At 41.2% G+C, this 57,671-nt stretch carries 48 protein-coding genes and 1 riboswitch (2 of these 49 running past the window's edge); of the genes, 18 read left to right on the forward strand and 30 right to left on the reverse strand.

Annotation, left to right across the window (positions count from 1 at the left end; genetic code table 11):
* The 5 genes from ACFQZ9_RS15005 to ACFQZ9_RS15025 all read right to left on the reverse strand — a co-directional run.
* Positions 1 to 986 carry the 5' portion of a TPR domain-containing glycosyltransferase gene (locus tag ACFQZ9_RS15005; RefSeq protein ID WP_498944404.1) on the reverse strand. It extends 127 nt beyond the left edge of the window, so only the first 986 of its 1,113 coding nucleotides appear in the window; its start codon is at positions 984 to 986; its stop codon lies off the left edge, out of view.
* Positions 987 to 1,145: 159 nt separating this feature from the next.
* Positions 1,146 to 5,051, reverse strand: coding sequence for a hypothetical protein (locus ACFQZ9_RS15010; RefSeq protein WP_498944405.1), 3,906 nt, complete (start codon positions 5,049 to 5,051; stop codon positions 1,146 to 1,148).
* Positions 5,052 to 5,194: 143 nt separating this feature from the next.
* Positions 5,195 to 6,079, reverse strand: a complete 885-nt coding sequence (locus tag ACFQZ9_RS15015) for a glycine betaine ABC transporter substrate-binding protein (protein ID WP_498944406.1) — start codon at positions 6,077 to 6,079, stop codon at positions 5,195 to 5,197.
* Between the two features lies 1 nt (position 6,080).
* Positions 6,081 to 6,932 (reverse strand): ABC transporter permease, encoded by an 852-nt coding sequence (locus ACFQZ9_RS15020; protein WP_327834876.1) that lies wholly within the window; start codon positions 6,930 to 6,932, stop codon positions 6,081 to 6,083.
* Between the two features lie 3 nt (positions 6,933 to 6,935).
* The gene (locus ACFQZ9_RS15025) at positions 6,936 to 8,183 is read right to left on the reverse strand and encodes a quaternary amine ABC transporter ATP-binding protein (RefSeq protein WP_498944407.1); all 1,248 of its coding nucleotides are present in this window, start codon (positions 8,181 to 8,183) and stop codon (positions 6,936 to 6,938) included.
* A gap of 248 nt (positions 8,184 to 8,431) precedes the next feature.
* Between ACFQZ9_RS15025 and ACFQZ9_RS15030 the strand changes: the two genes are divergently transcribed.
* Positions 8,432 to 8,965 (forward strand): GbsR/MarR family transcriptional regulator, encoded by a 534-nt coding sequence (locus ACFQZ9_RS15030; protein ID WP_498944408.1) that lies wholly within the window; start codon positions 8,432 to 8,434, stop codon positions 8,963 to 8,965.
* Between the two features lie 26 nt (positions 8,966 to 8,991).
* On the opposite strand, the gene ACFQZ9_RS15035 is transcribed toward ACFQZ9_RS15030, so the two are convergent.
* From ACFQZ9_RS15035 to ACFQZ9_RS15085, 11 genes are all read right to left on the reverse strand, one after another.
* Positions 8,992 to 9,750, reverse strand: a complete 759-nt coding sequence (locus tag ACFQZ9_RS15035) for an SH3 domain-containing protein (RefSeq protein ID WP_498944409.1) — start codon at positions 9,748 to 9,750, stop codon at positions 8,992 to 8,994.
* 197 nt (positions 9,751 to 9,947) lie between these two features.
* Positions 9,948 to 11,975 (reverse strand): molybdopterin-containing oxidoreductase family protein, encoded by a 2,028-nt coding sequence (locus ACFQZ9_RS15040; RefSeq protein ID WP_498944410.1) that lies wholly within the window; start codon positions 11,973 to 11,975, stop codon positions 9,948 to 9,950.
* A 251-nt stretch (positions 11,976 to 12,226) separates the two neighbouring features.
* Positions 12,227 to 12,823, reverse strand: a complete 597-nt coding sequence (locus tag ACFQZ9_RS15045) for a LysM peptidoglycan-binding and 3D domain-containing protein (RefSeq protein WP_498944411.1) — start codon at positions 12,821 to 12,823, stop codon at positions 12,227 to 12,229.
* Positions 12,824 to 13,050: 227 nt separating this feature from the next.
* Positions 13,051 to 16,104: a S8 family serine peptidase gene (locus tag ACFQZ9_RS15050; protein WP_498944412.1), complete on the reverse strand. Its 3,054-nt coding sequence runs from the start codon at positions 16,102 to 16,104 to the stop codon at positions 13,051 to 13,053.
* Between the two features lie 189 nt (positions 16,105 to 16,293).
* Positions 16,294 to 16,776: a sigma-70 family RNA polymerase sigma factor gene (locus ACFQZ9_RS15055; protein ID WP_498944413.1), complete on the reverse strand. Its 483-nt coding sequence runs from the start codon at positions 16,774 to 16,776 to the stop codon at positions 16,294 to 16,296.
* A gap of 305 nt (positions 16,777 to 17,081) precedes the next feature.
* The gene (locus ACFQZ9_RS15060) at positions 17,082 to 18,161 is read right to left on the reverse strand and encodes a YkvI family membrane protein (protein ID WP_498944414.1); all 1,080 of its coding nucleotides are present in this window, start codon (positions 18,159 to 18,161) and stop codon (positions 17,082 to 17,084) included.
* Between the two features lie 77 nt (positions 18,162 to 18,238).
* Positions 18,239 to 19,342 carry an o-succinylbenzoate synthase gene (menC, locus tag ACFQZ9_RS15065; RefSeq protein ID WP_498944415.1) on the reverse strand — a complete coding sequence of 368 codons (1,104 nt, stop codon included), beginning with the start codon at positions 19,340 to 19,342 and terminating at the stop codon, positions 18,239 to 18,241.
* Positions 19,339 to 20,172: a GNAT family N-acetyltransferase gene (locus tag ACFQZ9_RS15070; protein WP_498944416.1), complete on the reverse strand. Its 834-nt coding sequence runs from the start codon at positions 20,170 to 20,172 to the stop codon at positions 19,339 to 19,341. Before ACFQZ9_RS15070 ends, menC begins: the two co-directional genes overlap by 4 nt.
* Positions 20,156 to 21,310, reverse strand: a complete 1,155-nt coding sequence (locus ACFQZ9_RS15075) for a M20 peptidase aminoacylase family protein (protein ID WP_498944417.1) — start codon at positions 21,308 to 21,310, stop codon at positions 20,156 to 20,158. Before ACFQZ9_RS15075 ends, ACFQZ9_RS15070 begins: the two co-directional genes overlap by 17 nt.
* 88 nt (positions 21,311 to 21,398) lie before the next feature.
* Positions 21,399 to 22,247: a MurR/RpiR family transcriptional regulator gene (locus ACFQZ9_RS15080; protein WP_498944418.1), complete on the reverse strand. Its 849-nt coding sequence runs from the start codon at positions 22,245 to 22,247 to the stop codon at positions 21,399 to 21,401.
* A gap of 282 nt (positions 22,248 to 22,529) precedes the next feature.
* On the reverse strand, positions 22,530 to 22,763 hold the full coding sequence (locus ACFQZ9_RS15085; RefSeq protein WP_498944419.1) for a hypothetical protein: 234 nt from the start codon (positions 22,761 to 22,763) through the stop codon (positions 22,530 to 22,532).
* A gap of 385 nt (positions 22,764 to 23,148) precedes the next feature.
* On the opposite strand from ACFQZ9_RS15085, the gene ACFQZ9_RS15090 reads away from it, so the two are divergent.
* The gene (locus ACFQZ9_RS15090) at positions 23,149 to 24,024 is read left to right on the forward strand and encodes an ADP-ribosylglycohydrolase family protein (RefSeq protein ID WP_498944420.1); all 876 of its coding nucleotides are present in this window, start codon (positions 23,149 to 23,151) and stop codon (positions 24,022 to 24,024) included.
* A gap of 43 nt (positions 24,025 to 24,067) precedes the next feature.
* Here ACFQZ9_RS15090 and ACFQZ9_RS15095 read toward each other — a convergent pair whose 3' ends face one another.
* A complete protein-coding gene (locus ACFQZ9_RS15095; protein ID WP_498944421.1) occupies positions 24,068 to 24,343 on the reverse strand; it encodes an excalibur calcium-binding domain-containing protein in 276 nt (91 codons plus the stop codon).
* Positions 24,344 to 24,599: 256 nt separating this feature from the next.
* Between ACFQZ9_RS15095 and ACFQZ9_RS15100 the strand changes: the two genes are divergently transcribed.
* Positions 24,600 to 25,175, forward strand: a complete 576-nt coding sequence (locus tag ACFQZ9_RS15100) for a transposase (protein ID WP_498944422.1) — start codon at positions 24,600 to 24,602, stop codon at positions 25,173 to 25,175.
* Between the two features lie 15 nt (positions 25,176 to 25,190).
* Positions 25,191 to 26,711 (forward strand): YifB family Mg chelatase-like AAA ATPase, encoded by a 1,521-nt coding sequence (locus ACFQZ9_RS15105; RefSeq protein WP_498944423.1) that lies wholly within the window; start codon positions 25,191 to 25,193, stop codon positions 26,709 to 26,711.
* A 55-nt stretch (positions 26,712 to 26,766) separates the two neighbouring features.
* Here ACFQZ9_RS15105 and ACFQZ9_RS15110 read toward each other — a convergent pair whose 3' ends face one another.
* Positions 26,767 to 28,152, reverse strand: coding sequence for a S1C family serine protease (locus tag ACFQZ9_RS15110; RefSeq protein WP_498944424.1), 1,386 nt, complete (start codon positions 28,150 to 28,152; stop codon positions 26,767 to 26,769).
* Between the two features lie 204 nt (positions 28,153 to 28,356).
* Positions 28,357 to 29,223, reverse strand: coding sequence for an N-acetylmuramoyl-L-alanine amidase family protein (locus ACFQZ9_RS15115; protein ID WP_498944425.1), 867 nt, complete (start codon positions 29,221 to 29,223; stop codon positions 28,357 to 28,359).
* 301 nt (positions 29,224 to 29,524) lie between these two features.
* Here ACFQZ9_RS15115 and ACFQZ9_RS15120 point away from each other — a divergent pair, with 301 nt between their 5' ends.
* Positions 29,525 to 30,709 carry an SH3 domain-containing protein gene (locus ACFQZ9_RS15120; RefSeq protein WP_498944426.1) on the forward strand — a complete coding sequence of 395 codons (1,185 nt, stop codon included), beginning with the start codon at positions 29,525 to 29,527 and terminating at the stop codon, positions 30,707 to 30,709.
* A 151-nt stretch (positions 30,710 to 30,860) separates the two neighbouring features.
* On the opposite strand, the gene ACFQZ9_RS15125 is transcribed toward ACFQZ9_RS15120, so the two are convergent.
* From ACFQZ9_RS15125 to ACFQZ9_RS15135, 3 genes are read right to left on the reverse strand one after another with little or no spacing between them, the layout of a single operon-like run.
* Positions 30,861 to 31,652, reverse strand: coding sequence for a putative hydro-lyase (locus ACFQZ9_RS15125; protein ID WP_498944427.1), 792 nt, complete (start codon positions 31,650 to 31,652; stop codon positions 30,861 to 30,863).
* Positions 31,653 to 31,676: 24 nt separating this feature from the next.
* Entirely contained in the window at positions 31,677 to 32,921 is a 1,245-nt protein-coding gene (locus ACFQZ9_RS15130) for an NRAMP family divalent metal transporter (protein ID WP_198310534.1), read from the reverse strand.
* A 16-nt stretch (positions 32,922 to 32,937) separates the two neighbouring features.
* Positions 32,938 to 33,699: a LamB/YcsF family protein gene (locus ACFQZ9_RS15135; RefSeq protein WP_498944428.1), complete on the reverse strand. Its 762-nt coding sequence runs from the start codon at positions 33,697 to 33,699 to the stop codon at positions 32,938 to 32,940.
* 303 nt (positions 33,700 to 34,002) lie between these two features.
* Between ACFQZ9_RS15135 and pxpB the strand changes: the two genes are divergently transcribed.
* Genes pxpB through accC form a run of 4 tightly spaced genes read left to right on the forward strand, consistent with a single transcriptional unit; the run spans position 34,003 to position 37,550 of the window.
* Entirely contained in the window at positions 34,003 to 34,737 is a 735-nt protein-coding gene (gene pxpB, locus ACFQZ9_RS15140) for a 5-oxoprolinase subunit PxpB (RefSeq protein ID WP_498944429.1), read from the forward strand.
* Positions 34,734 to 35,726 carry a 5-oxoprolinase subunit C family protein gene (locus ACFQZ9_RS15145; protein ID WP_498944430.1) on the forward strand — a complete coding sequence of 331 codons (993 nt, stop codon included), beginning with the start codon at positions 34,734 to 34,736 and terminating at the stop codon, positions 35,724 to 35,726. The genes pxpB and ACFQZ9_RS15145 overlap by 4 nt, the downstream gene beginning before the upstream one ends.
* 14 nt (positions 35,727 to 35,740) lie before the next feature.
* Complete coding sequence (gene accB, locus ACFQZ9_RS15150; RefSeq protein WP_498944431.1) at positions 35,741 to 36,190, forward strand: acetyl-CoA carboxylase biotin carboxyl carrier protein; 450 nt, start codon at positions 35,741 to 35,743, stop codon at positions 36,188 to 36,190.
* Between the two features lies 1 nt (position 36,191).
* Positions 36,192 to 37,550 carry an acetyl-CoA carboxylase biotin carboxylase subunit gene (gene accC, locus ACFQZ9_RS15155; RefSeq protein WP_498944432.1) on the forward strand — a complete coding sequence of 453 codons (1,359 nt, stop codon included), beginning with the start codon at positions 36,192 to 36,194 and terminating at the stop codon, positions 37,548 to 37,550.
* A gap of 49 nt (positions 37,551 to 37,599) precedes the next feature.
* On the opposite strand, the gene ACFQZ9_RS15160 is transcribed toward accC, so the two are convergent.
* Complete coding sequence (locus ACFQZ9_RS15160; protein WP_498944433.1) at positions 37,600 to 38,358, reverse strand: IclR family transcriptional regulator; 759 nt, start codon at positions 38,356 to 38,358, stop codon at positions 37,600 to 37,602.
* A gap of 290 nt (positions 38,359 to 38,648) precedes the next feature.
* Here ACFQZ9_RS15160 and ACFQZ9_RS15165 point away from each other — a divergent pair, with 290 nt between their 5' ends.
* Entirely contained in the window at positions 38,649 to 39,305 is a 657-nt protein-coding gene (locus ACFQZ9_RS15165) for a 5-bromo-4-chloroindolyl phosphate hydrolysis family protein (protein WP_498944434.1), read from the forward strand.
* A complete protein-coding gene (locus ACFQZ9_RS15170) occupies positions 39,302 to 40,480 on the forward strand; it encodes a toxic anion resistance protein (RefSeq protein WP_498944435.1) in 1,179 nt (392 codons plus the stop codon). Before ACFQZ9_RS15165 ends, ACFQZ9_RS15170 begins: the two co-directional genes overlap by 4 nt.
* A gap of 59 nt (positions 40,481 to 40,539) precedes the next feature.
* Here ACFQZ9_RS15170 and ACFQZ9_RS15175 read toward each other — a convergent pair whose 3' ends face one another.
* Entirely contained in the window at positions 40,540 to 41,361 is an 822-nt protein-coding gene (locus ACFQZ9_RS15175) for a M15 family metallopeptidase (RefSeq protein ID WP_498944436.1), read from the reverse strand.
* A 308-nt stretch (positions 41,362 to 41,669) separates the two neighbouring features.
* On the opposite strand from ACFQZ9_RS15175, the gene wecB reads away from it, so the two are divergent.
* From wecB to ACFQZ9_RS15190, 3 genes are all read left to right on the forward strand, one after another.
* On the forward strand, positions 41,670 to 42,815 hold the full coding sequence (gene wecB / locus ACFQZ9_RS15180; protein ID WP_198310524.1) for a non-hydrolyzing UDP-N-acetylglucosamine 2-epimerase: 1,146 nt from the start codon (positions 41,670 to 41,672) through the stop codon (positions 42,813 to 42,815).
* A 261-nt stretch (positions 42,816 to 43,076) separates the two neighbouring features.
* Positions 43,077 to 43,466, forward strand: coding sequence for an SMU1112c/YaeR family gloxylase I-like metalloprotein (gene gloA2, locus ACFQZ9_RS15185; RefSeq protein WP_498944437.1), 390 nt, complete (start codon positions 43,077 to 43,079; stop codon positions 43,464 to 43,466).
* A gap of 57 nt (positions 43,467 to 43,523) precedes the next feature.
* A riboswitch (cyclic di-GMP riboswitch) is annotated at positions 43,524 to 43,615 on the forward strand.
* Between the two features lie 95 nt (positions 43,616 to 43,710).
* Entirely contained in the window at positions 43,711 to 43,884 is a 174-nt protein-coding gene (locus ACFQZ9_RS15190; RefSeq protein WP_198310522.1) for a hypothetical protein, read from the forward strand.
* Positions 43,885 to 43,973: 89 nt separating this feature from the next.
* On the opposite strand, the gene ACFQZ9_RS15195 is transcribed toward ACFQZ9_RS15190, so the two are convergent.
* Entirely contained in the window at positions 43,974 to 44,144 is a 171-nt protein-coding gene (locus ACFQZ9_RS15195) for a hypothetical protein (protein ID WP_026575864.1), read from the reverse strand.
* A gap of 192 nt (positions 44,145 to 44,336) precedes the next feature.
* Entirely contained in the window at positions 44,337 to 45,413 is a 1,077-nt protein-coding gene (locus tag ACFQZ9_RS15200; protein WP_498944438.1) for a multicopper oxidase domain-containing protein, read from the reverse strand.
* A 312-nt stretch (positions 45,414 to 45,725) separates the two neighbouring features.
* Between ACFQZ9_RS15200 and ACFQZ9_RS15205 the strand changes: the two genes are divergently transcribed.
* Positions 45,726 to 45,872: a hypothetical protein gene (locus ACFQZ9_RS15205; protein WP_412781636.1), complete on the forward strand. Its 147-nt coding sequence runs from the start codon at positions 45,726 to 45,728 to the stop codon at positions 45,870 to 45,872.
* A gap of 59 nt (positions 45,873 to 45,931) precedes the next feature.
* Here the strand turns inward: ACFQZ9_RS15205 and ACFQZ9_RS15210 are convergent, their stop codons facing one another.
* Positions 45,932 to 47,773, reverse strand: a complete 1,842-nt coding sequence (locus ACFQZ9_RS15210) for a bifunctional diguanylate cyclase/phosphohydrolase (RefSeq protein ID WP_498944439.1) — start codon at positions 47,771 to 47,773, stop codon at positions 45,932 to 45,934.
* 171 nt (positions 47,774 to 47,944) lie between these two features.
* Positions 47,945 to 48,538 carry a DUF5317 domain-containing protein gene (locus ACFQZ9_RS15215; protein ID WP_498944440.1) on the reverse strand — a complete coding sequence of 198 codons (594 nt, stop codon included), beginning with the start codon at positions 48,536 to 48,538 and terminating at the stop codon, positions 47,945 to 47,947.
* A gap of 548 nt (positions 48,539 to 49,086) precedes the next feature.
* Here ACFQZ9_RS15215 and ACFQZ9_RS15220 point away from each other — a divergent pair.
* Positions 49,087 to 49,941 carry a CPBP family glutamic-type intramembrane protease gene (locus ACFQZ9_RS15220; protein WP_498944441.1) on the forward strand — a complete coding sequence of 285 codons (855 nt, stop codon included), beginning with the start codon at positions 49,087 to 49,089 and terminating at the stop codon, positions 49,939 to 49,941.
* Positions 49,942 to 50,244: 303 nt separating this feature from the next.
* Here the strand turns inward: ACFQZ9_RS15220 and ACFQZ9_RS15225 are convergent, their stop codons facing one another.
* Entirely contained in the window at positions 50,245 to 52,050 is a 1,806-nt protein-coding gene (locus ACFQZ9_RS15225; protein ID WP_498944442.1) for a right-handed parallel beta-helix repeat-containing protein, read from the reverse strand.
* Between the two features lie 187 nt (positions 52,051 to 52,237).
* Here ACFQZ9_RS15225 and ACFQZ9_RS15230 point away from each other — a divergent pair, with 187 nt between their 5' ends.
* Positions 52,238 to 54,643, forward strand: a complete 2,406-nt coding sequence (locus ACFQZ9_RS15230) for a S8 family serine peptidase (RefSeq protein ID WP_498944443.1) — start codon at positions 52,238 to 52,240, stop codon at positions 54,641 to 54,643.
* Between the two features lie 47 nt (positions 54,644 to 54,690).
* Here the strand turns inward: ACFQZ9_RS15230 and tagU are convergent, their stop codons facing one another.
* Complete coding sequence (gene tagU, locus ACFQZ9_RS15235) at positions 54,691 to 55,620, reverse strand: polyisoprenyl-teichoic acid--peptidoglycan teichoic acid transferase TagU (RefSeq protein ID WP_498944444.1); 930 nt, start codon at positions 55,618 to 55,620, stop codon at positions 54,691 to 54,693.
* 313 nt (positions 55,621 to 55,933) lie between these two features.
* On the opposite strand from tagU, the gene ACFQZ9_RS15240 reads away from it, so the two are divergent.
* Positions 55,934 to 57,671: the 5' end (the start) of a bifunctional 2',3'-cyclic-nucleotide 2'-phosphodiesterase/3'-nucleotidase gene (locus ACFQZ9_RS15240; RefSeq protein WP_498944587.1), read on the forward strand. 2,336 nt of this gene lie beyond the right edge of the window; only the first 1,738 of its 4,074 coding nucleotides appear in the window; its start codon is at positions 55,934 to 55,936; its stop codon lies beyond the right edge, outside the window.

Raw genomic sequence — 57,671 nt, forward strand, 5'->3', positions numbered from 1 at the left:
TTTATGTTACCTTGCGTTAAATACAAAGTTGACAGCTCTGTTGCCGGTATAAATCCCCAAAGGTCATTAGCAATATAGCCGAGGTCTTCCGTTGGTTTCGTAAGGTTTAAGGCAATCTGAAACCAAGATATGGCATTGGTGATCTTTCCTTGTTCCTTATAAAAATAGGCAATTTTACTGACTATTTCAGCTCGAGGCGGAATATATTCAAAGCTTCGTAAAAGGGATTTAATTGCCTTGTCTTTATCATTTAATTCGGTGTAGCAGTGGTATAGGTCCTGAAATGCTGTTAAGTAAAAGGAAGAGGATTGATTATTATCTTTTAGCAGGAACTCATCAAATGCAACAGTTGCTTCCTTAAATCGTCTATTTGCTGTAAGCTCCCTGCCATAATAGTACAGTTGTCTGGAGTTCAAAACACCTTTTTTTTCTAAGACACTCTCAATAATTTTTAAATTTCGATCGGTTATTCGGTTAGTTCTTTGCCGGTGCGAAATGGAAATATCCGATTGAAGGATGTTATGGCTATAGTTAAATTCCACATATTCATGGACAGGTTCTACCCAAGAGTAATTCCGGCTTTTTTTAATCAGCCGTTCCCTTCTAAATTGAACTTTAGCCTTACCATCCTCTTCCACTCCCAGGTTATAATTCATTATAACAACATCCACGTCTGGACTCATGGATTGTTTTAGCTTGAGGAATTTATCCCTGTCTACAGGCAGTAATATATCATCGGCATCTAACCACATTAAATAGTCTTTTGTTCCTTTTGAAAAAGCAAAATTTCTGGCCACCGCAAAATCACCGACCCATTCAAAGTCATAAATTAAGTCAGTAAATTGCCGGGCAATTTCCTTCGTGTTGTCTTCTGAACCTGTATCCACAATTACAATCTCATCCACAAGGTCTTTTACACTTTCTAAACAGGCTCCCAACATTTTTTCTTCGTTTTTTACGATCATGCACAGACTGATGCTTGTCAAGAGTACCACCTCATTTTTTATTCCTCTATATATATACTCAAAAGAAGTATTTACGTGTTTAAAACAAGAGCTCATCCAGGGGGATGAGCTCTTAAATATTAAAGAAATGCCTTTAATTAAATTGCTAAGGTTTACTATTTTTTGAAAAACAAAATCTAATCACGGAACTTCTAAAGTTAGTGGTGCGCAGGTTGTAAATGTTGGTACACAATCTCCCAGAATAGGTAATAGATCACCACTTCTGAAGGTCATTGATGCATCAGCTGTAGCAGAGGTAACATAACCATATATACCAGGCATCATTCCCAAAAATTGTACTTCAAGATTATCGTTGTTATTAAAATTGGTAGTAGATAGTTCAGTAACTGTACATCCAGGTATAGTAACGGTTCTAGTTCCTACACATTCCCTAACACCTGTAGTTGGGTTAAATCTATATACATTTACAGTTATTGTTTTAGGTGTGGTGGTATTATTCAAAACTTTTATAAATAACCGAGCACCTGAAGTAGCTTTAAATGGACCCGTAGTTAAATTCTGGGTAAGACCAAAGAAAGAACTAATGAATCGAATTTCAGATTTAATTTCCTCTAAGCCGAATGACGGATTGAAAATGGCACTTTCAATGGCGGCGACTTCGGATTTGATTTCTTCTAAGCCAAAAGAAGGATTTGTTAATAAGCTTTCGATGTTAATGATCTCTGATTTGATTTCTTCTAACCCAAAAGATGGGTTGAAGATAGCACTTTCAATCGCGGCCACTTCAGACTTAATTTCCTCTAATCCAAATGACGGATTGTTTAAGATGCTTACAATTACGCCGAGTGAGAGATTAGAAATAATGCTCTCGATGTTGGCGACCTCAGACTTGATTTCCTCAAGACCAAACGATGGGTTAAAGATGGCACTTTCAATGGCAGCGACTTCAGATTTGATTTCTTCCAAGCCAAAAGATGGGTTGAAGATGGCACTTTCGATCGCGGCCACTTCAGATTTAATTTCTTCCAAGCCAAAAGATGGGTTGAAGATGGCACTTTCGATCGCGGCCACTTCAGATTTAATTTCTTCCAAGCCAAACGATGGGTTGAAGATGGCACTTTCGATTGCGGCCACTTCAGACTTAATTTCCTCAAGACCAAAGGATGGGTTAAAGATAGCACTTTCGATGGCAGCGACTTCAGACTTGATTTCCTCAAGACCAAAGGATGGGTTAAAGATAGCACTTTCGATCGCGGCCACTTCAGATTTAATTTCCTCTAATCCGAATGACGGATTGTTTAAGATACTCACAATCACGCCGAGTGAGAGATTGGAAATAATGCTTTCAATGTTGGCCACTTCAGACTTGATTTCCTCTAACCCAAAGGAAGGATTGAAGATAGCACTTTCTATGGCAGCGACTTCGGACTTGATTTCTTCTAAGCCGAATGATGGATTGTTTAAGATGCTGACAATCACGCCGAGTGAGAGATTGGAAATAATGCTTTCAATGTTGGCGACTTCAGACTTAATTTCCTCTAAACCAAAGGAAGGATTAAAAATAGCACTTTCAATGGCAGCCACTTCAGATTTGATTTCTTCCAAGCCAAAAGATGGGTTGAAGATAGCACTTTCAATGGCAGCGACTTCAGATTTGATTTCTTCTAAACCAAAGGAAGGATTAAAGATAGCACTTTCAATGGCAGCGACTTCAGATTTAATTTCTTCTAAGCCGAAGGAAGGATTGTTTAAGATGCTGACAATCACGCCGAGTGAGAGATTAGAGACAATGCTCTCGATGTTGGCCACTTCAGATTTGATTTCTTCTAAACCAAAGGAAGGATTGAAGATGGCACTTTCGATCGCAGCGACTTCGGATTTGATTTCTTCCAAGCCGAACGATGGGTTGAAGATGGCACTTTCGATGGCAGCCACTTCAGATTTGATTTCTTCCAAGCCAAAAGATGGGTTGAAGATGGCACTTTCGATGGCAGCCACTTCAGATTTGATTTCTTCCAAGCCAAAAGATGGGTTGAAGATGGCACTTTCAATGGCAGCGACTTCAGATTTGATTTCCTCTAGACCGAAGGAAGGATTAAAGATAGCACTTTCAATGGCAGCGACTTCAGACTTAATTTCCTCTAAACCAAAGGAAGGATTAAAGATAGCACTTTCGATGGCAGCGACTTCAGATTTGATTTCTTCTAAACCAAAAGATGGGTTGAAGATGGCACTTTCGATCGCAGCGACTTCAGATTTGATTTCTTCTAAGCCGAAGGAAGGATTGTTTAAGATGCTGACAATCACGCCGAGTGAGAGATTGGAAACAATGCTCTCTATATTGGCGACTTCGGATTTGATTTCCTCTAGACCGAAGGAAGGATTGAAGATGGCACTTTCAATGGCGGCGACTTCAGATTTAATTTCTTCCAAGCCAAAAGAAGGGTTGAAGATGGCACTTTCGATCGCAGCCACTTCAGATTTGATTTCTTCCAAGCCAAAAGATGGGTTGAAGATAGCACTTTCGATGGCAGCGACTTCAGATTTAATTTCCTCTAGACCGAAGGAAGGATTGAAGATAGCACTTTCGATGGCAGCGACTTCAGATTTGATTTCTTCCAAGCCGAACGATGGGTTGAAGATGGCACTTTCGATTGCGGCCACTTCAGACTTAATTTCCTCTAATCCAAAGGACGGATTGTTTAAGATACTGACAATCACGCCGAGTGAGAGATTGGAAACAATGCTCTCGATATTGGCGACTTCGGATTTGATTTCCTCTAGACCGAAGGAAGGATTGAAGATGGCACTTTCAATCGCGGCTACTTCAGATTTAATTTCCTCTAGACCGAAGGAAGGATTGAAGATAGCACTTTCGATGGCAGCGACTTCAGATTTGATTTCTTCCAAGCCGAACGATGGGTTGAAGATGGCACTTTCAATGGCAGCCACTTCAGACTTGATTTCCTCTAACCCAAAGGAAGGATTAAAGATAGCACTTTCAATGGCAGCGACTTCGGATTTAATTTCTTCTAAGCCGAAGGAAGGATTGTTTAAGATGCTGACAATCACGCCGAGTGAGAGATTGGAAACAATACTCTCGATGTTGGCCACTTCAGATTTGATTTCCTCTAGACCGAAGGAAGGATTGAAAATGGCACTTTCAATCGCGGCGACTTCGGATTTAATTTCTTCTAGACCGAAGGAAGGATTGAAAATGGCACTTTCAATCGCGGCGACTTCGGATTTAATTTCTTCTAGACCGAAGGAAGGATTGAAAATGGCACTTTCAATGGCAGCCACTTCGGACTTGATTTCTTCTAACCCGAAGGATGGGTTAAAGATGGCACTTTCGATGGCAGCGACTTCGGATTTGATTTCCTCAAGACCAAAGGAAGGATTGAAGATGGCACTTTCAATCGCGGCCACTTCAGATTTAATCTCTTGCAACCCAAAGGAAGGGTTGTTTAAAATGCTGACAATCAAGCCTGTTGAAAAATTCTGAAGAATACTTTCAATGTTGGCAACCTCAGACTTAATTTCCTGTAAGCCGAAGGAAGGATTGAAGATGGCACTTTCAATCGCAGCGACCTCGGATTTGATCTCTTGCAACCCAAAGGAAGGGTTGTTTAAAATGCTGACAATCAAACCTGTTGAAAAATTCTGAAGAATACTTTCAATGTTGGCAACCTCAGACTTAATTTCCTGTAAGCCGAAGGAAGGATTGAAGATGGCACTTTCAATCGCAGCGACCTCGGATTTGATCTCTTGCAAGCCAAAGGAAGGATTGTTTAAAATGCTGACAATCAAGCCGGTTGAAAAATTCTGAAGAGTACTTTCAATCAGTCTTATTTCTGACTTAATCTCTTCCAAACCAAAGGAAGGATTCTGAAGTAAGCTTTCAATCAATCTTATTTCAGATTTGATTTCTTTTAACCCAAACGATGGATTCTTAAGCATTTTTTCAATGCATCTGATTTCACACTTAATTTCCTTAAGACCATGTTTTGGATTGTGAATTTCCTCCCATATTTCCTCTAAAAGACGTAATATTTTCCGGAACTTATCCTTATCTTTAGGGCCCATTTTCCACGCTCCATTACTATAAAATTCAAGTTTATAATATGCAATTAAACGAAGATGGTATGGGATTTGTGACATTTTACCCTATTATTAAATATCGACAAAAATCGGGTGGTGACAGGCACCACTCGATTTTTGTCGAATATTTATTTCAAGTCTTCAATTGAATTAACATCCATGTAGGCTGGGACAACTAGGCCAAGTTTTGTGCCGGCTAGGTTTTCGCCGAGGTCTTGGAATTTGCCTTTGTATTTTTTGTAGTAGTCGGCGTGGGTGGATGGGAGCCAGGCTGCGACGGAGGCGTCAAGGCTGCCGTCGGCAATGCCGGTCCACATTGGTCCTGCTTCTACTTGTCTTAAGGTAACTTTATAGCCCATGTCGGTTAAGACTTTGCCAAGGACATTGGTGCTGGCGATTTCGCTATCCCATGCAACATAGCCAAGTGTAACTTTTTCTCCTGAACCTTTCTTTGCACCCTTCGTCCACTCCGCTACCTTATCCGCATTGTCCTTCACCCATTTAGCGGCAGCATCCTCTGGATTATCGCCTTCTTCAATATTATTCATGACAACACCCATATCATCAGGAGTCCAGTGGAATTGGTCAATCACCTTATAGGCTTCCGGTAAATCTTCTTTTAAACCGATACGGGCAATTGTATGGATCGTTTCATCTTTCCCAAATGAACCTTTTGGATCTTCTAAGTATTTCAAATCAAATTTGGCAAACATCCAATGCGGCGTCCAGCCGGTAACAATAATCGGCTCTTTTTTGTCATAGGCTTTTTTCAAAGCGGCAGTCATTGCGGCACTTGAACCTTCTACAAGTGTCCAATCCTTTAAACCGTAATCTTTAATGGCTTTAGCAGAGGCCTTCATTAACCCGGCACCAGGGTCAATCCCGATGATTTTATAATCAACACGATCCCCAACTGTTTTTCCCTTGGCATCCGAACTTGTTTTATCTGATCCACATGCCGCAAGTCCCACGGTTAATAAAGCTGCGAGTAACATCAATATCCATTTTTTCATTTTAGGCAGTTCCCCCTTGTTTTTTGTTTTTTCCTATATTTTGCGTAATCCGGTCAAGAATGATGGCGATGACGACAATTGAAAGACCAGCTTCAAACCCTTTACCAATTTGAATCTGTGTTACGGCCCGGTACACATCGGCACCAAGACCTGGAGCTCCAACCATGGAAGCAATGACAACCATGGATAGTGCGAGCATAATACTTTGGTTAATCCCGGCCATGATAGTAGGCATGGCCAGCGGCAATTGTACTTTTAGCAAACGTTGTCCGGTTGTCGATCCAAACGCCTCGGTGGCTTCAATAATATCAGCCGGAACCTGCTGGATGCCGAGAATCGTTAAGCGAATCGTCGGCGGCATCGCAAATATAACCGATGCGACAACCCCTGGAACAACGCCAATATTAAAGAAGAAAATGGCCGGAATAAGGTAGACGAAAGCAGGCATTGTTTGCATAAAGTCTAAAACAGGTGTCACTGTTTGTTTGACTGCTTGTTTTTGTGAAGCCCAAATGCCCATCGGTATTCCTAAAACAATCGAAATGATGACGGCTGTTAGCACAAGCGCCAAGGTTTGGAGCATTGGATCCCAATAGCCGAGATTGGCGATTAAAAATAAACCAACTAATGTAAAAAGTGCAATTCCCTTATTAGCGATTTTCCAAGCAAGCAGTGTTAATAGAATCATAAATATATAGGAAGGGATATAGCCGAATCCTCCGACTAAGCCATCGACAAATGATTCAAGTACTTCGGAAACTCCGTCAAAAGCCACTTCAAAAGCTGTCGTCAGCCAATTGACAAAAGCATCTACCCAATCTGCAATCGGGATTTTTGGCAGCCATTTTTCCATCGTTTATTCACCCCTACTTTCTTGAACAGCTGCGACTTCGGATTTTGCGGTTTCTAATTGATTAATTGTGTCATTGTTGCCCGCCAGCGCAGCAATGACGGCTCCTCTGACAAGAATCCCGCTTAAGCGCTTGTTTTCGTCGACAACCGCTACCGGAATTGACGCAGTCGAGACTTTTTCAAATAAATCGGTTAATAAAGTATCGGGCGCAACAGTGGAAATATCCGTTTGTAAAATTTCCCGGACTAGGAGGCCATGTTCAAGCGCATTTTTTGCATCAGAGGCAGTGATCGCTCCGAGTAGAGTTTTCTTTTTATCCACGACATAAATACTCGAAATTCCTAGTTCCCTCATCATCTGTAGGGCAACTCTCGGACCTTTTTCAATCGAAACAGACTCGGCCCGTTTCATCACATGACCGGCTGTCAATACTTTGGATAGGTCCACATCCTCTACGAATCTCTCAACATAGTCGTTTGATGGGTTGATGAGGATCTCCTCCGGTGTTCCAATCTGAACGATTGAACCATCCTTCATCAAGGCAATACGGTCACCGATTCGGAGCGCCTCGTCAAGATCGTGAGTTATAAACACAATTGTTTTTTTCATCGTTGACTGTAGCTCGAGGAGCTCATCTTGCATATCTTTGCGAATTAAGGGATCGAGTGCACTAAAGGCTTCGTCCATTAGCAGGATATCGGCATCATTGGCAAGGGCCCGGGCCAATCCAACCCGTTGCTGCATTCCCCCGCTTAGCTGTTTTGGGTACTGGTTTTCGTATCCCTCAAGTCCAACAAGCTTTAAAGCCTCCAGCGCTTTTTGTTTGCGGATTTCTTTTGCAACCCTCTGGACCTCCAGCCCATATTCGGTATTTTCTATAACCGTGCGGTGGGGGAGGAGTGCAAATTTCTGGAAGACCATACTGATTTTTTTACGGCGCATGTCCCGTAGCTGTTCTTTATTCATTTTTACAATATCTTTCCCATCAATCAGGACTTCCCCGGATGTAGGCTCAATCAAGCGATTGATCAATCGCACCAATGTCGATTTACCGCTTCCGGATAAACCCATGATGACAAAAATTTCACCGGCTTCCACTTCGAAGTTTGCCTGGCTAACACCTACGGTTGCACCAGTTTTCTTTAAAATGCTCTGTTTGGTCTCTCCCACTCTCAATAGATGAAGAGCCGTTTTTGATTTTCCAAAAATTTTTGTAACATTACGAACTTGAATTTTATAGTTGTTACTCATAGATTCACCTCAATTTTTTCGAACTGACTATCTTATTGTAGATTATTTTGGATTTACTGGGCAATGTTGGTATTACGTCAAATCTGTTCGTAAAGTACGTACAGAAAAAACTTTACAAAGTGTATTAGTATTATTCTTACAATTCCTCCGAAATGCTCCCTAATGCTCCCTAACTAGCTCCTTTACTTTTCAATTTTTCATGATAATCTAATAAAGGACACGATTGTAAAGTGAGTGTGAATTGGATCATGGATGGAGAACAAAAGCTTGAGCATGCCCGTGAACGGGTAATAGAGGCGATTTCTCAAAATATGAATTTATATGGGGTTACAGAATCCGTTGGACGTTTATACGGGGCGTTGTACTTTCAGGAAGGCCCCTTGACATTAGATGATATGAAGGAAGAGCTCGGGATGAGCAAAACGAGTATGAGCACATCCGTCCGAAGTCTTTTAGAGTTGAAGATGGTCGGGAAGGTTTGGCGCAAAGGGGTCAGGAAGGATCTTTATCAGGCTGAACCAGATTGGTATCAAACCTTTATTGATTTTTTTACGGTTAAGTGGAGAGCCGGGATCTCAATCAATGTTTCCTCTATGGAAAAATCACTTCGGGAGCTTCGATCGCTTTTAGTGGATGAAGGTGTCGAGGAGCTGACGAAGGAGAAGGCCCGGTTGGATATTGATAAACTTACTGATGCGCTTGAATATTATGACTGGTTGAACCGATTAGTGGATAGTTTTGAGTCTGAGGAGATCTTTGAGTTTATACCGAAGAAGAGATAGTGCTTTTACGCGAAAAAATCACCTGCCTAGTTGGCCGGTGATTTTTTCTTTAAATCGTTTAAGATTGTGACAGTTTTCCCGTTATTGGTTGCTTTCACAAGCCCGATGTTTTTGGCGAAATAGGTGGTATAGCCGGAATCTTCTTTTACGACGATACAATTTTTAAAGGTACCAGCCGGGGTTTTGACAGTTTTCGTAATGGAGATAATCCGTGCTTTGCCTTCGCCTTCATAACCGACGTCCCATGACTGGCCCACTTTTGCCGGGTATTTGATATCGATATAGTATTCGGAGTCAATATAGCCCGTGTACAGGCCTTTACTGTTTTCACTAACAATGAACAGTTGTTTCCCAGATGCCTTGGAAGAATAGTACCATTTATCCCAGATTTGGTTATACTTTTTCCCAGTGGGGATCAATTGGTAGGTTCCCTCTTTGCTTGTATAGGTATAAATCTTGTTTTTGTCTAGAAGATAGCTTGCGCGTTTTCCAGCTGTGAATTTCAAATACTTCGTATAAACATAAGCCTTTTTTGATTTGTAGCGAATTTCAGACCACTTTTTAGATTTCGTTTTAGAATAGACGGTGACCTTGGTGCCTTTTTTCAAGGTACCTAACTTTTTTGCACTGAGACTAGGTTTTTCTCTTACATTTAATATACTTGTCGTTACGGTCGCGGTTGACTTAGACTTGGACTTGGTAACCGCCTGTGCAAGGATATTAAATGGAAGGAAGATCCCAACTAGTAGAGAAAGCAGAATCGTTAATTTCAAAAGAGATTTCAAAGCCACCCCTCCATTTCCTTTATTACTATAATTGTAACGAACCTAGAAACAGAGAGTAACCCAATATAATAACAAATATTCAGACAATTTATTCGTAGCATCTCTGGGAAAAATGTAGAAAATTGAAGAGTATTGAATAGGGGAGGGATGGTTCGACAAAATTCGGGTGGTGACAGGCACCGCCCAAATTTTGTCGATTAGACTTTTTCTACATTTACCCTGCCGGAAAAGAAGGTGGCGCCGCCGCCCATATCTGCGATCCGGTCCGGGGTAAGGGAGTTAACCAGCTGTTTGGTTTCGGGGGCATCGGCCCAGAGACCTTGGGTGACGAGGACCCCCGGGAGGACGTTTTCGCCGATGCTTACTTTTAGGACGCATTCGCCTCGGTGGTTCCAGATGCGGACCTGGGCACCGTCCTCAATTCCTTCCTTAACTGCATCGCGAACATTCATATACAGGCGCGGTTCTTTTTCAAGTGTGGTGTGCTTTTGATTGTTTGAAAAAGTAGAGTTTAAGAAATTATGGTTTGGTGCCGGAACAAAGGAATAGTGGAAATCCCCGTTCTCTGGTAAAGGTACATAGGTTGGCAATGGCGGATGCCCATCCTCCTTCATTTTTTCTGAGTAAAACTCAATTTTTCCGCTTTGTGTTGGAAGCTTTCCAGGGAACAGCGGTTTTACCTTGGCTTTCAGATAATGATGTTCCGCCAGCCCCGCAAAATCAATGCCTTCCAAATAAGGATTTCTCGGATGATCTAATGCTTCGGCAATCATTTCTGCTTGTGATTGTCTAAAAACAGGTTCATCAAAACCCATCGCTTCGGCCAGCAGCCGGAAAACCTCAACATTCGATTTTGACTCATAGTATGGCTCGATGACGGGCTGCTGAAGCTGGATATAGTGATGCCAGTAGGAAGTGTAAAAATCCGTATTTTCAAAGGATGATGTCGCTGGCAAAATGATATCAGCATACTTGGCCGTATCGGTTAAAAATAAATCATGGACAACCGTAAATAAGTCTTCCTGTGCCAAGCCTTCGCGGACTTTATTGCCATTTGGCGCCACCACAGCTGGATTTGAACCATACACATAAAGGGATTTCACAGGCGGGTCCAATGTCAGTAATGCTTCCCCAAGCAGATTCATATTAATAACGCGGGTGTTTTTATTTTTTAATAAATCTGGGCGCTGTAATCGAAGCTCGTTATGTGATAGGTAGCCGCCATTTCCTTTTATGGCACCGCCGCCTTTTACAAGCCATTGGCCGGTGAGTGCGGGAAGACAGGCAACCGTACGGACGAACATTCCGCCATTGTCATGGTGCTGCGGACCGTTTCCAATTCGAATAAAAGAAGGCGAGGTTTTTCCGTACATTCGTGCCAAATTAAAGAGATCATCTACAGGAACACCTGTAATTCTTGAAACAGTGTCCGGGTTGTATTGGAGGACGTGTTCGCACAGTTCTTCATGTCCAACGGTGTATTTTTGTAAAAAGTCTTCGTTGACCAGGTTTTCGGCAAATAAAATATGCATAATTCCAAGGGCGAGGGCGCTGTCGGTTCCTGGTAAAATCGGAATAAACCAATCTGCTAATCTACCAGTCTGGTTTTTGTGAACGTCAATTACGACAATTTTTGCCCCGTTTTGTTTGCGGGCCTTTTGGGCAATCGCCACCTGATGCATATTGGTGCTGACGGCATTGATGCCCCAAAAAATGAACAGTTTCGAATGGATGGTGTCTTCAGGATCAATGCCATAGCTGCCGCCCATCGTATATTTATAGCCGGCCGAACCCGCAGAGGAGCAGATTGATCGTTCGAGCTGAGAAGCGCCCAGGCGATGGAAGAAGCGGCGGTCCATGCCTTCCGCACTGAGATTTCCCATATTCCCATAAAAACTGTAGGGGAGGATGCTTTCCGGTCCATCGGTTTGGATCAAGTTTTTCCAATGGGCCGATATTGTTTGAATCGCTTCCCCCCAAGAAATCCTCTCAAATTGGCCACTGCCCTTTGGACCTGTGCGTTTTAATGGATATTTCAAGCGATTCTCATCATTGATCCGGTCAGCCATATTCCGGACCTTATTGCAAATATGACCTTGAGTTACCGGATGATTTGGATCGCCCTCCACCTTAACAATTTTCCCGTTTTCCTTTTGCAAAAGAAGACCGCATTGATCCGGACAATCAAGCGGGCAAACCGCCTTAAAAATACCGTCATGGTTCATAATTTGAACCCCCTTTTAATAGTTTAGGTGACAGGCACCGTTCGTGGACTTTTCGCCTGTTTTGTCCGTGTCGTGTGGACATGCTGCTGTGAATACACTTTTTGGATGTTGTTTTTATCATAAGGCAGTTTAGGATGTCTAGCAAGGTAGGAATAGGGGAAATTGCGAGGGGCCAGGCCGATCAATAATCCGCAACAAAAAAGTCCCAAGTGCACGATCTAAACCGAGGCAATTGGGACTTCCTTTATATTCTATTTTAAGATTTTCACTTTAACTGTTTTTCTGCCCCATTGAATGGCTTTTTTATAAGTAGGCATGAAAACATCGATTTCTTTTCCTTTGATGGCGCTGCCTTTGTCGGCGGCAATTGCATAGCCGTAACCTTCAACATATACCTTTGAACCAAGTGGAATCACTCTAGGATCAACCGAAATCACTTTTAGATTCGGATTTTTCTTTAGGTTAAGACCTGTATACGTTTTGCCTGAGCAGCCTGCGCAATTAACTGTATAAGCAGAAGCGCTTACTGTAATGGTCTTTACTACTTTTTGTGACTTCTTTACTGTAACTTTGCTAGAAGACTTTTTAACTGTTTTACTAGTTTTTGCTTTTGTAACTTTACTAGTAGTAGGCTTGATAATCTTTAATTTCTGGTTTGGATGAATGACATCTGATTTAAGATGGTTCCAATTTTTTAGATTGGTAATTGAAACATGTGTCGTTCTGGAAATCTTATAAAGGGAATCGCCTTTTTTAACAGTATATGTATTAGATGCTGCGGATGCTCCACTATTATGTGCTAGTAATAGAAATGCTGCAAGACTGATTGTCGTGAGGAATTTTTTCATAATTCAAACTCCTTTTCTTTGATACTAAAAATATAACATGGTAGTGTTACAGTTATATTTCAATCGTTTACTAGTTTAATGACATTTTTCTTAAAAAACGGCTTTTTATGACGAAATCGTGACATGTTTCCCTTATTTTGGGATTAAATGGAGGATATTGGGGATTTGCGGGTTAACGTGAAAAAATCACACAGGTGCCAGGCACCCATGTGATTTTTTCGCAAATTTTATTTTACTTTTATTTTCGTAGCTTTGCTTACATTTTTGGCCTTATCTGTTGCTGTAACAGTAAGAACCGTTTTCTTCTTTTGTGCTTTGATTTTTACTTTAAATTTACCATGGGAGTCTGTCTTGGTTGTTCCAACTGTTTTATGACCCACTTTGACGACAATCCTGGATCCCGATTCTGCTGTACCGCTAAGATATTTCGTCGTACTTTTTACAACGATTTTCACCTTTGGGGCAGCAGGAGGTTTTTTGTCTGTTACAGTCACTGGCACCAAGCGTGCATTTCCAGCAGCATCCTTAGCGGTCACAGACAGCTTGGCACCAGCTTTTTGTGTGGAAATACCGATCTTAAAGTTTCCGTAAGAATCGGCTTTGCCATAGTATTTTTTAGAGCCAGCAACAACGGTAATGGATGCACCTTTTTCCGTTATACCGCTAACCGTCCTCGACAGGTTTGACACGGATTTAACCTTTATCGATGCAGGTGGGATTTTATCGGCAACCGTGATGGTCTTTACCGAACTGACGTGTCCGGCAGCATCCTTAGCGGTAACAGTTAGCTTCGTTCCTGCTTTTTGTACCGGAATGACCACTTTAAAGCTTCCGGCAGAATTGGCCACACTCTTATAACTAGATGATCCAATCACGACCGTAACTGTTGCTCCGGCTTCTGTTTTCCCGATCATCTCTTTTGAAAGGTTTGACACCGTGTTCGAAATGGTAACAGCTGGGACAGTGACATCAGCAACCTTCACGCTTAAAACATCACTGGCATCTCCAGCCGAAACAGATAAAACCGTACCAGCTTTTTGCACGGGAATCGCTACAGTAAAATGCCCGTCCCCATCAGCGACCTCGGTATATTGCCTGTCGCCAATTTTGACGGTAACCGTTGCCCCCGGTTCAGCCGTTCCTGTAACCAAAGTGGACTTTTCGGTCACCTGACCAACGGTTGGTCTGAAGTAGATTAGCGCCTTATAAGCATTCAGTTTTTTACCGCTCAAAATTTTTGTACTTAATGAACTCAAGTTATCACCTGAAGCAAGAAGGATCTTTTTCAATTGATCAGCATCAAAGCTTGGATATTTTCCTGCCAATAGTGCGGCAACACCGGTCACATGAGGCGTGGCCATCGATGTTCCGTCAAAAAACTCATATGCATCACTGTAATTCGTCTCAGCAGGAAAAATCAGGTTAATTTTCGCCAAGTTTGGATTAGTACTTGTAAGATAATCAGTATATGGAGCGTACCCAAGCGGGTAACTTGCACCATCGTAAATCGTCCCAGGTACCCCAACAGCGGTTCTTGCCGCACCTTCTCCCGTAATATGAAGGGAGAGGGTATCCGTTACAAAGCTGGAATCTTCATTCTGATATAATAAATCCTCACCGCTTAAAATAAGAGATTTCTGACCTTTCTTCAAAAATTGATCGAGGGAAGTGAGATCATTATTAGTTAAAGTAGGATATTGATTTCCCATTGCATACCCTGAAAACCAAATAACCGTATCATAGCTGCTGAGTGTTGCCGCATCAGGCCCGGACTCGTCTGTTGACACTGTCACTTCTTTATAATTGGTTATCCCGGCTTGTTGTAATAGACCCTCATAAGTTTTCAGGAAGCTCGGGTATCCATCATCAGACTCATCATCCTGAACCAATAAAATTTTTGAATCCTGTGAAACTCCTAAATAATCAAGCGCCTTTTTAAAAGCCACCGGACGGTCTGTGCTAGTAAAATTTTCAAAACCAAAGCCATTCACAATCGCCTTATATTGATTAGCAGAATTATTAATCTGAGCAGAAACGCCAGCCTCTAATTTTTTCGGAACCGTACTTAGAATACTCACACCGGGCGCAGCAATATCCACACCCTGAGTCCCGTAGTTCGAAAAGTCTGCTAGTTTACCAGTGTTATCAATCGCTGCAACCGAAATAATATTTGGGCTGGTAAAGCTTGCCGGGTAATCAGGCTGACGGTCAATATTTTTCCCATCATTACCAGCCGCCGTGACAAATAACATGTTCGATCGTTCAATCGCATCCTTCAGGGCTTGGTCATAATCAGAACCGCCCCAGCTGTTATTGGAAATTTTCACACCCATCTTCGCCGCATAATCAATCGCTGAAATCGCATCTGCTGTCGAACCGCCATCAGGGCCAATGAACTTTAATGGCATAATTTTTACATTCGGGGCAATCCCGGTTACCCCAAGACCGTTATTACTTGACGCCGCAATCGTTCCCGCCACATGGGTCCCATGCTCGTCGCCATCAGCCGCATCAAAAACGGAATTATCATGGTGAAGGAAATCCCAGCCATGCACATCATCTACATAGCCATTTCCATCATCATCCTTGCCATTACGGGCAATTTCACCAGGATTCGTCCAAATATCCGCCTGCAAATCAGGATGGTTGATATCCACCCCCGTATCAATCACCGCGACCACGGTCTGACTAGGGTTTGCAAGTTTATGAAACTCCTGGATTGCCTCCGGGTAATCAATATCCATATCGGCGACCCCAATGTTGTCGGCAATCTTTTGTCCTGTATTGTGGAGCCCCCATAATTGATTAAACAAGGGATCATTTGGGAGACCAGCAGGTTTATATAAATAGTTGGGCTGAACATATTCAACCGAAGGATCTGCCACCAATTTTTCCATTTGGCTTTCCATCGAAGTGCCAGTTTGTACTTTCACAACCTCAGCATCAATCGTCTTCAGCTTCTTCAACGATTTGAGTGAATGCTTCGTCCGAACCTTCGTGGACACCGAATTATTTTTATACTTAACAATCAGTTCACCGGGTACATACTTTTCTTGATTCTTTTTTGAAAAAGCTTCCCGTGTAGCGTGCATTGCTAGTTTCTTTTTGCCAACAAGGTCTGAGCTAGAAATGGATTGTTTCAGCACCTTGTTGTCGTGTTTTTGTATTAATGCATAGTTCTCATCTTTCTGCTCATTACCAGCCGCAAATACTAGAGTAGAAGCCGAAGAAGAAAAAACTAGTAAACCAGAGAGAAGAGAGACTGCAACCTTTTTGTACACTCGACCAATACCCCTTTCGGTGCCAGGCACCTCCGAAATAACTAGAATTCTGTTGAAAAGCAGTACTTTTTGTCTAACTACTATATATTACAATATTCATAGGGGAAATTATATAAGTCTCGCTATCTGCCAAACTTTTTTAATAAGAAAGGGAACGGCCCCGTCTGGGCCCGTTCCCTTTCTTATTGTTTATTCAGCTATCTTCTCCCTCAACTTTTCGCGTGCTCCCGCACGCCAGCTTTTTACAGCCGACATGGAGACATTTTCTTTAATGGCAATCTCTTTAATTGAGAGATCATGTAGTGCAGTGTACAGCACCCATTTCCTTTGGTTGGGTGTTAAGGTGGTGCAAACGGATAGGATGGTTTCTGTCTCTAAAGGATAATCAATGACAATGTCTCCGCTGTTTTCCCAGAATTCTTCTTTTAGACAGACACAATTCTCTTCATACTTGTGTGCTTTACTTAATTCTAATAGAAGAAACCCTCTGATATAGTTGTAGGCATAATTGGTGAAGTTTCCTTTCTCAGGGTCAAAGCGATTGCTTGCCTCCCAAAGGGCGATCAGACCATGTTGATAGAATTCATCCCAATTTTTATAGATATGCAGTGTGTGAATGATTTTATGGATCATCGGACTATACTGGACAACCAACTCTTCAAAGCTTTCCAAGGGAAATCCTTTCAGAAAGCGCGCTTCACCTTTTATTCCCGGGTACCTCTACCATAACGGGAAAAAACAATTCTATCGAACCGACCAAATCCAAATTTGAAGCGAAAAAACAGATGAAAACTTAATTTTGGAGATCAAAATTCACTTTTGGCAGGGATTTTGGTAATTTCAGTAGTTTTTCATAGATTTTTCGACAGGTGCCTGTCTCCACCGGAATTTTGTCGAATGGAAATGAGTAAATAGGGGATTGGCCGTAAAATGGCCAATCCCCTATTTGTTTCGCAAGGTGTAAAGGAGGAATCCTATTACCCTGCAATTCTCGTATTGTTATCAATTCCTCTGTTTTTCCGTGAACGGAACCAGGCGAGGATAATGGCTGCAATTAATGTAAAGCCTAGATAGCCCATTAGCGGGTATACCGTACTGACTAATTTAATGAATCCGACAAAGCTGGCTGCAAAGGAAAGGACGCCGAAGCCAACAACTGCTGGTTTGAATTTCTTAGAAGAGGGTTTGATCAAGCGTACAGAAAACGCGTACAGCATTCCAACAGCTGTGTTATAAATCATTCCAAGTAACGCGATCGACATCAACGCACCTAGAACCGGATGCATATGGTTGGCAAGCATCAATGTAGGCATGTCCACGCCTTTCAACTGGTCCATTTTTACAAACATGCCGATATTGATCAATAAAATCAATAATCCCAGTCCAAGTCCTCCTAGAATCCCACCGCGTCCAGCCACCTTCGAATCCTTTTCCGTTCCTCCCATGACCGCAAGCATCGCTGCTCCTGCAGCAATATTATAGGAAACATAAAGAAGTCCACCCATTAACCAGTTTGATGCAGCCTGTGGCTGTGCTTTTGCAATCGTATTAAGGTCTGCAAAACTTTGGTCCATTGTAAAAAGGGAATACCCCGTGATAATTAAGACGAGCACCATTAAAAACGGTGTAATCATACTAATGATGTTCAGTAATTTTTGTACATTCAAGCAAACGGTTAAAATCGTCAGAGCTGCCATCACAATGTTGCCAACCATTGCCGGCAGTCCAAATTGCTGTTCAAAAATCGAACCGCTTCCGGCCATCATTACAACTGCAACACCAAATAAGAAGAAGGTAATAATAATATCGACAATAACCCCTAAATAACGTCCACAAATATGATAGATGACGTCTTTATGGGAATCTGTTTTAAGACGCGAGCCCAACTGGGTCAGCTGCATACCCAAAAAGGCGAAGAAAAAGGTTGCAATGATGCCTCCCGCAATTCCCATCCAGCCAAAACTCGTGAAAAATTGTAAAATTTCCTGCCCTGACGCAAATCCGGCGCCAACGATGATTCCGACATAAGCGCCGGCAATCTGAAAACTTTTTTTCATATCCATTCTCCTTTTTAGTTTTAGAAAAATTCGGAAAATTTAACTCGTAAAGAGAGAGGAGGCCAACTCCCCTCAATTTAATAACTTTGCTTTCTTACTGTAAATGACTCAATTGCGTCAATGTTCGGATCATATCCGATTCCTGCCTTACTTGGCACAGTAATTAGCCCGTTATGGACTGTAACTTCTGGATCAATAATATCCCGCTCCCAATAACGAGAAGATGCTGCTGTATCTCCAGGCATTGTAAAATTTGTGAGCGTAGTCAAGGCGATATTATGCGCTCTGCCAACCCCGGCTTCCAGCATCCCGCCACACCATACCGGCAGACCTTGTTCCATGCATAGGTTATGAATTCGTTTTGACTCTGTAAGGCCGCCAACTCGGCCAATTTTAATATTAATAATTTTACAGCTTCCGAGACTGATGGCTTTGCGAGCATCCTCATAGGAATGGATGCTCTCATCCAGACATATCGGTGTAGTCAGATGTTTTTGTACAAGCGCATGATCGACAATGTCATCAGAAGCGAGTGGCTGTTCAATCATGGTTAAACCGAACTCGTCCAGCTGTTTTAACAACTCCAAATCTTGAAGACGATAGGCCGAATTCGCATCAGCCATCAATTGTATGGTTGGAAAATGGCGTCGGATTTCACGGATCACATCAATATCCCAGCCCGGTTTGATTTTTACTTTAATCCGTCTGTAGCCTTCTGAAACTGAACCGTCAATAATTCCTAGCAAATCGTCTACTGATTTTTGAATGCCGATGCTGATCCCGACTTCAATTTCCTTTTTCTCTCCACCGAGTGCGGTTGCAAGAGGGAGATTTTCCCGTTTCGCATACAGGTCCCAAATTGCGCCCTCAATCGCTGACTTTGCCATATTATTTTTGCGAATTGGTTCGAAGATTGCAGTCACTTCGTCAGGATGGGAGATTTCCTTATCCTTTATCATCGGGATCAAGAAATCCTCGAGTATATGCCAGTTGGTTTTTAGTGTTTCTTCATTATAAAGAGGGGATGTGAAAGCTACGGATTCGCCCCAGCCTGATGCGCCATTCTCATCCTGAACCTCGACTAAAATAAATTCTTTATCTGTAAATGTTCCAAAGCTAGTCGTGAATGGAAAGTTCATCTTCATTTTTAAGTGACGAAGAATTACCTGCTTAATTATCATTTAAAAGGCCTTCTTTCTACTGGAAGTAAATCCCGTTTTTTTAGTAAATAGTAATGGACAGGTTCGTCTTCTGTTTTCACAACCCTTACGGCTGCAAATCCATTTTTAAATAGGGATTCAAATAAATCCCGTGTTTTCAGCCGCCAATCAAGTGCCAACTCCGGGTAATCCTTTTTCATTTGCTGGAACTGGTTTGAAACAGGGATAAGTAAGGCTTCGTAGTTAAAATAACTGCTAGGATCCACGTCCGCAAGCTGTGGAAGCCCATCCGCCGTTTGCACATATGGTACCCGTTCAATCGCCGCCAGGTCATCCAGCTGTTTTTCCTCAATATAGGAATTGGTGATCCACCACTCCACCTGAAAGCGGTCGGAAGGTAAGCCCTGGTTAAGACCATCCTTCATATCCCCGTAGCAATTTTTCACATATGTACTGCAAATTGCTTTCAGCTTTGTCAAATTCAAAAAGGCATTTACGCTTTCAAGCGGGTCATATGTCCAAGTCAGTAAATCATAGCCCATTTCAATCGCCGCGTTCTTTTGCTCTTTTTTTAAAAATTCACCGATGCCTTGTCCTCGATAGTTTTCGTCAATTCCAAGCATATGCGAGCAAAGATAGGGTTTGCCGTTAACGAAGCCCGGGAAGCCGTAACTGAATCCTACTAATTGATTGTTTTCATAGGCTCCGACGACAATCCCGCCGTTTTTAACAGCGGTTAAGGTTTGGTGAATCGGAATCGCCGGGTCTCCCCAAACTGCTTTTTCGAGTTGTTGGACTTGTTCGAGTTCTTCAATGGTCTTTATCTGCCTTACTTCAACAGTGCTGTTCATGGTGCTGTGGCGCCTCCTTTTTCAAATGTTCAAAAGTATTCATGATGGTTTTTGTTAAAATTTCAATACCGGAAAAGATTGCTTCATGATTAAAGGTCATTTTTGGGTGATGCAGACCCGGGGATAGGTCACATCCGAGGCCGAGCATCGTCGCTTTAATGTGTGGTCGTTTTACTGTGTAAAAATGAAAGTCCTCACCACCGCTTGAAGGGTAGGGGGCTGTAACATTTCCGAGTGTATCAATAATGGCTTTTTCCATAAGCTTTTGGGCTTGCGGATCTACCTTTGCTGCTGCGACAAAAGCTTTGGTTTCAAGCGGAATCTCTACTTCGTACAGGGCGGCAATGGCTTGCGTGATTTTTTCTACCTTAGCTGTTAATGTTTCCATGACCTCGTTTGTTTGCGCTCTAAGATCCAGATGGAAACTTGCGTGACCCGGAATCAGATTGCTGCTTTCGCCGCCGGCATGGAACTTGGTCATCTTCACGGAAGATGGGACCATCGGGTCGACATGAATTTTTGCGAATTCGTTGACTAGGGCAGCGCCAATTTCAATGGCATTTTTTCCAAGATGCGGTCTTGCTCCATGCGCATCTTCACCGATAATTTCACCGGCGATAAACTTAGCTGAACCGTGAAAAATGGCAGGTGTTGCTGTACCATTCGGGATTTCTTGAATTGGGCGAAGGTGGACGCCGTATAAAAAGTCGAGGTCATCGACAAGTCCTTTTTCAACCATTTTTAGGGCACCAGTGCCTTTTTCCTCTGCTGGTTGAAATAGGACTTTGAGTTTCCCGCTAGGTTGATAGTTTAGTTTTTTGAGAAGCAGCAGAACGCCAATTATCATCGTCATATGGGCATCGTGTCCACAGGAGTGATTGGCTTTGAAAGTACCGTCGACCTCCTGCCATAGGGCATCGATATCGGTCCGCAGTCCGACCTTGTGTGGTCCGTCGCCGATTTCAACCACAAGCCCCGTGCAATCATCAAATGTCTGTAGCTGAAGCCCGTTCTGCTGTAAAAAATTTTTTATGTAGGCTGTTGTCTCTACCTCCTCCCAACTCGCCTCAGGATGCTGATGCAAATGATCAAATATCTCAAGTAACATTGGCCGTAACTCATCAAGCTCAGCTCGCATACAAACCGCCTCCTCATAAAATTCGGTGACAGGCACCGTTCGTGGACTTTTCAGATATTTTGTCCACGTGGGGTGGACATTGAAGCTGTTAGTCACAAAATAGATGGTCGACATCAAGTGTTTCGTATTGTTGTTTTCGTTTTTCAAATTGTTCCTTATTCTGTACGGATACGTTTGCTACTAGAGCATTTAATAAGGAAAAGAGTGATGGCATGGCATCAAGTGTTGATTTTTCTGGCTGGGATATGGTAAGAATCACATCAGCATATTGGCTGATTGGAGCGACGGGGGAATCCGTTATTCCAATTACTGTTGCACCTTGCTTCTTTGCCAACTCTGCCATTTTTACTGTTTCTTTTAAATAGCGGTGAAAAGAGATGGCCAAAAAGACGGATTGATCATTCATTCGGTCCAAGGTCACTATTAGATCATCGGTATCCGGCTTATATAAGAAAACATTTTTTCTCATTAATCCTAGTGTGAAGGATAGCCAATGTGCTGCTGCATAAGACGAACGCAATCCTGTAATAAAAACATCCCCAGCTTGAATAAGGTGATGGACTGCCTTTTGAAATTGTCCCTCGTCGATTTGTTCTGCTGTTCGTTTTATGTTGTGGCAATCTTGATCCATTACATTTGTAAAGAAATGCGGCTGATTAACCAGTTCTAGCTTATTGGAATAGTACTGATCCAAGCTGCTTTTTGGTAATAGCAGGTTTTCTCTGACGGTTTTCTGCATCTCGGAAAAACCATTAAATTGTAAGGAATAGCAAAAACGTATAACGGTGGTTTCACTAACTCCAACCGCTTTCCCTATTTCCCCGGCTGATTTTATCGCAAACTGTTGCGGTTGATCCAATAAATATTTAGCAATTTTTTGCTGACCCTTGGATAGGGTAGGGAACTGGGTTTTAAGACTTTCTAGAAATACTATCATAATCACCCTTTCCAAATGGTGAAGTATAAAATTCAAATTAAATCAACATGAAGCCTAAACTTCATTCAATAAAATAAAAAATATCATAATTCAGAAAATTCCGCAACAACTAATTTCAAAATATCACAAAGTGACACATAGAGTGACAGGCACCGTTCATGGACATTTTACCTGTTTTGTCCGTGTGGGTTGGACTTTTTTATCATGACTTATTAGGAAATTATTTGAGGGAATCATTTTGTATGGAAGGTTTTTTTGAGGAGCTGATTTTTCAATGAATCTTTATGATGATCCAAAAGTGGAAAATATGATGAAGGGCAATGGGGAGGAGAGTGTGAACATTACATTAACCATACCTAAAATAAGTCTCTTCTCTTTTTCTGGATGAATACTAATCCCCAGCGTCCCTATCAGAGCCTTGCCCCCCATCTGTATAATTGCCTCCAGAAGAGTATTCCCTTTCATAAGAGATGCTGTTGTCATTAGGGTCATTGCTTTTAGTACTTTGGTTTCCACTTCCGCCGCCGGGAAAAAACAAAAAGGCAACGATTATTGCTACAATTCCCGGAAATTTCTGACCTGTAACAAATAAATAAATCCCATCCAAGAAAAAAAGGCAGCTAATCACCTTCAAAATTACCCTCAAAGTTTTCAGTGTCATTCCCCCTAGAAAAAGATAAATAACACATATATATAAAGATTATTACTCATATGGGATCTTTATACATTTCCATTTGATTACAAATACGGTGACAGGCACCGTTCGTGGACTTTTCGGCCATTTTGTCCGTCTAGGGTGGACAAAACGTTGTATAGCTCAAACTAGTCTATTTTTTTGCAGGCCATATGGTATGTTACTCTTTAAGTAATAAATATACATAAGTAAAGGTGATCTAAATTGTTGAACAAAATAAAAGGAGCACTTTTTGGTTTTGCGATTGGCGACGCTTTAGGGGGAACCACAGAGTTTTTGACAAAGGATGCTATCAAGGAACGGTACGGGCAAGTGCGGGAAATCATTGGAGGTGGTGTCTGGCGGCTGGAAAAAGGGGAGACTACGGACGATACAGCGATGACCTTGGCGGTAGGCAGGGGAATCTTAAAACACCCACAAAATCCTGTCAGCGCGATTGGTGAGGAATTTTTAAAATGGAATACCTCAAAGCCGAAGGATATTGGAAATATCATTCAAACTGTTTTTGAAATTTATGAGGGGGACTGGTTTGAAGCATCGAAAAAGGCACATTTTCACTATCTTAATGAAAAGTCAGCGGGAAATGGATCATTGATGCGCAGTCTCCCGGTTGCACTTGCCTATAAGGATGCTAAAAAAGTTGAAGAAATAACAAAATTACAATCAAAAATGACCCATTATGATGTTCTTGCAGAAGAAGCGTGTGTCATTTATAACCGAATTGCGTTTCATATTCTTCAAGGGATGCCCCTAAGGGAGGCGATTACTAACAATATCACAGGTTCCATTTATGAAGAGGCACTAAAGGGAAAAATGCCAGCCTGCCCTCCTGATGGTTTTGTTGTTAACACAATGAGATGGGTGTTGTACTGGCTACTAAAAGAGGACACTTTCTTGGGCGTTGTAATGGGCGCAGCAAATGAAGGCTATGATAGCGATACTGTTGCGGCCATTGCAGGCGGTCTGGCCGGGTTACAATTTGGTTTTGAGGAATTGCCGAATGACTATTGTCAGGTGCTCCTGCTAAAGAACGAATTAGAGCAGCTAGCCCTTGAACTAGATCATTTTTTCAAAGGAGAGTAATTAAAAAAGGCTGGAAGAAGTTCCTGCCTTTACATTAGTACTTTTATCGCTCACAAGCAATCAAATCTTTATCCCGATCACGAGATTTATTCGCGTCATAAAGTGCCTTTGAAACAAATGGTTTGAAGTGGGTCTTTCCTCCCTTGTTTCTTACTTTCGAAGAACGGGCTACGCCCCCTTTATACACCTTATTCATAGCCTTACAGTTTTTAAAAGCAACAATCTTTGTTTTAGCTTCTGCTGCATTTGGTGAACCCGAACCGTAAGAAAAACTTAGAGCAATTCCAAAAGCGAGTAAAAACACAAAAAACCGTTTCATTCTCAAATTACCTCTTTTCTCTATATTTACCTTAAATATAATAATAAATTGATTGATTATTCTTTTTCAATAGAAAAAGAAACTATTAGAATTAATCTAGCAATCGACAATTTTTTTATAAATCAAGAAGGACTTTAAAACTAGAAACCGAATTATAATAGGGTAGGAAATTTGTATACCTATACCTCAACCATCATCCTCAGTACCGTCAACCTTTCCAAACGAAATCAAACCATTTAAAAAGGAGTGCCCCCATATGACCCGTAAGCCTCGCGCCTGGCTGCCCTGCTTGAAGTACCATATCATCAGCCGCGGAATTCGAAAACTACCACTATTTTTAGATGACAGCGACCGTTATAAATATCTAAACCTAATAGTAGAAATTAAACAAGAATATCCCTTCATCATCCACACCTACTGTCTGATGACCAATCACATTCATCTGCAGCTTGAAACCATTGACACATCTCCGAGCATCATCATGAGCCAACTCAACACCAAATACGCCCGCTACTTCAACAAAAAATACCACTACAGCGGACATCTTTTTGAAAAACGATATACCGCCGAGTGGATTGATTCCGCCGCCTACGAGCTCGACCTCAGCAAATATATTCACTTAAACCCTGTCAAGGCCGGCATTGTAGTTCGCCCTGAAGATTATCCGTGGAGCAGCAGCCGCGCCTATCTCCTTGGTGAACCCAATCCGCTCATCGAAACGCAGCAGATTTTTTCCTATTTCCCTAATCCGTCAATCAAACATTATCGAGAATTTCTCGAAAAGCCATTTATTGATGAAGCAGCAAAACAATTTTTCGAAGGAATCTATTGAAAGGAAGACAAAACTATGTCTGCTAAAGTAACCAGCATCGGTTTAAAAGGACTTGAAGGCTATCGTGTAAATGTAGAGGTCGGGACATTTGTCGGAAATGATTCAATTAAAATCGTCGGTCTGCCCGATGCCGCCGTGAAGGAATCCAAGCTCCGTATTCTCGCTGCCCTTCGTTCCCTCGGATACACCCTTTCTGGCCAAAACATTATCATCAATTTATCCCCAGCCGAGCAGAAAAAAAGCGGCCCGACGTTTGACCTTCCAATGGCCGTCAGTGTGTTGTTAAGCCTAAGGGAACTTACCATTACAATCCCGGAAGAAACTGGCTTTATCGGTGCGCTATCCCTTGATGGGCTGATCCAGCCTTTCGAGGGGATGCTGGCAGCCGTGTTGGCCGCCAAAAAGCTTGGCCTGCGAAGGCTCTATCTACCCTTTGATGAAAAACTGCCCTATCTGCAGTTTCCCGAAATGGAGCTCATTCATGTTACTTCATTAAAAGAAGCCATCGCCCATCTTGAAGGCGGATGGCAGCCAATCATCCATCATCAACCTGAGCAACCGGAAGCCGAGACAACTTATCTCGACTTCGCACAAATCATTGGCCAGTGCTATGCAAAATATGCCCTAGAAACAGCAGCCGCCGGTGAACATCACGTGCTGATTACTGGGCCTCCAGGCTGTGGAAAAAGCTTGCTAGCGGAGTGTTTCCCGACGATTTTACCTGCTTTGACAAGGGACGCCCAACTTGAAATGATCAGCCTTTACCAGCTGAGAGGGTATAACATTCCCGCTCCGAAAATGCCTCCGTTTCGAAACCCACACCATTCTGCCTCGGCTGTTTCCATTATTGGTGGCGGAACCTTCCCAAAGCCGGGAGAAATATCGCTTGCCCATCGTGGAGTCTTATTTTTAGATGAGGTTGCTGAGTTTTCGAAAACAACATTAGAAATGCTCAGGCAACCCTTGGAAAGTGGGAGTGTGTCCATCAGCCGCACCAATGCTTCAATTTCCTACCCAGCTTCCTTTATAATGCTGGCAGCGATGAACCCGTGTCCGTGCGGCTATGCCGGGTCGAATAGCCATTATTGTATTTGCACACCAAGGCAAATTCGGACATATCAAAATAAGCTTTCCGGCCCCTTAAGGGACCGATTTGATATTCAGCTTTTTATGAAATCGGAGGATTTTCGTTCATTAAAGGGAAAAATGGGGGAGTATTCGCAAACAGTAAGAAAGAGGGTATATTCGGCAAGAGAGAGGCAGTACGATCGATATGGGGAGGAAATTTGTAATAGCAGGGTGCCTTATGAGGTCTTAGTCAAAATGAGTCCATTAACCAATGAGCAGCAACGCACCCTTCAACAGGTTTCTATTAAGAAAAACTGGAGCAATCGTACCTATATTAAAATCATCCGGCTGGCACGGACAATTGCTGATTTGCATGGGGTCAGGGAGATTACAGATCAAAGTATTTGGGAAGCCATTAAATTGAACACAGGTGTAAGCGGGAGACGCAAAAGCAGTCTTGTTTTATAAAGGAAAAGGGATGTAGAGGCTTAATCTACATCCCTTTTTCCATAAGATGAACCGGCTATTCATCCTCATTTTTCTGATTCTTTTGTTGCTCCTGTAAGGCCTTCAGGAGGTCTTGCACATCAATTTTTCCATCCTTATTTAAATCAGCCAGAATGTTATCCGGCGTGCTTTGTGGCGTTGGGGCAGGCGGAACGGGTGCCGGCGCAGGATTTGTTGCTACTGTAAGAGTCTGCTGTTTCGGTCTAAAGGCAAACGTGAAGACCAACAGTAAAATAACCAACAGCCCGGATACACCATCGATAATATAAAAGAGAGTGCGGTAATCGGACCAAAGGATTTTACTCTGGTCGGCCTTTTTCTCCGCATTGGTAATGTATTGCTTAATTTCTGAATGATTTGGGTAAATCCGCTGGACGGCCTCAAATTTTTCTAAGGCATTTTTGTAATAACCGCCCCAATACAATTGCAGGCCTTCTTTGTAGAGAGTGTCGGTGTCACTCTTCGTATTTTTCGCACCGGCATCATTTACGAATTCTTTTACGGTATTAACCGGAACGGCAAAGTTAAAGCCCTGGACCTCCTGGCCATTGACTGTATCGCCTCTAAAGGTTAATAAACCAACGATTTCTCCTTTTTCGTTCACCACTGGTCCGCCGCTATTACCGTGGGTGGCGGCAGCATTTAATTGAATCACCGGACTGCCTTGCTTCGTATTTTTTGAAGCGGTGGTAATCTGACCTGCATTTGTTGTCGAAATTAATGAGGAGTCAGGTGATAACAGATCAGAATCGGCCGCTGCTGGATACCCGCTGACCCAGATATTGTCTTGGTTTTGGATATTATCGGAGTTTCCAAGCGTTAAAGTAGGGAAGTTTTTCCCTTCAATTTTGAGCACAGCTACGTCTTTGCCTTGATTGATAGGGGCGCCGTAGGCTTTAATTTCCCCATCTAGAATGTCTCCGCCGGGTAAGATTACTTTTGTTACCATCTGAACGTCTGTGTAAAGATTATACTTAGCGAGATAATTTACGACAGCATTATAGTCGTAATTATAGGTTTTGGCGATTTGCTCCGCCAACTGTTTCATGGCTTCTGTCGCAACATCGCCTTTTTCCATCTTGGAGATTTCTACTACATGGGCATTGGTTACGATATAGCCATTTGAACTAATAATCGCACCGGACCCGGATCCGCCAATAACGGATTGATAGTTTAATTGTTTTAAAAAATCGTTGATATCTGCGTTATAGCCGTTATATTGCCAACTGACAACAGCATAGTTCACAATCCGTACAACGGCCGGACGGATGTACTCCGCAAGCTTTTGCCCGGTCTTTAAACTTCCAGTGGCCGGCTTAATGCTCAAAAGAAACAAGGAAGTAACCATAACCGCAATAAGCAGCACACTGATTGGAATCGTAAAAAAGGCCCGTTTTTTCAAATAAAAAGCACCCCTTAATCAAATTTTCACTTCAGCAATATATTCAGGGGGAGAAGAAATGTAGTTTTGTACACAAAAAAATAAGCGGTGCCTGTCACCGCTCGTGGACTTTTTGGCTTTTTTGTGCGTGTGGGGTGGACGCGACCAATCTATTCCAGACAGCCCAAACCCGATCTAATCGTATCTAACCCGAAGTATTATGCTCTATTTGATTTCGGCACCTGTTTCAGGTCCTGCGTATATTTGTACTTTTCCAAGTTGTTTTGTTTGGATGATATAGACATTTGGCAAAGTCTTACCTAGGATTTCGTATTGGAGTCCGCCAAATTTACTTGGATGTAATTGATCGGGCAGGGCATTTTTTTTGATTGGATCTTTATTAAGCGGGTAAATTCTCCAGGAATCGGCTGAAGCCGGCAGGTAAAGTGTCTTCTGTTTACTGTCAGTACTCTCTTTTTTATAGGATGGTGCAGAAGAGGCCAGCCTCTCTGAAGCTGTTTTCGTTGTCGCTTTTGTTGTTTTTGTCACCTTATGGAGGTTGAATGCTTTAGCGAGTCCATTTACATGCCCGCGTGCTACGTTGTTTATCCAATCGGGATCCTTCATTTTTGCCAAGTCATGGGTATTATCAATAAAACCATTTTCCGACAGCATCGCATCCATGTTAGATTCCCGGAGAACATGGTAGTTTGCTTTCTTTATACCACGATCGATAAGATCATTTAATTTAATGACTTCCTTATGAATGGTTCGCTGAATTTCCGCTGTACGTGAATTGTTGGAGAGTAGGTCATGAATATAATCCTCGTAGCCGGTTCCACCGCCTGAATTGATGTGAACAGCCAAGTAAAAATCAGCACCCCAAGCATTCGCCATATCAGTCCGTTCCTCGAGAGAAACCGTTTGGTCGCGGGTTCTGCTCATTTTGACTGTGGCATTTTCATATTCATCCTCTAAAATATCGCGAATTCTTGTGGCAATTTTCAGAGTGACATCTTTTTCGGATAAACCAGTTCCGGTTGCTCCCGGGTCACTTCCACCATGACCGGGGTCAACAAATATCTTTACCATATTTATCACCTCTTTATTTTATATGTAAGCGGCCAAACTCCCGCTATAGGTCCATCGAACCGAAAAAAGACGGTGAAAAATAAGTGACAATATAAGGTGACAGGCACCGCCCATGGACAAATGGGCGAAAATGTCCGTACCGAACAGACACGAAGGTTGAAAATACAAGATAATAACGTTCAAATTCTCCTTCCAGAAATTACTGTCTACTTTTACTAGATTTATAGATTTTTAAATTCCATATTTTTGGTAGAATAGAAAAGTCGTGTTTTTATAGGTATATCGTATTAAGGGGGCAGGCATGGACCTATCAAAAAGATTATTACTTTGTTTTTCTACTATTATTATGACATTACCCATTACCAACTCACATAAAGAGGTACAGGCGGTAAGTGCAGCAACTTGCAAAGGAATTACTCCATTAACAGATCCTTTGGCGATTAAAATGGAAAATGGGGAAACCGTCATTTGGGAGCATGTTCATCCGAATCTTCTCTTAGCAAAAGAAAAATATGAGAAATTGCTAGAGGAAAAGGGCTGGGAAATCAACTATAATTCCGTCTATCGCCCTTATCAATACCAGAAACATTTATATGAAATTGTAAGCGGGGCTGCTAGCACTTGCAAACAAGAGGAAAAGAAGAAGCATGGGCTTGCAGGTCTTGTTTCGAAACCCAATCAAAATTCTCCCCATACAAAAGGAATTGCGTTTGATGCGACCGTCTATGACCAAACTGGTAAACCATTAAATGGTGTACATTTCGTCGACCCATCCCTTATTGGGGTTGCAAAACAAGCGGGCTTAAAGTTTATCAATAGAAGTAAAGATGGTGTCCATCACCAGCTTATTACCACCACTTCAGTAAATAATCACGCACCTACCACAAAATTGGCTGCTACCTCAGTTCCATTGGAAAAACCATATTCTGCTAAAGGAAAAATCAGCAGTGTTTCCGGCTTAAATGTCAGAAGTCTGCCTAATTTAAGCTCATCCAAAAAAGGTGTCTTAAAAAGGAATTCATCCGTGGAAATCGTCGCGAAGGCGGGAGATTGGTACAAAATTAAGTATGGTACCGGAACTGGATGGATTATGGGGGGGAATAGATATATAGAAATCCTTCCATTATCGCCGATTATTTCAAGTTTCAAGGTAAAATATAATGTAACCTTATATACTCAACCAAGCCTTTCTTCAAAAAGCCTTGGGACGTTTGCTCCGCAAACCGTTAAGGTTATGAAGAATAACAGAAATGGCTGGTACCAAATTATTTCTTCCGTTGGAGGAGCCTGGATTTATATCAATCCACACCCGGTGAAATCCCTGCAAGTGAAGAAACGCGTATCGTTGTATAGTAAGCCATCAGCCGGATCCAAGACAAAAAAACAAATCGCCCCGCAAAAAGTAAAAGTAATAGTTGATCGTGGCGATAGCTGGTACCAAATCTCCACTAGCCTAGGCGCCAAATGGATCAATTACAAAAAATAAGGTGACAGGCACCGCACGTGGACAAATCACCGAATTTGTCCGTACGGAGTGGACAGTAGGTTTTTATGTTGCCCGGTTCCCTAAAGTTTAATAAAAAGGAGGCTGTTCCAAAGTCTGCCATGCAATGGCAAATGGAACAGCCTCAACTTTATTATAAAACACTAAACTTCTCATCTCGAACGTCACTGATAAACATATGCCCAGGTGCGTGGGTGATCATGATGGATGGTTTACTTTTCATTGCAACCGCTTGTGGTGTAACACCGCAAGCCCAAAACACCGGAATTTCACCGTCTTTAATGGTTACAGGATCACCAAAATCAGGCTTTGAAATATCAGCGATGCCAATTTGACTTGGATCCCCAATATGAATCGGAGCCCCATGGACAGATGGAAAACGGGAAGTGATTTGAACAGCGCGAATGGCGTCCTCCGGTTTCATCGGCCGCATGCTGACAACCGTTGGCCCTTCAAACACACCTGCTCTTTCACATGGAATATTCGTTTTATACATCGGAACATTACAAATCTCCTCAATATGACGAACCGGAATCCCGCTTTCCAATAGCGGTGTCTCAAAAGTAAAACTGCAGCCAAGTAAAAAGCCAACCATATCGTCTTCCCAATACTCCGAAATATCCGTTACCTCTTCCGTGAAAACACCATCCCGGTAAATCCGGTATCGAGGGATATCCGTACGAATATCAGCATTCCGAGCAATTTTCCCAGGAATAAAAGACCCAGGTTCCGTCACATCCAGCAGCGGACATGGCTTCGGATTTCGTTGACAGAACAACAGGAAATCAAAAGCATACTCTTTCTTTAAAATCACGAGGTTCGCCTGCGTGAACCCCCTTGACATCCCCGCAGTCGGTCCCGTTATCACCCGATTGCGAATCAGTTCTCTGATTTCTGCGGGAGCCATATTTCCATATCCAACCATTCTATATCCCTTCCTTATCAAACCCTATTTAAAAAGCAATGGAATTTGTTCAATTAATGTATCGATTCCTAAATACCCCATGACAACTACGACTAATCCGCCTGTTATCGTAAGCCAAAGTGGATGTTTATAATCTCCTACTACATTTTTCTTATATACCCCAATTAACAAGGTTCCTAATGCAATTGGTAAAATAAGCGCATTGAGGGCACCGACAAGAAGTAAAATTTTAACCGGTTTCCCAACCAACGTAAACGTTAAGGTAGAAACTAAGATAAATAAGATAATAATCCAATTGTGATATTTCTCAATCACCGGACTGAAAGAACGAATAAATGAGACCGAAGTATATGCCGCTCCTACAACAGAAGTAATCGCAGCGGCCCACATGATGATTCCAAACATACGGTAACCGATTTGCCCTGCAGCTAATTGGAAAACAGAAGCCGGAGGGTTTGCTGCATCAATTTGTAGACCCTTTGAAACCACGCCAAGTACTGCTAAGAATAAGGCTACACGCATTAAACCTGTTACAACAATGCCAGTTACAGAACTCTTTGTTACCTCTGGTATCGATTCAACCCCTTTGATCCCGGCGTCCAACAAACGATGTCCGCCGGCAAAGGTAATGTATCCGCCAACGGTTCCGCCTACAAGTGTAACAATCGCAAAAATACTGATTTTTTCCGGTTTAACCGTATTTACTAAAGCTTCCCCTACAGGAGGTGAGGTGATGAAAGCAACATAAATCATTAAGAGGATCATGACAAAGCCGGCAACTTGAGCCACCTTGTCCATTGCCTTTCCTGCTTCTTTCACAAGGAAAATAAAAATAGCGAACGCTGCACTAATGATGGCGCCCGTTTTTGGATCCATCCCGAGCATCGCATTTAAGCCAAGACCTGCCCCGGCGACATTTCCAATATTAAAGGCAAGACCGCCAAGAACAATCAGTACGGCTAAAAAGACTCCGAGTCCGGGTAAAACCTTATTGGCAATCTCCTGGCCGCGCAATCCGGAAACCACGATGATCCGCCAAATATTGATTTGTGCAAACGCATCAAGAAGTAATGATAGTAAGATGACAAACGCAAAACTTGCAGCCAGTTGCTGCGTAAAAACCGTTGTTTGTGTTAAAAAGCCGGGGCCTATTGAGGATGTTGCCATTAAAAAAGCGGCACCAAGTAAAATACTATTGCTGACTTTCTTTTTCTTTTTTCCCTTTTCAGTTGCTGCATTTTCTTCTATTTCTACCTTTTTTGCGATCATTTCCATTCCTCCCATTCTAAGTGTTTATGGATGATACAGAAATCTGGTTTTGTTCTAATGTCTCTTTAATATATTTTGCAAAAGCAAGGGCATATTCGCCATCGCCGTGGATGCAAACCGTATCTGCCTTTAATGAAACTTCAGTGTTCTGCTGTGAAGTAACTTTTCCTTCGGTCACCATTTTTACAACCTGCGCTACGGAGTGTTCTTTATCGGTTATTAAGGCATCTGGCTGAGACCTGGAGGTTAACGTACCGTCTTCCTGATACGTGCGGTCAGCGAAAACTTCATGTGCGGTCACAAGACCAAGCCTCTCACCGGCCTTCACCAATTCGCTGCCGGCAAGTCCGAATAAAACCAATTCAGGGGAAACATCATAGACCGCTTGGGCAATCGCTTCTGCAAGCTTGGCATCCTTTGCAGCCATATTGTATAAGGCCCCGTGCGGTTTTACATGCTGCATACTCTCGTTATACACGGATAAGAATCCTTGAAGTGCCCCAATCTGGTAGACCACCATGTCATAGGCTTCCTGCGGGGTAATTTTCATTTCACGTCGGCCAAACCCATTTAAATCTGGCAGTCCTGGATGTGCACCGATTTTTACCTGATTTTCAATCGCCAGCTTGACTGTATCTCGCATCACACTCGGGTCACCGGCGTGAAAACCGCAGGCAATATTTGCAGACGTTACATACTTTAATATTTCTTTCTGTTCGGCTAAGCGATATCTGCCAAAACTTTCTCCAATATCGCAATTTAAATCTACCTTAAACATTTTTTATCCTCCCTTTATTTTTTGGATGGAACTATCAACACTCCACTTTTTATAAAGCGTTTTCATTTAAAAATTGGAATTTAGTTCCGAATTAAGGAATTGGAGTTTTGAAATTCAAATTCATTCTATCATAAAATAAAAAAACTGAGTAGACAGTAATTGGGGAATTTTCTAAAAATATATTGGAAATTAATTTTTATACAATAAACAGCTTGTTTTTTAAATTCTGAATATTATAATGAATATATATCCGTTTTTTAAAACATAAGTTCCGAATAATGAAACTAGTCGGAGGTTTTTTACATGTGTTCACTTATAAATGAAACCGTCATCAAACCTTTAGGTGATTCGGCTTTGATAGTACAATTTGGCGACGAAATTAGCCCGGCCATTCATCAAAAGGTTCAGGCGTTCTCAGCAATCCTAAACAATCACCCATTTGAGGGGTTTGTGGAGTCCGTACCCGCATTTACGAATGTAACCATCTATTACAATCCGGTGATCGTTCATCATTCTACCGTGAATCCTCAACCCTTGACTCCCTTTCAAAAAGTGAGTGCAAAGCTCAATGATCTTCTTCAGCAATTAGGTAATCAGCAGGTTTTGGAGGGGAGATTGGTAGAAATCCCCGTCCTCTATGGGGGTGAATATGGACCGGATTTAGATTATGTAGCTTCCTTTCACAAAATAACAGCGGAAGAAGTTATCCAAATTCATACCGAAAGTGAATGTTTAGTGTATATGATTGGATTTGCTCCAGGTTTTCCATTCATGGGAGGAATGGACGAGCGTATCGCAACTCCTCGAAGAGAAAGCCCAAGGACTGCGATTGCCCCTGGTTCAGTCGGAATTGCCGGCAAGCAGACGGGCATTTATCCATTGGAAACGCCTGGTGGCTGGCAAATAATCGGCCGCACGCCGCTAGAATTATTTCGGCCTGATCTAACACCTCCTACCTTACTAAAAGCTGGAGATAAAATTAAATTTTTCTCGATTTCTCCTGAGGAATTTAAAGCCTATAAGGAGGGGAGCAAATGACGGTAAAAGTACTTCACCCGGGCCTGTTAACCACGATTCAGGACTTAGGAAGATATGGTTCACAAAAATATGGAGTTATTGTCAGCGGGGCGATGGATTCCTATTCTCTGAGGGCTGCCAATCTGCTGGTTGGAAATAGGGAAAATGAAGGGGCTTTGGAAATCACCTTATTTGGGACCTCGCTTTTATTTGAGGAGGAGCGAGTCATCGCGATTACTGGCGGAGATTTACAGGCGGTGATCGACGGCAAAAAAGCGGCAACTTGGCGACCAATTTTGGTGAGGAAAGGGTCTGTATTACAATTTAAATCCGCCATCTATGGATGCCGGGCCTATGTTTCCTTTGCCGGTGGGATTGCTGTTCCCGAAGTAATGGACAGCAAAAGCACTTATCTTCGCGCGGGGATTGGCGGATTTAACGGCAGGGCCTTGCAAAAAGAGGACGTCATTGAGTTTGGCAACCTAAATGAATTCAACCAAGCTATTTTTACAAAAATGAATAAAACCGAAAGCAATCCAGCCTGGTCCATCAATTACACAAAGCTGGTCAACCTACAACAAACACAGACCATCCGTACTATCAGGGGCACCGAGTTTGACCGGTTTGATGAAAAAAGTAAAACCAGCCTGTTTCAAGAACCGTTTAAGCTTACGACTCAAGCCGACCGAATGGGCTATCGAATCGAAGGACCCCAGCTTTCTTTAGCAAAGAAATTTGAATTATTGTCTGAAGGGGTAACGTTTGGAACGATTCAAGTCCCGCCAAACGGAAACCCAATTGTCCTAATGGCCGACCGTCAGACAACTGGCGGCTATCCCAAAATCGGGCAGATTATTTCCGCCGATTTACCAAGCATGGGGCAACTGCAGCCGAATGCCGTCATTCATTTTAAAGAAATTTCCCATGAAGAAGCGGAACAAGAGCTATTAGCGAAGGAAAAAATCATCGATGAAATAAAAGTAGGGATCCGCTTTAAAATACTCGGATGAGAGGAATAGAAATCATGAAATGGAATGAACTGAAGGAATTAATCCAAATACTTGATGACTCTTCTTTGGATGTTTTAAAAGTAGAGAATCAGGATATCAAATTATACTTTCAAAAACATGATGCCGCAAATATTGATTTTACAGAACAGCAAACGAAAACAACTGAATCCGTGACAGCAGTTGTGGAATCAGGAAAACCTGCTGCAAAAAAAGAGGGAGGTTTACACCAAATCAAGTCCCCAATGATTGGCGCGTTTTATTCCCGTTCCAATCCGGATACGGACCCTTTTGTACAGGTAGGATCCGTTATTGAAAAAAATCAAACTCTTTGTGTTTTGGAAGCTATGAAACTATTTAATGAAGTAGTCTCAGATATAGAGGGTGAAATCATTGAAATTTTAGTGGAAGATGGGCAAATCATAGAATTTGGTCAGCCCTTGTTTTTAGTGAAGGTTGGTGGCTGATTTGCTTAAAAAAATCCTTATTGCCAATCGCGGGGAAATCGCTGTCCGGATTATTCGTGCATGTAAAGAAATGGATATTCAAACGATTGCTGTTTTTTCGGAAGCGGATCGGGAGGCGCTCCATGTGAAGCTTGCAGATGAAGCGTACTGTATCGGCAGAGCGCCTTCAAAAGAGAGTTACCTTAATATGGAGCATATTCTCGGTATAGCTACCTTAACAAAGGCAGATGGAATCCATCCCGGATATGGATTTCTTGCCGAAAATGCGGATTTCGCTGAATACTGCCGTAAGTGTGACATTGAATTTATCGGCCCATCTCCAGAATCGATTCGAAAAATGGGCATCAAGGATATCGCAAGAGACACGATGAAGAATGCCGGTGTCCCGATTGTACCCGGTTCAAATGGAACAATAAAGGATCGTGCAGATGGTTTAGAGATTGCTAGGAAAATAGGCTTTCCGGTCATCATTAAAGCCACTGCAGGCGGCGGTGGAAAAGGAATCCGTGTTGCACGCAATGAAGAGGAATTAGCTAAAGGAATTGAAATGACCCAGCAGGAAGCGAAAACCGCATTCGGGAATCCTGAAGTGTATCTGGAAAAATTCATCGAAGATTTTCGTCATATTGAAATTCAGATTCTTGCAGATACATACGGAAATGTAATCCACTTAGGGGAACGCGATTGTACGATTCAACGGAGAATGCAAAAACTCGTGGAAGAAACCCCGTCGCCAGCTCTTTCAGCGAAAACTCGGGAAAAGATGGGGGAAGCGGCTGTTCAAGCAGCAAAAGCGGTTGATTACGTTGGTGCGGGAACCGTTGAATTTATCTATGATTACAAGGAAGATCGCTTCTATTTTATGGAGATGAATACGCGGATTCAGGTTGAGCATCCCGTTACAGAGATGGTCACAGGGGTTGATTTGATTCAAGAACAAATTCGCATTGCCTCAGGCGAGCCGCTTAGGTTGAAGCAAGCGGATGTAACCATGGGCGGCTGGGCGATTGAATGCAGAATTAATGCGGAAAATCCCGCCAAAAATTTCATGCCTTCACCAGGTAAAATCGAAGAGTACCGCTTACCGGGAGGGTTTGGGGTCCGGGTTGATTCCGCCATTTATGCAGGCTATCAAATCCCGCCGTTTTATGATTCGATGGTCGCAAAATTAATTGTCCATGGAAGGACCAGAAACGAAGCGATTCAGAAAATGCTTCGTGCTTTAGATGAGTTTACGGTAAAAGGGGTTGCGACAACAATTCCATTCCATCAAGCACTTCTGAAAAATGATGTTTTTACCAGTGGAGAATTTAATACGAATTTTCTTGAGACTTACTCATTAGACATAGAAAATGACTAAAAAAACATCCTCTATTTCCTGTCAATCCAGGTACATAGAGGATGTTTTTTTATGTCTGGCTATAACCCAGCCGCTTAGAAATTTCTTCTGTTGCAGCTTTTAGTTTTTCAGAGAAAATCCGGATGTTTTCATTTTGATAATTGGCTTCAATTCCTGCAATACTCATGCCGGCAATAACGTCACCTTTATGGTCGAAAATCGGTGCCGCAATCGCTGCCGTGTGATCCTCTAACTCCGAATAACTAATCGTATACCCATTTTCCTGTGCTTGACGAATCGTTCTCAACAGCTCATCCTTATCGGTAATTGTTCCCTTCGCAAAAGATTTAAACTCAGCTGAATCCAGATAACTTTGTATTTCTTGCTCAGGTAAAAAAGATAAAATGGTACGAGCGCAAGCACCCGCATACAACGGGCTCCTTCTGCCAATGGCGGTATATAAACGAACCTTTTGGTTTGTATCAATTTTTTCTATATAGATTGCCTCGTCCCCTTGCTTGACGATGAGGTTGATTGCTTCTCCAACATCATCATGCAGCTCCTGCATAATTGGATAGGCAATTTTTCGGATATCCAGTCTGGATGAAACGAGGTGACCGAACTTAAGAAAGAGCAGCCCTAAGCGATATTTGTTATCCGTCCCCTTTTCTAAAAACTCCATTTCTTCTAAGGACATTAACATTCGATAAACGGACGTTTTCGGAATCCCTGATAAATCAATCATTTCTTGAAAGGTTAGGGCCGCATGATTTTTAAATAAATTTAAAATATCCATTGAACGGACAACCGTTTTATTTTTATGATTCATAGTGTATCTCCCTCAAAAAATCTTTAAGCTGCTTTTCCTATAATAATATCAAATTTTTGGGAGGGATTGTAAGGGGAATTAACAATATTCATTTCGTTGCCACATAAGCTAGTATATACGTCTCAGGTCTTAGTCTTTTTTACATTTCCGGGTCAATGGAAAGCAGGATTTTTTTCGTGTATTGTTGAAATATGGAAGAGCAGTAGATGATTTTTACAATCGAATGAAACATTCCTTCCATGTTGCTCGTATGAATAAAGAGGACTATTAAGGTCAGGAGTCGATTTAACATGAACCCAATCATTTCGTTGATTATTCGATCATTTGTCGCCATACCGATGACGGCCATTGTTTGGCTGATTAGCAATTTTGCGTTTAACCAACCCTTCCTGCTTTCAAGTGCATTTGCAATTGCTGCCGGGGTCATCACACATTTATTCCTTGGCTTGTATATGCAAACACGATTTTTGAAAAAGCATCGGTTAACACGAAAAGAATATTTATATATTATGAAAAATTTATCAGAAGCCAAGAAAAAAATCCGCCGCTTGAATAAGGCACTTTTCGGAGTTCGCGATATTACTTCCGTTAAGCAAAGAATTGAAATACATCGAATCACAAAAAAAATATATAACATCACAATGAAGGAACCAAAACGCTTTTATAAAGCAGAGCCCTTTTATTTTTCCCATCTAGACTCTGTGGTAGAGCTTTCCGAAACCTACGGATTCCTCTCGACACAGCCAAAAAAGAATGTGGAACTTGAACGGTCGTTAGCCGAGACGAGGAGAACGGTAAGTGAATTGAACAAAACGTTGGAAGAGGATTTGTATAAGCTAATTTCCGATGATATCGATCATTTGAATTTCGAAATTGATGTGGCAAAACACACGATTAAGAAGGAAAAAGAAGCAAAATTCGACGATGAAAACAGGTGGTTGAAATGAACGAAAACAATGTAAATAAAACGGGAAATTTATTAGACGACATTCTCTCCGATCCATTCGGCGACCTAGAAACCTCCCCGGTGCAAAAAGCTGTCCTTCAGAAGACCCAGTCAGATGACAGGCCGGTAAAACTCATTGATGTCATTCCCGAGGAAAATCGGGCAAGGGCTTATCAGATTGCAGAGCAAATTGACCCGGCCAACCACCAGGCGATGATTTTATATGGTACACAGGCACAAGGGAAACTGTTATCCTTCTCCCATGCGATGCTTGAGCATGTTCAAAAGAAGGATGTCGGGGAAATAGGCGAGATTATCAATGATTTAATGAAGCATCTGAACCAGGTCAATCCGGATGAACTAAAGGAGGGCAAGCCGTCCTTTTTTGCCCGTATGTTTGGAAAAATTTCAAGCTCGATGCAAGAGGTGCTTTCCAAATATCAAAAAACAGGGGCACAAATTGATCGAATCACCGTAAAACTAGAGCGCAGCAAAAATGTGCTGATGTCGGATATCAAATTGCTTGAGCAGCTTTATGAAACCAATAAAGAATACTTTCATGCGTTAAATGTGTATATTGCCGCAGGGGAGATCAAGCTTGAAGAAATGCATGAAAAAACCATTCCACAACTACGGAAAGTGGCGGAGGCAACCAATGATCAAATGAAGTTCCAAGAGGTCAATGATATGCTCCAATTCGCTGACCGATTGGATAAACGCTTATACGATTTGAAGCTAAGCCGTGAAATTACGATCCAGAGTGCACCGCAAATCCGGCTGATTCAAAATACAAACCAAGCACTTGTGGAAAAAATCCAGTCTTCGATTGTAACGGCCATTCCGCTCTGGAAAAATCAAGTGGCGATTGCTTTGACGTTAATTCGACAGCGCCATGCAGTTGAGGCCCAAAAACAGGTTTCCAAGACGACTAATGAGCTATTGCTAAAAAATGCCGAAATGCTGAAAACCAATACGATTGAAACCGCCAAGGAAAATGAACGTGGCCTCGTCGACATCGAAACCTTAAAGAAAACCCAAGAAAGCCTGATCACAACATTAGAAGAAACCATGCGCATCCAAGAAGAAGGCCGCAACAAACGCCGCATCGCCGAACAAGAACTCGCTGCTATGGAAAATGACCTAAGACTAAAACTCCTTGAAATCAAGGGGGAATAACATTCGACAAAAATCGGGTGGTGCCTGGCACCACCCGATTTTTGTCGAATTCCCCTCCGCTATTTGTTTACCGGTGTCGCATTATAATATTCTTCTAAGGTAATTCCCTTGTCCATGATTTCGGATGCAATTTCTTTGCCTACGTATCGGATATGCCAAGGTTCGTATTGATAGCCGGTTATTCCTTCTTTCCCTTTAGGGTAACGGATAATAAAGCCGTACTCTGCCACATGCTTGTCTAGCCAAACGGCTTCTTTTGTTCCGCCGAAGCAATCGGAAGCAGCACATCTTCCATTTCCCCCGGTCACATCAATGGCAAGGCCAGTTTCATGCTCGCTCGTTCCCGGCAGCGCACTGTAAGTCCGTGCCTTTTCATAGCCATCCCGTTTCACATAGGTATTAAATAAAGCAACCTGGGTAACGTGTGAACGGTAGGCCGACACACCCAACAGGGTCACTCCATCTTCCTTCGCTCCGGCAAACAGTTTTTGCAGTGCATCGGCTGCTTCCTTGCGCATTTTCCGCTTATCTGATCCCACTGGGGCCCCGATAAAATCCACTTTTGTAGCAACTAAGTCCTTAGGATTATAAGTATCCGGAAGCTTATTTTGCTTATTCACTAGAACCGGGATGCTCTCTGGGGTTGAAACTGTCTGGATGCTGTTGCCCTTCGGTTTTTTAGGGCTTCCTGTTTTATGTTGGTTTTGCTGATCAGGTTTTGTTCCAGTATTTGTATCGTTTTTTGAAGGAGTCGTATGCTCCGTCTTCAGATGATTTGTTTCCTTTGACTTTTGTTCGGCATTCTGACCAGTAAAGCTACAGGCCGCTAAAGAAACCGTTAGGACAATACAACATGCCCCTGTTGACAATAATTTAAACATTTCAAAACTTCCTTTTTGATAAAATGATACAAGGGAGCCTACAAGAAATGCCCCTATGTTTTTTGACGTTCATAAAAATACGAAGTTACAACCTTGTGAGAAAGTTATTTGTAACCGTGACGCCATTCTCTAGAATAACAAAAATATCATCTAGTTTAAATGGAAATTTCTAAGGATTTAGACTCAAAAATAGACTGGAAAACTCCACAAAAACCCCGACCCTTGACCTGATTTCCTTTGTCCTTTTTATAAAATTTGGTATCATGAAGTTGGACGATTTTGTCAGTAGATACACTTTGGAGGCTTATATGGAGAAAATTAAGGTAATGACCGTTTTTGGAACAAGACCGGAGGCCATAAAAATGGCTCCACTTGTAAAGGAACTTGAGAAAAACCATGAACAAATCCAATCAATCGTGACGGTAACAGCACAGCACAGGGAAATGCTGGACCAGGTTTTACATATTTTTCAGATTACCCCTGATTACGATTTAAACATTATGAAGGCTAGGCAGTCCCTGATTGATGTGACAACCCGCAGCTTAGAAGGCTTAAATGAAGTATTTCAGGAAGTGAAGCCGGATATTGTCCTCGTTCATGGCGATACAACGACCACTTTTGTTGCAAGCCTTGCTGCCTTCTATCATTCGATTCCAATTGGCCATGTTGAGGCCGGGCTGAGGACTAGGAATAAATATTCACCCTATCCGGAGGAAATGAACCGCCAACTGACGGGAGTCTTGGCCGACCTGCATTTTGCACCGACAGCCCAGTCCAAACAGAACCTACTAATCGAAAATAAAAAAGAAGAAGCTATTTTTGTCACCGGAAATACTGCCATTGATGCGTTAAGCACGACGGTGAAAAAAGAATACTCCCATGCGGTACTTGATCAATTAGGAAGCAGCCGTTTAGTGTTAATGACGGCCCATCGTCGTGAAAATACTGGTAAACCAATGGAAAATATGTTTACCGCCATCAGAAGATTGGTTGAAAAACATGAAGATATCCAGGTTGTCTATCCGGTTCATATGAATCCGGTAGTCCGTGAAATTGCCGGCCGAATTCTCGGTGAGAACAATCGAATTCACTTAATTGAACCACTTGATGTGATTGACTTCCATAATTTCGCTTCAAGAGCGTACTTAATTTTAACCGACTCAGGCGGTGTGCAGGAGGAGGCACCATCATTAGGTGTGCCAGTACTAGTTTTGCGCGACACCACTGAGCGCCCGGAAGGAGTCGAAGCGGGAACCTTAAAGCTTGCCGGAACTGAGGAGGAAACGATTTTTCAGCTTGCCGATGAACTTTTAACTGACGAGCAGGCCCATGATAAAATGGCGAAGGCGTCAAACCCATACGGCGACGGCCATGCCTCCGAACGAATTGTTGAGGCAATTCTTTATCATTTTGGCGTTAAAAAGGAAAGACCGGCTAACCTGGGTGAAAAATAATCAGAAGCTGTTTCCAAAAGTCGCTAAAGGTGGCTTTTAGGAACAGCCTATTTTTTTGGAAAATCACTTGCGCAGATAGAATTGCTTTTATCGCAGACAAATAAGTCAGGAACGCAGATAAAATGCACTTTATCGCAGATAATCGGTCTACCTGCGCAGATAAAATGAAATTTCACTTTGATTTGTGACCAATTTCTGTGGTTACACCATTTATGACGATTAACCCAATACTAAAACGCTAAATAGGGAGAGGGATTTTCTATGAATTTATTAAAAATCCACCATGTTGCCATCATTTGTTCAGATTATCAAAAATCAAAAGATTTTTATGTTCGAATCTTAGGGTTGACTCCTAAAAATGAGGTGTATCGCGCAGAACGGGATTCCTATAAGTTAGACCTAGAGGTGAATGGCGACTACCAAATCGAGCTGTTTTCCTTTCCAGACCCGCCAGCCCGCCCGAGCTATCCGGAGGCAGCAGGGCTAAGACATCTTGCCTTTGAAGTAGAGGATATTGAGCAGGCTGTCCACTTTTTAAACGAACATAGGGTGGAAGTGGAGGCAATTCGGGTCGATCCGCTGACAAATAAGAAGTTTACCTTTTTTGCTGATCCCGATGGACTTCCAATTGAGCTCTATGAAAGAGGATAGGCCTTTTTCCTCTTTAAAACGCTTACATGGTGAAATATATTAGTAATAACACATCATCGTACGAAACGGCAAACCCATTGAAAAATGGTGACGCAAAACTAGAGGGGCTAATGTTTTTTATAAAAGAAAAGCCAAACCACGCTGCAAAGGATACTACTTTTCTCTTGCTAAAAATAATGCCAGCCAGTTACCGAACACGAACACTCCTGCGATTTTGTGTAAAACGAAAAGGGAGGCCATATGTGTGAAAAATTTTATCACCAAAGGAAAGTATTATTGGCATTTATTTCAGTACCGCCACAATGAACTGCTTCAGCAGGACTGTCTTTGTGAGGAGCTAAAATCAAAATTAAAGGTCAAAGCCATCTACCACAACAGTAAAGCCGTTGAACTAGCACATCAAAGTGATGAAGCTTAATCTTTACAAAAAAGCCTAGGAAAATATCCTAGGCTTTCATTAGGTTTATTAAAAATGACTGTTTAATATTGATAGTTGTCGGTCAATCCTTAAAAATCGAACTTCTGAACAAAATTACAATTAGAGCAGGCACGGCCAATCAGCCGATGGGTTTTGGCATTTTCATAATAAATTTCTTCTAATCCACATACAGGGCATTCGATAATATGGAAAATTTGTCTTTCTCCTAAAATTGCATCCAACAAAAATTCAAAGTGCATGCTAACCGCCCCCAAATCTAGCTTTTCTCTACCATAACAAATACTAGATGAGAGATTAGAAGAATATTGTCAAATGAGAGTCAAATTTTTTCGACAACATCTGAAACAGAAAGAAAGCCGGCCCACTGGACCAGCCTTCTTTCGTTCAATTTTGGGGGAGGGGTTAATTAAAACAAATTTTATGACTGCCTATTAATGTTTAGCTGCAGCAGGTTGTGCAGGCAGCTTACCATCTTTAGTGACAATTAACTTAGCAATTGAACCTTTCATAGCCTGATCAAATTGGTGAGACAATACTGAGTATGTTCCTTCTTCTACTACGGTAAATTCAACAACTGCTCCACCACTGGCTGGAATCATAACTGATTGCATACCTTTAAGGTGGTTATAAGGGTTACCATCAAGATATACATCATCGAAAACTGTACCTACAACGTGGAAGCTAACAGGTTGTGACATACCCACATTTTCAAAGTATAACCGAACCTTATCGCCAACTTTCGCTACGAATGGAGTATCGCCAACTTTACCATTAGCGAGTTCCCGAACATTCATTGTATAGTGAGAAGGATTTCCATTCTTCATGTCTTCAGCATTGCCGCTATCGAACCATTCATTATTAACCACTACATACTCTTTATCTACTTTATTAGGATATGGATCTGCATTATCTTTAACAATGATTGTACCAACCATACCATTCGCAATATGCATCATAACAGGAGCAGTACCACAGTGATACATAAATACTCCGACATTGCTTGCTTTATAAGTGAAAGTACCTTTTTCATTCGGTTTGACATCAGCAAAATTCTTAGTCGGTGAAGTATGCACAGCATGGAAGTCCATTGAGTGATTTACAGTTGGGTCATGATTTTCTAATGTAAAGTTGATTGTATCACCTTTATTCACAATAACAACCGGTCCTGGAGCTTCGCCATTGAATGTCCAAGCTTTATATAATACATCAGGTGCAACTTGCACATCTGTTACGGTTGATGTCATGGTTACATTAACCTCATGCTTACCAATACGTTTAATTTTAACAGGTGCAGCTTTTTCGTTCATATTCTTCTGAGTAGGCAGGATCGTATTTTCATTCACATATTTACCATGGCTCATATTTTCCATATTATCATGGTTTGCAGAGGCACTTACTTGAGTAGTCTTATTGGCGTTTTTTTCAAGTTTTAAATTCGTCGTATTACAAGCACTTAATACCAACATAGAAGTCATCATCACCGCTGTAACTTTTCCCACTTTTTTCATTTTAATTCTCCTCCATTAAACTTCATTTTTTTATAAAAAAGAATAGTTTTGTATGTCATTGTTAGTAGTCTCTAGCGCCTAATATCCTTGGCTTTTTTAAGCCATTCATGTAATCTGATTACACTTTTATTCTATTCTCGGGGGGATATGGAATTAGTGATATTATTCACTTAAAGAGGGGTGCCCAGTGAACAAATTGTGAAATGGTGAGCAAGGTAAACATAGTGAAAAACATAGGTATATAGTTTGAGTGAATAAGCGATATTTGGGGCATTCTAACAGTGTAAATTATAAAAATTTGGAGGGATACATTTGAAAAAGGAACAGGATGAAACAAGTGAAGGTTTAAATCAACTATTTGAAATTATCAACGCAAAAGGAGACACCGGGGAACTAAAGGAAATTGTCGAGAATGGTGGGACACATCCAAGCGAAAAACAGGATCAAGACTATAATTAAAAAAAGCCCCCTTATCGCAAAAGGGGGCTTCATTTTAGTTCTATTGATTGTTGTGTCTTCTATCCATTCACCGCAACCAATCCGGACTTTTCTTCTTCTTTCACATCATAAAGCTGCTTGATCATGTTAATAAACGGTTCAACGAATTGCGGGTCAAATTGTTTTCCGGAACAATCCCGTAACTCGACGATTGCTTCATTGAAGGTTTTCGTTTTTTGGTACGGTCTTTCCGTTGTCATCGCATCAAACGAATCAATGACACAAAGAATGCGGGCCAGTTTTGGAATCGATTTTCCAATAAGGCTATATGGATAGCCGTTGCCGTCATAGCGCTCATGATGAAGCTCTACAAGAGGAATCAAGTCTTCGAGCTTTTTATTCGTTGAAATGATTTCCTTGCCCCACGTCACGTGCTTTTTCATCATTTCCCACTCATGTGAGTCAAGCTTTCCTTTTTTATTTAATATATCGCGAGGGATTTCAATTTTTCCAATATCGTGAATTAACGCTCCAAGAATAAGCGTTTTCCGCTCATGGTCACTCAAGCCCAATGTCCTTGAAAAATCAACGGCATATTGGTACACCCGTTTACTATGCCGATAGGTGTAAACATCCTTTGAAAGGAAAATCTTTAACTGCTGCTCAGCCTCCTCAAGATCTTTTTCAAGAGAAAGGGAGCGACCGATGGAATACTCTGAATGCTCATTGAATACTTGAACCAGGTTTTTTCCTTGGTCTTTCGCGGCGTACATCGCCTTATCAGCCTTATTGAGGAGCTCGGAAATATTGTAGGTTTCTTTTTCACATTGTGCAATTCCGGCTGAAAAAGATAGGCAGCCGTATGGCAGTCCTTCTACACCTTTCAAGTAGGTATCATTCGCCTTTTTTCGCAGATCATTCATAAATGAAAAGGCCTGATTGCGGTCGGTTTTTGGCATGAAGATGGAAAACTCTTCACCGCCGTAACGGGCAACAGTATAATTTTTCGCTTCCGTTTCTTCTTTTAAGATGGCGCCAAATTTCTCAAGTAAATAGTCGCCTTGAATATGCCCGTAAAGATCGTTGTATTTTTTAAAATCATCAATGTCCAGTAAAGCAACGCTTAGTGGCTGCTCACTTTCTTTTGCGACAGCTAACTCTTTTTCTAAAAGCTCTTTAAAATACCCGTGATTATTAAGGCCTGTGAGAAAATCTTTGTTGGCCTTTTCTGAAATAGACTTAAACAAAAGAAAGTGTTGTTTAAATGCAAGTGATAATAAGAAAGCAATAACCGTAAACAGAAACAGACCAAATATTTTATCTGTATGCATTAGAATCGCTAAAACAAACGAGAGCATCAACGTACTTAAATAAGTAGCCAGAGTCTCCTTGAGGATGGCGTTTAAAACACTAATCAAACTTTCTGCCATTGCTATTAAAAAGTAAATCCCAATCAATAATACATTAATCACAAAATACATACATAAGGAAATGAAATAGGGGACTAAATTATGAATGTGGATACTGCCAACTGCTCCACCTGTTACCTTAAAAGTATAATAGCCAAACAGAAGCATTAACGAATAAATCGCAAAATTAAAAAGATGTTTCCACCAGACAATTTTTCTTTGGGTGAAAGCAAAGATGACTGAGTTGATCATCAATACATTAAATGTGACATTCAGGCCAAATAAAAAAAGACTGGCCAAATATATGGAAGAATCCATAGAAAGTGAGTTACCCTTTGGAGGTAAAAGAATCGGATAATGATTCAGCAGCAAAATCGCAATTGCTAAAGCGAAAATGGTAATCCATTCAAATAAAGAATGCTTGGAATAGTTATAAAAACTAATAAAGGTCAAAACTCCAATAGCTGAAACGGAAAATAGATATGTATTAGTAGGTGTTTTAAATAAGCGCATTCTGATCACTCGCAACAAAAAATTTGGAGAAGTTAGAATTTAACTTCTCCTACTTATTATACTATTAAACTAGTCTAAATCCAGAAGTTAACGCAATAATTACAGAACCAATGATGATGGCATTGTACAATACGCTTGTTAATTTGATGCCGTGTTTTTGTTCGTTTTTCATTATTTTTCACCTCCTTTCAAGGAGAGTGAAACTGGCTTTGTTCCTTTTGAAAGTGGGTGATGAATCATAAGATGTTGAATAAAGAAGAAAATTCCGATATTCATAATGATGTCGCCAATGCTAATGATTTGTGTGCGAGGATAAGGCTTCGTGATGGGAATGATATCTCCTAAAATACCAAGATGAGTTGATGATGTTAACATCGTGTGCTTTGCATATAGTCCTTCTTTAAGAGCGGTTACATAACTGGGGTCTAGAACAGTAGCTGCTTCTAGCGAAACTGGCATTCTTCCACCATTCATGACCATGACGAGAAAATTAAGAAAGACTCCTGCTAAAATCAGTAGAAATCCAGGATTCTTGCGATTCATCCATAGAAAGAATAAACCAATTACATAGACTGCAATGTAAATGGAGCCGCTTGCCTGCCCAAGAAACTTGTATTGGTTTTGAAAAATAAATACGACCAATTCAATCGCTAAGAGCAGGGGGAACATCCAGCCCCACTTCAGTTTCAGCTGGGCGATTGCTCTAACATTGCCTTTTCGTAAAAATCCGACAATAAAGGAAAGAATAATTCCATCAAATACCATAAAAAGTACCTGCCTATTATCATATTTTTATGGAACAATAGTAATATCTCAAATTTCCAATTGAGTTAAAATATTCCTAAAATAATGATAAATGATGAAAAATGTTGAACGCAAGAATATTTTTTGGAAAAGATAAAAAATGTGTCTTTTTCCTTATAAAATTGACGTATTTTGTAAAGAAACGCTTGTAAATAGGTCTATTTATGTCGTTTTGTGAAAAATCCGAAATACGAAAATTTCTATGGCAGAAAAATAAACATCTAGACCTTATTGTTATTTGGAAGAATATTGTTAATTAAACCAATATATTTCTAGTCATTAGGAATCAAAATTGATTAAAATGAAGAGAACGATAGAGATATTTGCCTATCCATATGGTAAGTTATTAGTATTACAATCTAAAAAAGGGGAAAAACTGATGACACGAAAACGGAAATGGCTGATTGCCTGTTCCTTTTTTCTTCTTTTCTTAAATGGAGTTGGATTTTTCGCGGTCCATTACTTGAGCAGGTAAGAGATGTACAGTAAATGGGGAAGGGGGAAGAAAGATGATGACAACCAATCTAACGAAGCCGCTTTCGAAAAAAATGCTGGCGGCCATCCTTGCTATAACGCTAGGGGCTGAAATTGTTCTTTATTTTATGAGATACACCTATTTGGCGGGTACTTTATATGATGCGATTATGGTCTCGTCTTTCTTTATTGGCTGGAAATTGCAACACAGACTGGTTGACGAGACGAGTGGACGGCCGACAAGTCGCCAACGCGCCCTTCAATTTACCGGCGCTTTCCTTGTTTTTTTTATTGGGAGCACCATTATCAATATTTATTCGAATATAGCCTTCCCAGCCTTTAACAAGAATTACGATCAATATGTTCAAGTCTACACTGACCCGCAAACGACCATTGGCGGAGCCACTTCTACGTTTTTTTCGACGATTGATAGCGTCGGTTCTGATTTATATAATGATACACTTGCTGGGCTCGAAGAAGTTTGGCGCTTAGGCTATATCATTCTTGTTCTGATTATTTGTAAAAAGATTTTCCCCCGCCGCTGGAACAACGGCTCTAGGGAACTATTTATCCTATTCGCCCTATTTTTTACATCTATTCTCTTCGGCATCGACCATACATTGGATACTGTTCAAACATGGCCTGTCCGGATTGGCGCGATTGTAACCTTTGCCAATATGGGGCTAATTTTAGGACTGATTCTATTGTGGACACGAAGCCTCTGGGTGACGGTCATCGTCCACTCGGTTTACGATATTACCACCACCTTGTCATGGAATTATTTTCATTATGCTGTTGAAACCTTTGCCCTTGCCGCCTTTATTCTTCACCTTATTCTTTTAAAATTTGAAAAAACACAGCAAGAGCAATCCATAGAACTCACCGATTAAAGGGGATGCCACCTAAGGCATCCCCTGTATTATTATTCACCATATATATATTGGAATGATTTTTATACCAATATTGAATGGTTTCATGTTCCATCCTCGATTGTCAATATAATCGGAATTTGTGTTGATATCATCCTAAAATATGTTGATAAAATCAAAATCTGTGTCGATATCCCCCGAAAATGTGTTGATAAAAAGCAAATCTATGTTGATATCTGCTGGAAATATGTTGTTATCCACAAAAACGCACATGGCACTTCGCCCAAAATGCCACGATATCCACAAAAATCCCCCGCTTTGATTTCATTCATATTCTTTGTCCTTGGAATTCACAATCGTATTTTTCGAAACCGTATTCTTTATGGCCCCGACGCTGATCCCTATACCATATTTCCCACTGTTTGAAATACTATTGCTAGTTATGGTGTTACTAGATGAATGGGAACTAATGGAAATACCACTTTTTTCACTGTCCTTAATCGTATTTCCTGTGATACTATTGCTGTTGGAATGAGAACTAATGGAAATCCCGTTTTCCTTACTACTGCTAATCTTATTTTTTGAAACAGCCGTGGAAGAACTTTCAAAAATCGAAATCCCGTGCTTGCCGCTTGCGGAAACCGTATTAGCGGTAATCGTATTCCCTATAGAAGCTTTGCTAATCGGAACCCCATTCTGCCCGGAACGGGAGATCGTATTACCGGTCAGTTCGGCAGAAGATTGGTCACTTACTGCCATTCCATACTTGCTGCTCTCTGAAATTTTATTTCCACTGACTTTATTTTTAGTCGAGTTGGAGACAATGGAAATTCCATTTCCTTTGTTTTTGCTCAAAGTATTATTGTTTATCGATGCATTCGAATAACTGTAAACAGAAATGCCATGGCCAAGGCTCCCTGATACGTTATTGCAAGATACTGAATTATTTTCCGAGTGATTATGTATCGCGATCCCATTTTGCTTCACGTTTTTAATCACATTTCCCGAGATGGTTGCATTACTCGTATACGCCAGATAAATTCCATTCGTATCAGGGTCGCTAATCGTATTATTTTTAATGGTAACCCCTTTAATTGGGTAAGTAGACGTACCGTTAAAGACAATCCCGTTTCCTTTTGTACTACTTGTCGAACGGGTTCTCGTAATGCTATTTCCGGTAATATTAATCGAAAATTTATCATCCGAAACCGGCACGGCAAGCGGCTTGTTTGCTTTGAAAATATCTGCCGGATTTATGGAAAAGGTATTAAACTCGATCCCCAAACCAACATCTTCAAAAGTATTGTTCAGAACGGAGAGATTTTTATAATTGAAAGCATTGATTCCTTCTTCTTTTAAATTCCTAAAGGTATTATTTTGAATGACAATATCTCGTGGATACACACCTTTGACGGAAGTATGACTGCCTATTCCTCTTGAATGGTTTTCAATCGTATTACCTTTAATCGTGATGTTTTCACAAGCCGTATCATCATAGTCCCCGAATGGCGGAAAAACCTGCTTGTCATGCGTTATATCGAGCTGAATCGCTTCCTTTTTCTTAGCGCCACTATAGCCAGCTAGATAGCTGTTTAGTACTTTACCATCTTTGACACCGGCAAATTCGATATTATGTCCTTCATAGTTATTTAATACTCTTGTCTTTTGAACCGTAATCTTGCTTGCGTGTCCAAATAATAGATTATCAAACCGTGTAGGATATTGATCTTTGTTTCCTTCCCATGTGCCGCCTTCAACCGTAATGTTTTCATTAGCGGTATACCTAGGAGCTCCTTTAGTATTATTCATCAGCATCGGGCTGAAGGATGCATTTCGTTTTATTATTGCCTTCGATGATAAAATCAACCGGGTATTGGAATTGATTTTAAGAGGTCTTGTAATAAGATAGACCCCGTCAGGAATCTGAATGGTCGTAAAATTATAGGATACTGCTTCATTTAAGGCTTTTTGAATAGAATTGGTATCATCCACTTGATCTTTACCATTCGCACCAAAATCGGAGGCATTAAGGGTAATCGTATTTGCCTCCGCTGCCGCAGTGCCGTTCCATGGAACACTGAAGATCAGAACAGCCAGCATAATAAAAATCTGAAAAGCTTGTTTACGCACAAGAAACTTCCTTTCATTATGTAAAATATATTGATTGGTATATTGTAATAATAACCCAATTTGCATGTGGAAAAAAGAACCCTTCCTATTTTTTCCTACAGCAATATTTTATTTTTCTATCCTTCCCTCAGTGGCGTCTAAAAATGATAGAATAATATTCAAATATTAACTAGTGGAGGGAACCGAGTTGAAATATTTATGGTCAGTGACCTTGATGCTGCTTTGCGTGTCATGGATGGGAACGGCTGCCTCTGCAGACGAGTTAAACACCAACACGAACCTACCAAAAACAAATATGGAAACCAATGCATTTCATGACCAGGAATTAATCGTTAAATTCAGCTTGAATCTCTCGAAAGCGGAAAGAAATGCCATCCTGAAACAAGTGAATGGAACAGAAGAAGATCATTTAGGGGATGGAGATTTTTCTTTTATCAAATTTCCTAACGGGACGGATTTAACGAAAGCTGCCCAAAGATTATTAGCGCAGAAAAAGATTATTTGGGCAGAACCAAACTATAAGGTGAAGAGCACCTATATTCCTCAAGAACCTGACTACTCAAAACAATGGTATTTAAATAAAATTCAAATGCCGAAAGCGTGGGACATTACAAAAGGATCATCACAAATTAAAGTCGCTGTTATTGACGATGGAGTACAGCAGGACCACCCTGATCTGAAAGGGAAAATCGTCAGCCCGTTTAATGCGGTAACAGGAAATGCACGGTACACACCCCATGAGCATGCAACCCATGTAGCCGGAATCATCGCCGCCAGTTTTAATAAAACAGGAATTGCCGGAATTGCTCCTAATGTAAAAATCATGCCGATTAATGTGTTTGACGGAGATGAAGCAAGTGATTACGCTGTCGCCCTTGGGATTAAATACGCCGTGGAGCACCATGCAGATGTTATTAATATGAGCCTGGGAAGTCCAAACTATAGCGTTCTTTTAGACTATTATGCGAACTATGCAAAGTCTAAAGGGGTGATCCTCATTGCTGCTGCAGGAAATGATGGAACCTTTACAAAAACGTATCCTGCCGCACTGAATTCTGTAGTAGGAGTGGGTGCAACAAGCAGCTCCGACCATGTTGCCTTTTATTCAAATAAAGGGAGCTTTGTTGATTTCACTGCACCAGGAAGTAATATTTTTTCCTCCATCAATGGAAGTTCTTATGCACCCTTAACGGGTACATCGATGGCATCTCCTGTTGTATCAGGTGTTGCTGCTCTTATTCGTTCAAGGAATCCGTTTTTAACTCCCGATCAGGTTGAAAGTGTTATGAAGCATTCAGTCATTGATTTGGGGGCAAAGGGAAGGGATGACTATTATGGCTACGGCAGGATTGACGCCTATAAAGCTGTTTCGAATACATCATCCCCAAAGGCAAAAATATCGGCGCCTAAAACCTTTACGATGACGGGGAAAAATAAAGCTGCACTCTCTTTAAAGCTTCCGGGTCATGCGAAGGTTACCGTGACTATCCAAAATGCAAGCGGTCAAACCGTGAGGGAAGTGTTGAACAAAAAAGTATCCGGAACGAAGCAAACGGTCGTTTGGGACGGGAAAGCAGCGAATGGAAAATTTGTTTCAACAGGCGCTTATAACGCAGTGGTAAAAGCATCAAACAGACGGGCGTCACTCACAAAAACGACCATGCTTAAAGTTGTGAATCATACGTATGCCGCTATTTTGGTAAAAGGAGATTATACTTTTTCACCTAAGGCTGGAAAAACCGTTAAGATCCCATATGAGTTAACTCAGAAAGCAAAGGTTACAGCTGTTGTAAAGGATAAAGCCGGCCGCGTCGTCAAAAAAATCATAACAGCGAAAACCGTACCAACAGGAAAGCACTCGTTCAAATGGGACGGTAAAAATGAAAAAGGGAAACAAGTGAAGGATGGAGCTTATTCCTTAAGAATGTCTCTGGTCGATATGCATAAGAAAAAAGGAAAAACGAAAAAGGTTTCTATTAAAATAGATACGATTCGTCCATCCGGAAATCTAGCACTTACATCAACCGTATTTAAGATGGACACGAAAAACCGTACAAGCGCCACATTAAAAGGAACGGAAACAGCCAAGGTTCATGTATTTGTTATCGATGAAAAAGGAAAGATTGTAAAACAATTATTCTATAAACAAGCGAAAACCGCCGCCTTCATCTGGAATGGAATGAATGCTAAGAAGCAATTTGCTCCTGAAGGACGCTACCGATATCTTATCCAGTTAAAGGATGCGGCGGGGAATTTTTCGACCCTCAAAAGCAAATACTTTACGTTACAAGATTGGCGTGAACCGACCATCCAGGCAGCAAAGGATGTTACTTCAACTGTACAAGATTTGAAACCTATTGGTTATACATTAAGTAAAGCAGGAAAGATAACCATTGACATTACTCAAGGGGAAACATTCATCAAATCTATTAAAAACAATTCTGTTGAAAACCTAGGAGGTCAATCGTTCCAATGGGACGGAACAAATAGCAGCAATCAGCTTGTCACCAGCGGTGATTACCAATTTAAAATCACGATTGTGGACAAATATGGAATGTTGAAAATCTTTATAGGAAATATTCATATCGAATAAATAAAAACGAGGGTTCCTTCATCAAAGGCGGCCCTCGTTTTTTACCTCTAATTTAATTCCAATTGTGCTTTGAGTTCTTTTTGAATTCTTTGTTTTTCAGCATCTGGAACAATGTAATAGTAAATATGATTAATCATCGCGCCGTTTCCTTTAATGCTTATTTGTTGAACATTATTGGCGGCAACACGGTAATTCTTTTGAATATCTTTCATTTGATCAAAGTTTAAATTGGTTCTTACATTATTGCCTAGTGCTGAGAAAATGCTTTGGTATTTTGTAAGTGAAGAAAGGCTTGCACCTTCTCTAAGAACACCTTGAATAATTTCACGTTGGCGTAATTGGCGTCCAAAGTCACCTCGAGGGTCTTCATGTCTCATTCGAGTAAAGGCAAGTGCCTTTTTTCCATCTAACGTAACATTCCCCTTAGGAAAATGGTACCCATCCTGACTAAAATCTAAATCATTGTATACTGTTATTCCCCCAACAGCATCAACAATATCTTTGAATCCTTCCATATTTACTTTAATATAGTAGTCAATTGGAATGTCCAAAAAGTTTTCAACTGTATTCATCGACATTTCTTCATTTCCAAATGCGTAAGCATGGTTAATTTTATCGACTGTACCATGGCCAACGATTTCCGTCCGAGTATCACGTGGGATACTTAGCATTTTTACTGATTTATTATTTGGATTTACAGTTAATACAATAATTGTATCAGAACGTCCTTTATCCCCTTGTCGTTGATCGACACCTAACATGAGTACACTAAAGGGTTGTTTATTGGTTAATGAGACTTGTTCATTACGTTTATCTGATTTTGTTCGGTCTATAGGTTGATGCATTGTTTCAACCGCATTCGTTAATGATTTATATACAGAAAATGCATAAGCACCAATTCCAAATAAAACCAAGACTAAGACAATTCCAGTAACGCGGAGCCATTTTCTTTTTTTCTTTCTTTCAGTAGCTCGCATCATAAAACCTCCAATATTTTATATTAAAACACAAATAATAGAATAGCAGATTTTACCGAAATTTCATACAAATACTTGAAAAAGATGTAGAAAAGTTTGTTTTGATATGTTGGAATCCTTTTTCTAAAAAAACCCGGCCATAACCTCTACTTATCGTTATTTTCTCAAATTAATCTACAGTAAATTTTTTGTAAAAATAGAAAAAATACCTATTAATCTACCAGAAATCCTAGTAGAATAATCTTGCAATACTTGCAAAACAAAATATATGTCGAAGGGCGGAAGATGTGTGAAGAGAAAGATAAAAAGAAACATGAAGAGGCGGTTGTTAAACAGTTCTCTGGCAACGGCACTAGCTCTTACAACAGTTCCACTGAATATTTTCCCACATTCTGCTAAAGCGGAAACGACTGCAACAGGAAATACTGCGACACTTCGTATCCTCGAAACTACAGACCTTCATGATAGCGTGATGGCCTATGATTATTACCAGGATACAGATAAAGGGATTAACTATGGTTTATCGAAAACAGCCACTTTGATTCAACAAGCGAGGGCAGAAAAAGATAACTCGATGTTATTTGATGCTGGTGATTTACTTCAAGGAAATCCAATGGCAGATTATGTAGCAAAAGTCCATCCTATTACTGAAAATGATGTTCATCCGATGTTTAAAGCGATGGGCCTACTCGACTATGATGGTGGTATCGTAGGAAACCATGAATTTAACTACGGATTAGATTTTCTCCAAACAGCATTGAAAAATGCACCATATCCAATTGTTAATGCGAATATTTATGTGGATGATCACGATCAAGATCCTACAAATGATAAAAACTATTTCACACCTTATCAAATCCTTGACAAAAAAATTAAAGATGATGCTGGAAACGAGAAAACGGTTAAGGTTGGGGTTGTAGGTTTTGCTCCTCCACAAATCCTTCAATGGGATAAAGACAATCTTGAAGGTAAAGTGATTGTGAAGGACATTGTTGAAACCGCTACCAAATATGTGAAGGAAATGAAAGATCATGGTGCGGATGTCATTGTTGCTATTGCTCACTCAGGCTGTGATGTGACAAATGATGGGCAGCAGGATGCTGAAAATGCTGTTTATTCTCTAGCAAAGGTTCCTGGTATTGATGCGCTTCTTTTTGGTCATGCGCACTTAAATTTCCCTGCTGGAAAGGAGTTTCATGTTGGAAATGACGTGAAAAATGCTGATCTTCCAGGACTTGATACTAAACAAGGTACCATCAATGGCACCCCTGCAGTAGAAGCGGGATTCTGGGGAAATAACCTTGGTGTACTTGATTTGGCATTAGTACAAAACGAAGATGGATCATGGACTGTTGATAAAACGAAATCAAAATCAGTCGACCGCCCCGTAACAGATGCTACGGCTGTTGATGATGAAATCGTTAATGCTGTAAAAGCTGAACATGAAGGGACACTAGCTTATGTACGCGGGAAAATTGGTGAAACTACTTCTCCAATGAACAGCTATTTCTCACGTGTAATGGACGACCCTACAATTCAAATCGTAAACAACGCACAAACCGATTATGTTAAAAACTGGATTAAAACGAACCGCCCTGATCTTAAAGATGTACCAGTGATTTCAGCAGGCGCACCATTTAAAGCTGGACGTCAAGGGGCTTCTGATTATACAAATATAGCTAAAGGCGACCTTTCTATCAAGAGCGCGAATGATCTTTATTTGTATAATAATACCCTTAAGGCAGTAGAATTAACTGGTGCAGAAGTAAAAGAATGGTTAGAAATGTCTGCGTCGCAATTTAATAAGATCGATGCAAATAATCCGGATGCTCAAGAATTAATTGACTACGGATTCCAACCTTACAACTTCGATGTGATTGACGGAGTAAAATATCAAATCGATGTAACACAGCCAGCTAGATATAATTATAGCGATGGTACAGTAAAAAATGCTGATGCTCACCGTATCATTAATTTCACTGATATGGATGGAAAACCAATTGACCCTGACAAGAAGTTTATCGTGGCAACAAACAACTACCGTGCAAGCG

Source organism: Neobacillus sp. GCM10027624, from assembly GCF_042675345.1.
In the GTDB taxonomy this organism is placed as follows: domain Bacteria; phylum Bacillota; class Bacilli; order Bacillales; family Cytobacillaceae; genus Neobacillus; species Neobacillus cucumis_D.

Bases quoted from the DNA above. Each gene is read 5' to 3' on its own strand.
- ACFQZ9_RS15200 (WP_498944438.1), bottom strand. From the start codon at position 45,413: ATGAAAAAAGTGGGAAAAGTTACAGCGGTGATGATGACTTCTATGTTG.
- ACFQZ9_RS15020 (WP_327834876.1), bottom strand. From the start codon at position 6,932: ATGGAAAAATGGCTGCCAAAAATCCCGATTGCAGATTGGGTAGATGCT.
- ACFQZ9_RS15175 (WP_498944436.1), bottom strand. From the start codon at position 41,361: ATGTTTAAATTATTGTCAACAGGGGCATGTTGTATTGTCCTAACGGTT.
- ACFQZ9_RS15070 (WP_498944416.1), bottom strand. From the start codon at position 20,172: ATGAACAGCACTGTTGAAGTAAGGCAGATAAAGACCATTGAAGAACTC.
- ACFQZ9_RS15135 (WP_498944428.1), bottom strand. From the start codon at position 33,699: ATGTTTAAGGTAGATTTAAATTGCGATATTGGAGAAAGTTTTGGCAGA.
- ACFQZ9_RS15120 (WP_498944426.1), top strand. From the start codon at position 29,525: ATGGACCTATCAAAAAGATTATTACTTTGTTTTTCTACTATTATTATG.
- ACFQZ9_RS15045 (WP_498944411.1), bottom strand. From the start codon at position 12,823: ATGAAAAAATTCCTCACGACAATCAGTCTTGCAGCATTTCTATTACTA.
- ACFQZ9_RS15145 (WP_498944430.1), top strand. From the start codon at position 34,734: ATGACGGTAAAAGTACTTCACCCGGGCCTGTTAACCACGATTCAGGAC.
- ACFQZ9_RS15030 (WP_498944408.1), top strand. From the start codon at position 8,432: ATGGATGGAGAACAAAAGCTTGAGCATGCCCGTGAACGGGTAATAGAG.
- ACFQZ9_RS15115 (WP_498944425.1), bottom strand. From the start codon at position 29,223: ATGGTAAAGATATTTGTTGACCCCGGTCATGGTGGAAGTGACCCGGGA.
- ACFQZ9_RS15025 (WP_498944407.1), bottom strand. From the start codon at position 8,183: ATGAGTAACAACTATAAAATTCAAGTTCGTAATGTTACAAAAATTTTT.
- accB (WP_498944431.1), top strand. From the start codon at position 35,741: ATGAAATGGAATGAACTGAAGGAATTAATCCAAATACTTGATGACTCT.
- ACFQZ9_RS15100 (WP_498944422.1), top strand. From the start codon at position 24,600: ATGACCCGTAAGCCTCGCGCCTGGCTGCCCTGCTTGAAGTACCATATC.
- ACFQZ9_RS15160 (WP_498944433.1), bottom strand. From the start codon at position 38,358: ATGAATCATAAAAATAAAACGGTTGTCCGTTCAATGGATATTTTAAAT.
- ACFQZ9_RS15165 (WP_498944434.1), top strand. From the start codon at position 38,649: ATGAACCCAATCATTTCGTTGATTATTCGATCATTTGTCGCCATACCG.
- ACFQZ9_RS15210 (WP_498944439.1), bottom strand. From the start codon at position 47,773: ATGCGCTTATTTAAAACACCTACTAATACATATCTATTTTCCGTTTCA.
- ACFQZ9_RS15080 (WP_498944418.1), bottom strand. From the start codon at position 22,247: ATGATAGTATTTCTAGAAAGTCTTAAAACCCAGTTCCCTACCCTATCC.
- ACFQZ9_RS15220 (WP_498944441.1), top strand. From the start codon at position 49,087: ATGATGACAACCAATCTAACGAAGCCGCTTTCGAAAAAAATGCTGGCG.
- ACFQZ9_RS15195 (WP_026575864.1), bottom strand. From the start codon at position 44,144: ATGCACTTTGAATTTTTGTTGGATGCAATTTTAGGAGAAAGACAAATT.
- pxpB (WP_498944429.1), top strand. From the start codon at position 34,003: ATGTGTTCACTTATAAATGAAACCGTCATCAAACCTTTAGGTGATTCG.
- ACFQZ9_RS15215 (WP_498944440.1), bottom strand. From the start codon at position 48,538: ATGGTATTTGATGGAATTATTCTTTCCTTTATTGTCGGATTTTTACGA.
- wecB (WP_198310524.1), top strand. From the start codon at position 41,670: ATGGAGAAAATTAAGGTAATGACCGTTTTTGGAACAAGACCGGAGGCC.
- ACFQZ9_RS15010 (WP_498944405.1), bottom strand. From the start codon at position 5,051: ATGGGCCCTAAAGATAAGGATAAGTTCCGGAAAATATTACGTCTTTTA.
- ACFQZ9_RS15060 (WP_498944414.1), bottom strand. From the start codon at position 18,161: ATGAAAAAAAGTTTTCAGATTGCCGGCGCTTATGTCGGAATCATCGTT.
- menC (WP_498944415.1), bottom strand. From the start codon at position 19,342: ATGATAATTAAGCAGGTAATTCTTCGTCACTTAAAAATGAAGATGAAC.
- gloA2 (WP_498944437.1), top strand. From the start codon at position 43,077: ATGAATTTATTAAAAATCCACCATGTTGCCATCATTTGTTCAGATTAT.
- ACFQZ9_RS15015 (WP_498944406.1), bottom strand. From the start codon at position 6,079: ATGAAAAAATGGATATTGATGTTACTCGCAGCTTTATTAACCGTGGGA.
- ACFQZ9_RS15075 (WP_498944417.1), bottom strand. From the start codon at position 21,310: ATGCGAGCTGAGCTTGATGAGTTACGGCCAATGTTACTTGAGATATTT.
- ACFQZ9_RS15105 (WP_498944423.1), top strand. From the start codon at position 25,191: ATGTCTGCTAAAGTAACCAGCATCGGTTTAAAAGGACTTGAAGGCTAT.
- ACFQZ9_RS15170 (WP_498944435.1), top strand. From the start codon at position 39,302: ATGAACGAAAACAATGTAAATAAAACGGGAAATTTATTAGACGACATT.
- ACFQZ9_RS15130 (WP_198310534.1), bottom strand. From the start codon at position 32,921: ATGATCGCAAAAAAGGTAGAAATAGAAGAAAATGCAGCAACTGAAAAG.
- tagU (WP_498944444.1), bottom strand. From the start codon at position 55,620: ATGCGAGCTACTGAAAGAAAGAAAAAAAGAAAATGGCTCCGCGTTACT.
- ACFQZ9_RS15125 (WP_498944427.1), bottom strand. From the start codon at position 31,652: ATGGTTGGATATGGAAATATGGCTCCCGCAGAAATCAGAGAACTGATT.
- ACFQZ9_RS15095 (WP_498944421.1), bottom strand. From the start codon at position 24,343: ATGAAACGGTTTTTTGTGTTTTTACTCGCTTTTGGAATTGCTCTAAGT.
- ACFQZ9_RS15040 (WP_498944410.1), bottom strand. From the start codon at position 11,975: ATGAACCATGACGGTATTTTTAAGGCGGTTTGCCCGCTTGATTGTCCG.